Origin of the sequence: Bradyrhizobium sp. Mp27, assembly GCF_029953005.1 — a bacterium.
GTDB classification, from domain to species: domain Bacteria; phylum Pseudomonadota; class Alphaproteobacteria; order Rhizobiales; family Xanthobacteraceae; genus Bradyrhizobium; species Bradyrhizobium barranii.
The window spans coordinates 1-57,542 of the sequence record NZ_JASAUS010000008.1; the positions used below are offsets into that span (position 1 = coordinate 1).

Consider the following 57,542-nt stretch of genomic DNA (forward strand, 5'->3'; position numbering starts at 1 on the left):
GATCATCAACCGCGGACGGCTGACGGAAAGCAAGAACATTGGTAGTCTCGGTCATGGCGTATCGCTCTCCTCGAGAGGTTCTGGCAGGCTCGTCACCCGCCTCGATACGCCGCCTTCCTCACACCGTCATCACCCAGATTCCGCCATAGCTCCGGACGGCGTGGTCTTGCCGATGTCTCGCGCGATTGCGTGACGATATCGTGGAGAACCTGTTTCCCATCAAGTACAACTAGGCCGTGAACCCATCTGTGGACGCCCCGCGAAATGCAGCGGTTTTTGAAACAGACCACGAAAAGCACCAGAGAGTTGCATGGCTACTGGGTCCACCATTGTGCCTCCGAAATCCCGCGCGCGCCGCCCTATCGCCTGAAGGGATTTCGTTGGAACCCGGCGCAACTGGAAAAACTGGTGCAACCACCAAGGACCGCCAGATGAGGGGTGAGCGCCACCTGGGTTTATTAACCCTCAGCCGATCATGCAGAAAGACGGCAAAAGGTGGCCCATCGGCGCCGATTATGGAACCGGCTGTGGTGTTAAATGCCCCGAAACGATAGCCGAAACGAAGGGGTGCTCCGGCTCCGCATACTCGGCTCACACACCGACGACTGGAGCGGGATCGCCCGCGATGACAAAGCAGAGCAAGCATAGATCAGCATGGCCTATCTGCAGAAGCAGCTCGCTAGGCAGCGAAAGGCCCTCGGCGAACTCGGTGAGCGCGTGTCGCGTGCCGAACGTGAGATCACGAAAGATCGCGACCACTGGCGCGATCGCGCCGACAGACTCGAGCCGGCATTGCTTGGACCTAGCGTCGACTGAAAACCCCGACACTGACGAAGAGAAGATCATGCCCGTACAAATGAACGCCGAGCTTTTCTGCAAGCTGCAGGAACTATCCCGCCATAACGCGGTCGCCCGCGCGCTTGTCTTCTTGTGGGAAACCGGCCCCCTGACCGACGAGGACTGGGCGACGAAGGCGATCTCTCTTCTCATTGATCAGAACGAAACGCTCTCGGCGATCGCCGTGGATGCGGAGAAGCGCGCCTGCCGCCTGCCCAAAACTCCGTCCGTAGCCTCACCCACACGTTGAGAGAGATCGTCCCGTGTCCGCCCCCCCAAGACCGTAACGCCGCACCCCGGGCCCGCGCTGCGGCTTGTCAGCGGCGCGAAGGAGCCGCTGCGGTGCCCCGCCGAAACGAGAAGACGCTTTGCTTCTACTTCAACCGGCGCGTGACCGATGACGAGATGCGGCACCTTCATGCGGTCATACGGCAGGCGGCAGCCTACTCGCCGATCATCGACGGCCAGCCCAGCAAGCAAACCACCGGAGTTCTCAGAGCAGGAGGCGGCGGCAGTGCTGCGGCGCTACCTGCTCATGCGCGATATTGACGGTCACTGAGAAAGTTCCTCTTTTGCATCCGCGCCCCCAACAAAATCTTCCTAAATTTCAAACTGAGACACTCCCTGTTGGTCGGTTCAACTCGCAGCGTCAGTACCCTGCTGATCTTCTCGATCGCGTCCGCCATTGTGCCTAAAAAAGACTTAATGCCAATCGTCTTCATCACACTTGCCAAGCGGGCACGCCGGCGACATAGCGACTCAGCCCGACAATGCCCGCGATTGCTCGCCATCAAGGTGCTGTGGCCACAGTTCGCCGAGCAGTCCGACAAAGAAGGTCGGCAGCCCGCTTCCTCGCCGTCATCGACGAGCACGAGATCGCCGAACGCGGCCGCCGTCACATCGAGCGCCATCTCGTGTCGCTCGGCTGCCAGCCGGAAAGACCTTCGACGACTTCGACTTCGAGGCCGTGCCGATGATCTCCAAGGCGCAGGTGACCGCGCTCGCCGCCGGCGACGGTGGTTGGGCAAGGGCGCCAATTGCTGCTGTTCGGCCCGCCCGGCGTGCATTCGTGGAACCGAACTTTCTGCTGCTTCTTCTCGCAAATGACCTCTCGCAACGTCGGCCGCATCAGCCAAAAAGCCGCCGGCTAACATTGATGATGAAGCCAGCGGGCGCGCCGATGTAGCAGAACATTGCGTCCTACGACTTTGATCAGTCGGTGGTCGACACCATGAGCGTCGCACGCCGCGACGAGCCGGTCCTTTTCATCGTTGCTGGCGACGGAGTGCATTTGATCGACGGCACCCATCGTCTTCGGCGACGAATTCAGGACTGGCCCAGCGACGTTGATCCGCGCCGCCGAGGACAATCTGCAATCATATGTCCGGCCACTTAGATAGAACGTAACTGCCCGGGATACCTACTTTGATTGTCCCGTAAATAGCGCGACGATGGCGCCGATCCCAGTAGAACACGCCGACCAGGCCGGCAATAAGGCTTATATAGAGGACGTGGGGGACAATGGAGGGTACTGCTTACTCGCTCTCCGCTGTGAGTGCCCTGCCGGCGGCCAATCGGCTCCTTCGTTCGGGCGACGATCAGAAGGCGGCGAACGATTATCTGCTGACCTGCGCTTCCTCGGAGACGACAAGGATTGAAGCAACGCAATCCACCGGGAGCAACAAGCCGCCGCCTCGGCCCATCAGACGCGTTTCCACGGTCATGATCAGCGCTTGCGAGGCCGGTTCGTGGAAAATTTTCGCGATTGGGTGGGCTCCTGCAAAAAGATTGTCTTTTCAGCCTCCACCGCATTTTGCGGCATGGGCCGAAGAAGGCCTCCCTTGTGGTCTTCCATATCTCCCCAAGCGACGAAGGTAGTGGCTAAAACAGGCGGCGTCTCAGCAATTCCTCCGTGCGTATACTCAGATCAGGACAACCGCATCTAGCGTCGTGTGCCACGATTTGTCGGCCGACCGCCGGATTTCACTGATCAATGAAGCCGTCTCGTCTGCGGCAACCGCTGGCATCAGACGGAGCGGATGCTCGAGCGGAGAACTGCACCGTTAAATATGGACACGGGCATCGGACTTTCGTCGCCGTCAGGCGCAAGTTTTTTTACTCCGCCTTGTTTGGCAAAAATTCTCTCGCCTACGACCGCTATCGCAGGAATGCGCTAGCGCCCCATGTGGAGCACCGCGACACCGGAAAACTCTCATTTTCATTGACCGCTGCAGCGGTCAACATGATTGGACCCACAATTACTCAGATCGAGACTTCCGTGAGCACTCCAGAGGCAAAGGTCAAGTGTCGACCTTCTGTGATTTCTATCGGCGCACGGCCAAGGCTGACGAAAGCTGTGGCCGAAGGACGATCTGAACCTGATCACCACGCCGACGAAAATTGTGAAATCAGGGAGGGGTCTCTGCCGGCGCGATCGACGCTCCGAATAACACAAGCCGGCACCGCAAGTGATCACAGCCCAGCTATCGCGCTGGGCGACAATTTACGTTAACGTTTGCCGGTCGGTCCATATGCGTACTCGAATCCGATCGCCTCGGAGGCAGAAGGCGATCATCCGACCGCTTGATCCTTCCCACCCTCAGGGTTGGGATAATCCTGACAATGAGGAAGTTTGGCTTGAGCTGGCGCGCGCCATCGGACGACAGATTGCACGAGACGAAAACCACGATTTGGAGCAGCCGAAAGGAAAAAGGGCATGATGACGGGGCCAACAAGAAAGAGGGCCGTGTTATACGCCCGCTATTCGAGCGACGTGCAAAAGGCGACCTCGATTGACGGTCAGCTATTGCTCTGCCGGAAGATCCCGGCACGCAACGACCTAGATGTCATCGGTGCATTTGTTGATGCCGCGAAGTCTGGCCTAACCGAAAATGCGAGGGACGGCTATCAGCAATTGCTCAATGGCGTGCGAAACCATGATTTTGATGTTGTGATCGTTGAGCATTTTGATCGCCTGTCGCGCGATCCCGCAACCATCCAGCGTCTCAAGCAAGTTTTCGAGTTCAATGGCGTTGAGCTGATGGATCAGAAAGGCGTTTACGCGACTGCCACCGACATCAGCATCGCAAGCCTCTACAACACGATTTATAAGCCGCAGCTCGCCGACAAGGTTCGGCGTGGCCATGATAATGCTGTCGCTAGTGGAAGAATTCCTGGCCCATACGCTTACGGTTACCGGCCAAGGCCGGGCGCGCCCGGTGAGCGCGTGATCGATGAGAACGAAGCGAAGATCGTGGTCCGCATCTTCACCGAATATGTATCGGGGCGTTCAACCCGAGATATTGCGGCCGATCTCACGCGCCAAGGCTTGCCCTCGCCTGGCGCCACCCGTCACAAGAACAAGGCTGGTCGCACGAACTGGAATCACCAGTGCATAACTGGCGGTCGCCACGGTCGCGGCATTATCGGCAACGAGCTGTATATCGGCGAAATACATTGGAACGTTCGATCAACAATTCTGAACCCGGAAACGCAGAAGAAACAGAAACGCCGCAATCCGGAAGACCGGCACATCATTGTCAAGAAGCCCGAGCTGCGGATTGTTCCGCAAGTGCTTTGGGACAGGGCGCAGAAGGTTCGCAGCGGCCGCGCCATCCATATGTTCGGACCGACGGGCAAGCCGCGGCGCCGTCCTGTGATCCCGCGCAATAATGAGCACCCACTTGCTGGGGTCCTCCGGTGTGGTGTCTGCAACGGGAATATGCGAATCGCTCAATCCTCCAGGAATGGCGCTCCGCGCGCCGCATGCGCCAACGCGCATCAACGAGGCACCTGTGAGCACACCCGGAGCTTTGACATGGACGTGCTACTTGAGGATGTCTCAAGCAAAATGGAATTAAAATTGCTTTCGCCCAAAGCGATTGAAGAGGCGATGCGTGCTTGGAAGGAGGAGCGTAAGAACGATCGGAAAAAGAACAGCGAACACGCAAATTTAGAGCGTAGACTCCGTACGTTGACCACTGAGATCGAACGCTTGTCATATGCCATCGCAAACAGCCGTCGCAAGCCGGATGAGTTGCTCAAGCGGATCGATGAGTGCGATGTGGAACGGGAAACCGTTAAGGAGCGCTTGCGGCTTCTGGGTAGTGGCAGCGAAAACGTGATCCCGTTCGACCATCCAAAGTTCGGTGACCGATATCGTCCGGAGGCCAAGAGACTGGTCACCGCGCTGAAGATTAATCCGAAGGCCATCGAAACCCGCGTCGCATTTCGCAACTTGATCGACAGCATCGTAGTGCATCCGGTTCGCAAGCGCGATGCCCTACGAATATACTCCGTACCTGAACAGCGCTTCCCTTTCTAGCATGAATCTTTTCCCCGAAAATCGACGCAAGACGAGAGAGATCAGTGCGTTCGTCTACTATGATAACGTCAAGTCAGAGAAGTCCGTATCCTCGTAGTAGACGCGGACCTGCATGTGATGGCGGCCGTCGCGGATCTCGCCGTCGAGATGGGCTGTCACGTCGCGAGCCTCTTCGCTTTTTGCAACCGGCCCGTTTTGCGCAAAAACAGCCGGCCGCGCAAGCGCAGGTTATGCCACGGCCGGCGTCCTTCCCAGCGTCACCTCGACGATTTCCGGCGGCACGCCGACGCGGACCGGCATGATGCTGCAACCGAGGCCGCCGGAGACGGTGACGTCGCATTTCAGCCGGAAGTGACCATAGGCGAGCCGCACGCCGTGCTGAGGCGAAACAGCCGGCGACCAGCCGAACAGGCGAACCTGGCCGCCATGGGTATGGCCGGACAGTTGCAGCGCGACGCGCGCGGGTACGAGCGGCGCGATATTTGGCTCATGCGCGAGCAGGATGACCGGCGCATCGTCGGTGACCTTCGCCAGCGTGCCCGCGAGATCGTCGGCGCCAAGCCGACGCGCGCGGCCATAGCGCTTCGCGGGATAGTAGGCGAGCTGATCGCCGAGGCCCGCGAGCCAGAAGGAGCGTCCGTCCTTGGTGAGACGCACGACGTCGTTCTCGTAGACGGGAATACCGGCCGCCTCCAGCGCGCGATGGGCGGCTGTCGGCCCGTGCCCGGCCTGCTGTACGGCCCTGTCCACCCAATAGTCGTGATTGCCCATGACGGCATGGACGCCGAGCGGTGCCTTGAGGCCCGCGAGCACCTTGGCCCATTCGCTCGACGGAATGATGCGCGTGACCTGGTGAACACCCGCGACATAGTCGCCGAGCAACACGATGACGTCGGCGTTGAGCGCATTGGTGCGATCGACGATGCCCTCGATCCGCTCCAGTGACATCCAGGGATCGCAGGCATGAATGTCGGTGACGATGGCGATCTTGAGCGGAAAATCCGCCGGCCATTGCCGCGGGGTCGGGTGATAGCGGGTGACGCGGAGCCGCAGCGGCTCGACGCCGACGCCATAGGCCGCGGTCGAGACGCCGAGCGCGGACAGGCCGCCGATGGAACGGATGAGATGACGACGCGTGATCATGGAAGCCCGATGATGATGCAGCTTTGTGATGCGGCCCGATTGGAGCGGAATTGGGGTCCGCTCGTGCAGACGGCCTGCATTTGCATGCAGACCGTTTGCACAAAGGTTACCGGAAGTTCATGACAACCGATGCACCTTGCATCAACGCAATCAGTCGTCGCTCTCGTCGGTGCCGAACAGGCCGAACTGTGCCGCGGCATCGCGCGAGGGCTCGGCGATGCCGAGATGGCGGAAGGCGTGCGAGGTGAGCAGGCGGCCGCGCGGGGTGCGCTGGAGATAGCCGCACTGAATGAGATAAGGCTCGATGATGTCCTCGATCGCATCGCGCGGCTCGGACAGCGCGGCGGCCATCGTCTCGACGCCAACCGGGCCGCCACCATAGTTCTGCGCGATGGTCGTGAGATAGCGGCGGTCCATGGCGTCAAGGCCGGCGGCGTCGACCTCAAGCGCGCTCAGCGCATGATCGGCGATCTTGCGGTCGATCGAGGCGGCATCAGCGGCGGAGGCGAAATCGCGCACGCGCCGCAACAGGCGGCCGGCGATGCGCGGCGTGCCGCGGGCGCGGCGCGCGATCTCGTTGGCACCGTCGGCACTCATGCCGACATTGAGCACGCGCGCGCCGCGGGTGACGATGCTTTCCAGCTCCTCGATCGTATAGAAGTTGAGGCGGACCGGGATGCCGAAGCGGTCGCGCAAGGGATTGGTGAGGAGGCCCGCGCGCGTGGTGGCGCCGACGAGCGTGAATTTCGACAGCTCGATCTTGACCGAGCGTGCCGCCGGGCCCTCGCCGATGATGAGGTCGAGCTGAAAGTCCTCCATCGCGGGATAAAGCACCTCTTCCACCGCCGGGCTGAGCCGATGGATCTCGTCGATGAAGAGCACGTCGCGCTCTTCGAGGTTGGTGAGGAGCGCGGCGAGATCGCCGGCCTTGGCGATTACGGGCCCCGAGGTGGCGCGAAAGCCGACGCCGAGCTCCTTGGCGACGATCTGCGCCAGCGTGGTCTTGCCGAGGCCGGGGGGGCCTACGAACAGCACGTGATCCAGCGCCTCGCCACGCTTGCGCGCTGCCTCGATGAAGATCGAGAGGTTCTTGCGCGCCTGCTGCTGGCCGACGAAGTCGGACAGCGATTGCGGACGCAGCGCGGTGTCGCCGACATCGTCGCTGCGGCGCTCGGGCGAGACCATGCGGTTGGCCTTGGGGTCGCTCACTTCGCGAGCTCCTTGAGGCCGAGCCGGATGAGCTGTGCGGTCTCGGCATTCTCACCCGCGCTCCGCGATGCCGATGCAATCGCCGCGGCGGCCTGCGGCTGGCCGTAACCGAGATTGACGAGCGCCGAGATCGCATCTGCCACCGGGCGCGGCGCGCGCTGGTCGTCGACGGCGCCGGCGAGATGCACGACGGCGGGATCGACATTGGCGAAGGCCGGCGCCTTGTCCTTCAATTCGGTGACGATGCGCTCGGCAACCTTGGGGCCGACGCCAGGCGTGCGCGCCACCGCAGCCTTGTCGCGCAGCGCGATGGCGTTGGCGAGATCGGAAGGCGCCAGCGTGCCGAGCACGGCGAGCGCGACCTTGGCGCCGACGCCCTGCACGGTCTGGAGCAGGCGAAACCATTCGCGCTCCTGATCGGTGCGGAAGCCGAACAGTTTGATCTGGTCCTCGCGGACATAGGTCTCGATCGACAGCACCGCGGCCTCGCCGGGCGCCGGCAGATGCTGCAGCGTGCGCGCCGAGCAATGCACCTGATAGCCGACGCCGCCGACATCGAGGAGGACATAATCCTCGCCGTAGGAATCGATCAGGCCCTTGAGCTTGCCGATCATCTCGGGACCTCGGCTACGGCAGGCACTTCTCTCTCGTCATGGCCGGGCTTGACCCGGCCATCCACGCCTTCGATGTCGGCAAGGAAGAACGTGGATGCCCGGGACAAGCCCGGGCATGACGGCGGGGATGCGTGACGATCGATCATATCCCCACCACCTTCAGCCTGAGTGCCGTGCTCTGGCGGTGATGAGCGTGGGTGATGGCGATGGCGAGCGCGTCGGCGGCGTCCGCGGACGGCGGCTCGGCTTTCGGCAGCAAAATCTTCAGCATCATCGCGATCTGGTGCTTGTCGGCGTGGCCGGCGCCGACCACCGTCTTCTTGACCTGGTTCGGCGCGTATTCGGCGACGGTAATGCCGAACATCGCGGGCGCCAGCATGGCGACGCCGCGGGCCTGGCCGAGCTTCAGCGTCGCAACGCCGTCCTTGTTCACAAAGGTCTGCTCGACCGCGGCTTCCATCGGCTTGTGACCGGACAGGACGGCGGCAAGCCCCTCATGGATCGCGAGCAGCCGGCTCGCCAGCGGCAAATCGTCCGGCGGTTCCACCGAGCCGCAGGCGACGTAGATCAAACGATTGCCCTCGGCCTCGATCACGCCCCAGCCGGTGCGGCGCAGGCCGGGGTCGATGCCGATGATGCGAACGGGGCCACGAATCGGGAGCGCAGTCATGGGCCAGTGATAGCGGCTGGCTGCGGTGGGGGAAACAGAAACAGAACGGAAGTAACAGGGGAAGTGGGGTGTCGCGATTGGGTGCCCGCGATGACGACCACAAGACACGCGGTCATGCCCCGCGAAAGCGGGTTTCCAGTACGCCGCGGCTTCTCCGTTTCGCTCAGACATCTCTGGAAGACTGGGTCGCCCGGTCAAGCCGGGCGACGACAGCGGAATCCGGGGCTGGTGGCGACCTCAGCCGCCCATCTTCGCCATCAGCGCGTCCGACACCTCGAAATTGGCGTAGACGTGCTGGACGTCGTCGTGCTCGTTGAGCAGGTCCATCAGCTTCAGGAGCTTCTCGCCGGTCTCGTCGTCGACCGCGACCGTATTCTGCGGCTTCCAGATCAGAGCGGCCTTGCGCGGCTCGCCGAACTTGGCTTCCAGCGCCTTGGCGACGTCGCGATAGCCTTCGGTCGAGGCGTAGATCTCGTGTCCGCCTTCGCCCGAGACGACGTCGTCGGCGCCGGCCTCGATCGCGGCATCCAGCACCGCGTCGTCGGAGGCGACGCTGCGGTCGTATTCGATGATGCCGGTGCGGTCGAACATGAAGGAGACCGAGCCGGTTTCGCCAAGATTGCCGCCCGACTTGGTGAAGAAGGAGCGGATGTCGGAGGCGGCGCGGTTGCGGTTGTCGGTCAGCGCCTCGACGATGACGGCGACACCGCCGGGGCCGTAACCCTCGTAGCGGATCTCGTCATAGTTCTCGCCCTCATTGCCGAGCGCCTTCTTGACGGCGCGCTCGATATTGTCCTTCGGCATGTTCTCCTGGCGCGCCGCGATGATGGCGGCACGCAGGCGCGGGTTCATGTTGGGGTCGGGGGTGCCGAGCTTGGCCGCCACGGTGATTTCCCGCGCCAGCTTGCCGAACAGCTTCGACTTCTGGGCATCCTGCCGCCCCTTGCGGTGCATGATGTTCTTGAATTGGGAATGTCCGGCCATGCGTGTCTCGTCAGGAATCGTGCGCCAAAGGTGAGCGTGGGAAGCGCGGCCTTATAGGCCGCCAACCCACCGGAATGAAAGAGGCTCTACGACTTTAAGGTAATACCGTAGTGCCCCGTGCCTAGGAGTCAGGCACCGTTAACCATGATTTCATTCCGGCTTGCGAAAATAGCAACCGCCCGTTCCCCGACAAGAGTGACCTGATGGCGTTCGCATTGTTCCGGAAGCGTCTGCCCGACTTGTCCGCGCCCGTAGCACCCCCACAGGCCGCGCCGTCGCCGGTCGATCCCGCGCCTGCCCCGTCGGCCGAAGGCGATTCCGCCCGGGAAATCCTGGAACTGCTGGAACTCGAGCTCGGCGCCATGATCCGCCAGCTCGAGCGCGCCGCCAATTCAGTGGCCGGCGGCGCGGAGGCGACCGCGGCAACGCTCGCGGATATCCGCGAGCGCACCGACGCCCTCACCGGCCGCACCAATGCAGCGCAATCGACCGCCTCCACCTTTGCCCATGCCGCCGACAAGTTCACCCAGTCCGCGCAAGGCATCGGCGCGCAGGTGCGCGAGGCTGGCAAGCTCGCCGAGGAAGCCAGCGCCGCGGCGCAGGAAGCCCGCGCCAATGTCGACCGCCTGCGCGAATCCTCCGCCGCCATCGGCAATGTCGTCAATCTGATCGCCCAGATCGCGCGGCAGACGACGCTGCTCGCACTCAACTCGACCATCGAGGCCGCGCGTGCGGGTGCGGCCGGCAAGGGCTTTGCGGTCGTCGCCACCGAAGTGAAGGCGCTCGCGGTGCAGACCCAGGGTGCGACGGAGGAGATCGCCAGGAAGATCGACGCGCTCCAGCGCGACGCCGCCGGCTCGGCCGACGCCGTGCACCGCATCGCGCAGGCGATCGAGGCGATCCGCCCGGTGTTCGACACCGTCAACGGCGCGGTGGCCGAGCAGAATGCCACCACCAGCGAGGTCTCCGGCAACGCGGCCAGCGCGTCGCAGTTCATCATCTCGGTCGGCGAGAGCGCGGCCGAGATCGACGCCGCGACCAAGGCGGCCGAGACCCACGGCGAGAACGTCGCCAGCGCCGGCAAGGCCGTCACCACCTTCGCGCGGAAGCTGAAATCGCGCTGTGCGGTGCTGCTCCGCCAGAGCGAGCATGACGACCGTCGCAAGACCGAGCGGCTGCCCTGCCATCTCAAGTTCGAAACCGCGCGCGGCGTGTTGCAGGTCTACGAGATCGCGATGGACGGCGTGCTGATCGGCGGCGCGGAGGCGGCGAAGCTTGCCACGCAGGCCGTCATCGACGGCACGCTCGAAGGCGTCGGCGCCTGCCGCCTGCGCGTGATCGAGCAGTCCAAGGCCGGCGCCCGCGCGCAGTTCGTCAGCCCCAACGCCGATCTCAGCGAGAAGATCGAAGACAGGCTCTGGTCGATCCACGAGGAGAATACCGAGTTCGTCACCCGCGCCATGGAAGCCGGCACGGCGCTGACCCGGATTTTCGAGCAGGCGGTTGCACGCGGCGAGATCAAGATCGACGACCTCTTCGACACCGATTATGCGGAGATCGCCGGCACCAATCCGCAGCAATACCGCACGAAATATCTGGACTGGGCCGACCGCGCGCTGCCGCCATTCCAGGAAGCCTTTCTCGCCAAGGAGCCGCGCATGGCGTTCTGCGCCATGGTCGACCGCAACGGCTTCCTGCCGGTGCACAACAAGATCTATTCGCATCCGCAGCGGCCGGGCGACACCGCCTGGAACACCGCCAACAGCCGCAACCGGCGGATCTTCAACGATCCGGCGGGGCTCGCCGCCGCCCGCAACCTGCGCTCGTACCTGGTCCAGAGCTATGCCCGCGACATGGGCAATGGCAACACCGTGATGATGCGCGAGATCGACGTCCCGATCCGCGTCCAGGGCCGGCACTGGGGCGGATTCCGCACGGCTTACAAGCTGTAGTGCACGCTCAGGCAAGACGCCGGCCGCGAATCATCCTTTAAGGCTGGAATTGGAATGGGAATGCCGCGGAGAGCCGGCGAACGGCTCTGACTGGAGGACTCTCAAAACATGTCCGTCGCACAATTTGCAGTCCTGGACACCGGCTCCAACCGGACACTTGCCGAACGTCTGATCGACCAGCTCGCCGACCGCATCGGCGGCCTCGGCGTCGAGCTCGCTGACATCGCCGGCAACGTCCAGGAAGTCGCAAACCGCGTCGCGAACCAGTCCGAACGGTTCCATCACCTCCAGGAGACGGCCGAGACGATGGTCTCGGCCAATCACGATATCGCCAATGCCTCACAAGCGGTGCAATCGACCGCATCGGCGGCGGTCGGCGAGATCGCGCAGTCGCGCGTCGCGGTCGACACCGCGGTCAGCCACATCTCCGAGCTCGTCGCGGCCGTGGAGCGGATCGAGGCGCGCCTGAGCGCGGTCGGCTCGGCGTTGGCGCAGGTGGCAAAAGTGTCCGGCTCGATCGAGGCGATCGCCAAGCAGACCAATTTGCTCGCGCTCAATGCCACCATCGAAGCGGCTCGCGCCGGCAATGCCGGCCGCGGTTTTGCGGTGGTGGCAAGCGAAGTCAAGAATCTCGCGGAGGCTACCCGTGCGGCCACGCATCAGATCTCCGACACCGTGCGCGATCTCGACGGCCAGATCGAAGGCCTGATCGGCGAGAGCAGCGACGCCTCGCAACGCGCCAAGACCGCCGGCGAAGGCGCCCAGCAGATCTCCGGCATCATCTCGCGGGTCCAGCAGGGTTTTGCCTCGGTGGAAGCGGAGATCGACAGCGTCACGCGCGCCGCCACCTCCAACCTCGGCCATTGCGACACGGTCATCAGCGAGCTCAACGAGCTCGCCAAGGGCGTCGACCTGTCCTCGCGCGATCTCAAGAACGCCGATCAGCGCGTGACAAGACTGCTCGACACGTCCGAAGCGCTGATCGCAATGATCGCCGACAGCGGTGTGGAGACATCTGATGCGCCGCTGATCCGCGCCGTCGTCGAGACCGCAAAGCGGATCTCGGACGAGTTCGAGGCCGCAATCGAGCGTGGCGAGATCACGCTCGACCAGCTCATGGACGAGAACTACCGGGAAATCCCCGGCACCGATCCCAGGCAATACAAGACCAACTATGTCGACTTCACCGACCGCGTGCTGCCCGCCATCCAGGACCCGATCCAGAAGTCAGATCCCCGCATCGTGTTCTGCGTCGCCTGGGCCAAGGGCGGCTATCTGCCGACCCACAACCCGAACTACCGCCTGCCGCAGGGCAAGGATCCCGTCTGGAACAATGCCAACTGCCGCAACCGCCGCCTGTTCAGCGACCGCGCGGTGAAGAAGGTCGCGGCCAACACAAAACCGTTCCTGCTCCAGACCTATCGCCGCGACATGGGCGGCGGACAGTTCGTGCTGATGAAGGACCTGTCCTCGCCGATCGTGATCCGCGGCAAGCACTGGGGCGCCTTCCGGATGGGTTTTCGGCAGAGCTGACGACCGCCGCGACGCCGCCCTGGCGTCCCTGAATCAAAAATCTGGAAAACAACCCCATGCACAGTAGCCAGGGCGTGGGGAATCAAGGACTTACGCCGGCAGGCCAGGACGCAGTTTGACGCGTCGGGCAAAACAGGCGAATAATACTACTATTCCGAAATCACCCATACGTGCAGACAAACCCCTCACCCGGGTCAGTCTGCATCTGCCAGCGCAGCAGCCCGCTCCCGCAAAGTGGAGCTATCGCGTATGGCATTTTGCACGACCTGAGCGCGCGCCTCGTCCTTCGAGACGACCGCTTCGCGGTCTCCTCAGGATGAGGCTAAGCGGCATCGGTGCTCGTCAAAACGACGGCCGCACACTCGGTCCTCATCCTGAGGGCCCGCCGCAGGCGGGCGTCTCGAAGGATGGCCGCGAGCAAGGACGTGCCACGGCCCGGCTTTTCCAATCGCACGAATTTCGTCATCGCATGAATTTCCGCATTCGCACGATCATCTGCGGCGATCAACGATGCGTGCGACGAAAATGCGTCAAAACATGACGGTTGTCATATCAATTAGCCCAATTCCGTTGCAGTGATCGCCGCACAAATTCGTGAACGTCATGGCCTGACGCGTCGGCAACGCAAATATGCATCGCCGGAAATTCTGGCGCTTCATCGTTTCGCATCAGTATGATTATTGTCGCGCACGAATTCGCCGACGAGATCGCCGCAAGCGATCAAGCGAGCAAGGGGATGCTTATGGCAACAACTCTCACCATCAATGGCGAAACCAAATCGTTCGACGCGCCGCCGGAAATGCCGCTGCTGTGGGTGCTGCGCGACATCCTCGGCATGACCGGCACCAAGTTCGGCTGCGGCATCGCGCAATGCGGCGCCTGCACGGTGCATATCGACGGCAAGGCGGTGCGCTCCTGCGTGCTGCCGGTCAGCGCGGTCGCGAATCGTGCCATCACCACCATCGAGGCCGTCGGCAACACGCCCTCGGGTGCGAAGGTGCAGAAGGCCTGGCTCGATGCCGAAGTGATCCAGTGCGGCTATTGCCAGTCGGGCCAGATCATGGCCGCGGCAGCACTGCTGGCGTCAACACCGCACCCGGATGATTCCGACATCGACGCCGCGATGGCCGGTAACATCTGCCGCTGCGGCACCTATGTCCGCATCCGCGAGGCCATCAAGCAAGCGGCCTCCGGCCGGCAGTCGTGAGGTCCGCCATGAATGCACACAACAACGTCTCCCGCCGCGCGCTTCTGACCGGCGGTCTCGCCACCGGTGTCCTGCTCGCCTTCCATCTGCCGCTGCGCGCCGCCCCCAACGAGCCGGTGCAACGCGATGTGACCGACGGCAAGTTCGCCCCGAATGCCTTCATCCGCATCGACGAGACCGGCCGCACGATCCTGATGATGCCGCAGGTCGAGATGGGCCAGGGCACCTACACCTCGATCTCGGCCGTGATCGCCGAAGAGTTAGATGCCGACTGGAGCAAGGTCGAGGTCCAGCACGCGCCGCCCAACGACAAGCTCTACGGCAATCCGACCTTCGGTCTCCAGGTCACCGGCAATTCCAACTCGATCCGCGCCTGGTGGCTGCCGCTGCGCAAGGCCGGCGCCACCGCCCGCGCGATGCTGGTGCAGGCCGCGGCCAGCCAGTGGGGCGTCGAGCCCGGAAGCTGCACGGCGTCGAAGGGCGAGGTCGCGCATGCCGCAAGCGGCCGCAAGCTCGGCTATGGCGCGCTCGCGCTCACAGCCCAGAGCCAGACGCCGCCGAAGGACGTCGCCATCAAGGATCCCAAGGATTTCGTCCTGATCGGCCAGCCGCTGAAGCGGCTCGATACGCCGGACAAGGTCAACGGCAAGGCTCTCTACGGCATTGACGCGATCCTGCCCGGCATGAAGATCGCCGCGATCGCCAATTGCCCGGTGTTCGGCGGCAAGGTCGGCAAGGTCGACGACAGCGCCGCGACGAAAGTCGCCGGCGTACGCAAGATCGTCGTGCTCGACGACGCCGTCGCCGTGATCGGCGATCACATGTGGGCGGCGAAGAAAGGTCTCGAAGCGCTCAAGATCGAGTGGAACGAGGGATCGAACGCCAATATCTCCACCAAGGACATCTGGGACGATCTGCGCAAGGCCAGCGAGAAGGACGGCGCGGTCGCAAAATCCGACGGCGACATCGCCAAGGCGCTTGCCAGCGGCGACAGGTTCGAGGCGGCCTACGAGTTGCCGTTCCTCGCGCATGCCTCGATGGAGCCGATCAACGCCACCGTCCACGTCAGGCCGGATGCCTGCGAGATCTGGACCGGCACGCAGATCATGACCCGCGTGCAGTCGGAAGCAGCGAAGGCCGCCGGCCTTCCCGTCGACAAGGTGATCGTCAACCAGCATTTGCTCGGCGGCGGTTTCGGCCGCAAGCTCGAGCCGGACATGGTGGTCGCGGCGGTCAAGATCGCCAAGCAGGTCGACTATCCCGTGAAGGTGGTGTGGACCCGCGAAGAGGACATCCAGCACGACGTCTACCGCCCGGTCTATCGCGACCAGATCACGGCATCGCTGGTCGACGGCAAGGTCGCAGGCTGGAAGTACAAGGTCGCGGGCTCCGCTGTGCTGGCACGCTGGCTGCCGCCGGCGTTCCAGAAGGGCATCGACATCGACGCGATCGACGCAGCGGTGGATGCGCCCTACGACTTCGCCAACTTCCATGTCGAATATGTCCGCGCCGAACCACCGGCGGTGCCGACCGGCTTCTGGCGTGGCGTCGGCCCGAACAACAACGTATTCGCGGTCGAATGCGCGATGGACGAGCTCGCGCGCAAGGCCGGCAAGGATCCGATCGAATTCCGGAAGTCCATGCTGACCAAGAATCCGCGCATGCTCGCGGTGCTCAACCAGGTCGCCGAAAGATCCGGCTGGGGCCAGAAGCTGCCGCCGCGCGTCGGCCGCGGCATCTGCGTGCAGCCGTCCTTTGCAAGCTTCATCGCAACCGTGGTGGAAGCCGAGATCGACGACATCGGCGAGATCACGCTGCGCCGCATCACCTCGGTGGTGGATACCGGCATCGCGGTCAACCCCGACACGGTGAAGGCGCAGATCGAGGGCGGGCTGATCTTCGGCCTCACCGCCGCGCTCTATGGCGAGATCACCATCGACAAGGGCCGCGTGCAGCAGTCGAACTTCCACGACTACCGCATGATGCGCATCAACGAGACGCCGAAGATCGAGGTCATCGTGGTCAAGAGCGGCGAGGCGCCCGGCGGCATCGGCGAAGCCGGCGTCAATGCCGGACCGCCGGCGCTGCGCAACGCGATTTACGCCGCAACCGGCGTGGCGCTGCGGCGCCTACCGATCGACCGGAAACTTCTGGCTGCGGGGAAGAAGGCATGAGCGGCAAGATGCGTATCCTCACAAGCCTGGTCGTGATCGCCGTCGTGGTGGCGGCGCTCGGCGTCTGGATCATCCGCGGGCCCGGCCCGCTCGACTTCGCCGGCGGCACCAAAGTGGCGCTGGCGGATTATCGCGCAGGCAAGCCGACCGGCGTACCGGCAAAGCTCGAGAAGGCAAGCCTGGTCGAGCGCGGCGAGTATCTCGCGAAGGCGGCCGACTGCATGGTCTGTCACACCAAGCCCGGCGAGAAGGAATATTCCGGCGGGCTCGGCTTCAAGCTGCCGTTCGGCACGCTCTATTCGACTAACATCACGCCGGACAAGGACACCGGCATCGGCAATTACAGCGACCAGGATTTCCTCAACGCGGTCCAGCGCGGCACGCGTCATGACGGCGCGCGGCTCTATCCGGCCATGCCCTACACGTCCTACACCTATATGACGGACGAGGACGTGCTGGCGGTGAAGGCGTATCTGTTCAGCCTGCCGGCGGTGCGCGCGAAAGCGCCCGACAATACGCTGTCGTTCCCGTTCAACCAGCGCTGGGCGATGATCTTCTGGTCGGCCGTGTTCAATCCGGACACGCGCTTTACGCCGGATACCTCGAAGAGCCCGGAGTGGAACAGAGGTGCGTATCTCGCCGAAGCGCTGGCGCATTGCGGCGAGTGCCACACGCCGCGCAATCTCGGCTTTGCGCTCGACAACCGCAAGAAGTTCGGCGGCGCGATCACGGCGGGCTGGCGCGCTTTCAACATCTCCTCCGACAAGGCCACCGGCCTCGGCAATTGGCGCGACGAGGACCTGATCTCGTATCTCTCGCTCGGCCACGCGCCGGGCCACGGCTCGGCCTCGGGTCCGATGGGCGAGGCGGTCGATCGCAGCTTCAGCAAGTTCGCTCCCGAAGACATCCGCGCGATCGTCGCCTATCTGCGCAGCGTGCCGCCGGTGGCCTCGCCCGACCTGCCTGCCACCACGGCTCCGGTCGCGCCCGCCTCGCACAAGGACGGCGTCACGGCCGACGCACGCGGCAAGAAGGTGTTCGCCAGCGCCTGCGCCAGCTGCCACGGCTGGAGCGGCGAGAGCCCGGTCTCGCCGATGGCGACGCTGACCGGCACCTGGGCCGTCAACGACCCCGCCGCCACCAACGTCGCGCAGATCGTGCTGTCAGGCACCAAGCGGCATACGCCGGATGGCGCGCTCTCGATGCCGGCGTTCGGCGATGCGTATAGCGACGACGAGATCGCGGCGGTGGCGAATTACGTCACGGCACGATTCGGCACCAAGGGCTCGAAGCTGACGGCGAAGGATGTCGCTGAGCTGCGGGAGCAGACGGCGGAGTAATGCTCTGGCGAGATTGATGCGCGAGCGCGCGCGTCAATCTCCGCTGTCGTCCCGGACAAGCGAAGCGCAGATCCGGGACCCATACCCACAGGGCGGGATTTGGCGAAGATTGGGTGTGGGAGCTGTGCCCCACACTACTCCCTGGGGTTATGGGTCCCCGCCCCCGTGCGCAATTGCGCACTAGGCGGGGACGACGGCGAGTGTGTGGCAACGCTTTCAGCCCAACCAAAACTTCGGCGTGGGCTTCCCTGCCCCACGCCAATGCGTATCGTCACGTAATCGCAATCGGGCAGCCGTTGCTGCCCGTTGCGCCCTTGATGGGGGCCGGGGTGAAGGAATAGACGAACTGGTATTTCTTGTCGGCGATCAGATCGTCGAAGATCAGGTTCTCGTGGTTGTGGATGCCGTGCTTGGTCTGCAGCTCGGCGTGAACCACGAAGGCGAGCGACTTGTCGGGATTGGGCACCACCTCGACCGCCCAGGTGTCTGCGCCGGTCAGCGCAAGATCCTTTTCGACCACCCACTTCGCAGCGTCGAGGCCGATGCCCGGCTCGCCGCTGTTGAAGCGATCGTTGTTCTTCATCCACAGCGAGCCCCAGCCGGTGTGGAACATGATCGCGTCGCCAGGTTTGATGTCGCTCTCGGGGATATTCTGCTTCGCCAGCGCCGCCTTGATGTCAGCCGAGGTGATCTCCTGCCCCGCATCCATCATGCCGCCCTTGAGCGCGACCATGTCGATCAGATGCGCGCGGGTGAAGATCGGCTTGAGCTTCTCGACGCCAAGCTTCTTGAGCCCGTATGCGTCGCTAATTTCTGCGGCTGTGAAGCCATTGTAGAATCGCATCTCGCTCTTGTCGCCGTCCTTGCCCATCTGGATGCCGATATGGCCGAGGCCGTCGAACTGCGTACCGGTCTGGCCGATCTCGGTGGCCAGGAATTCGTCGTGATAGACCATCTTATTGTCACCGAACGGGCCGCCGGTCGGGCTGCCGGGAATGCGCAGTGCGAATACACGCGCACCAAACAGCGGCATGGCGGCTTCGTAGACGCGGCCGATCTTGTAGATCTTGCCGTCCTTGATCCATTTCGCCGCGTCGAGGACCTTCGCCGGGGTCATGTGGTTGGATGCGCCGGACTCGTCATCCTTACCCCATTTCGATGGCCACCAGGGCTTGTCGGTGCCCTTGGGCATGGAGGTTGCAGTCTGCGCCTGGGCCTCGCTGATCGGCGCAAGCGAGAACTTGCCGTGCATCGAGCCGGCGAGCGCGGCTCCAGCAACGCCGGCGATGCCCGCGGTGCGGAGCAAGGTCCGGCGATCCGTCGTGGAGCCGCCGCCGTCTTGATCTACGTCATTGATCTCGTTAGACATTGCACCCTCCCAGGTTGTGGTCAGAACAAACTCTGACTCTGAAATTGTTTCTGCTAGCCTCCTCCTCCGCTACGCTGTTGTCCAGCGACAAAAATAAGACGGTCGACGCGAGACTTCCCATGAGCCTGTTCGAAAGCGATAAATCCGCGCAGCGACTTCCGGTCTCGCTGATCACCGGCTTTCTCGGCAGCGGCAAGACCACGCTGCTCAATCGCCTGCTGCGCCACGACGACATGAAGGACAGCGCCGTCATCATCAACGAATACGGCGAAGTCAGCCTCGACCATCTCCTGGTCGAACGCGTCGATGGCGAAGTCGCCGTGCTTGCGAGCGGATGCATCTGCTGCACCATCCGCAGCGACCTGGAGCAGACGCTGCGAGACCTTCTGGTGAAGCGGGACCGTGGCGAGATTCCGCCGTTCCGCCGCATCCTTGTCGAGACCACCGGGCTCGCAGATCCCGCACCGATCGTGCAGCTTCTGCTCAACAATCCGCTCGTCTCGCACTTCCTGCGGCTCGACACGGTCGTGACCACGGTCGACGCAGTCAACGCACCGCATCAGCTCGATCGTCAATATGAAGCGGTGAAGCAGGTCGCATTGGCCGATCGGCTGCTGATCACCAAACAAGATCTGGCCGAGGATATCGTGACGTTGGAGTTACGCCTCCGGCGGCTCAATCCCGGCGCTCGAATTGAAGCCGTTGATCACGGCAGGATCGATCCGGCAAACCTGTTCGGCGCGGGCCTGATCGATCCGGAGAAGAAAAGGATCGACGTCGCGCGCTGGCTCAATGAGCACGCCTTCACCGCACCGCACGCGCATGCCAGCCATGCGCATCACGATCATCACGCGCACCACGATCATGACCGTGACCATCATGACCACGACGCGTCGATCGCGAGCTTCATGCTGGCGTTCGACGAGCCGCTCGACTGGATGGCCGTGACGCGCTGGCTTGCGCATTTACGCAACGCGCGCGGCCAGGATCTGCTGCGGGTGAAGGGGATCCTCAATCTCCGTGACGAACCGGCGCCGATCGTGATCCATGGCGTGCATCACGTCTTCCATCCGCCGGTCGCGCTCAGCGGCTGGCCCGACAGCGATCGCCGCTCGCGCATCGTGTTCATCACACGCGGGATCTTGCGCGCGGAAGTGCTTGAGCTCTGGCAGGCCGTTCGCGCCGCGGCGTGAGGCGATTGATGCGCAGCTGCGCGCGTCAATTTCAACTGTCGTCCCGGACAAGCGAAGCGCAGATCCGGGACCCATACCCACAGGAAGCAGTTTTGCGAAGACTCGGAGTGGCCAGTCTAGCACCACAACTACTCCCTGGGGTTATGGGTCCCCGCGCCCCGTGCGCAATTGCGCACTAGGCGGGGACGGCACCGAGGGTGTGGCGGCGTACTTCAGCTCAACCAGAATTTCGGCGTCGCTGGCTCCAGCCGGCCGCCGACGCGCACCGGCGCAATCTTTAGCGCAAGGCCCGTGGCATCATCCGTCTCGACCGCAACGCCGCTCAGCGTTGCAACACCAGCCGCCGGCTCGAACCGGCCGGAGGGAATCCCCGACGTGAAGCGCCGCAGCGGTTCTTCCTTCTGCATGCCGATGATGGAATCGTAATCGCCGGTCATGCCGGCGTCGGTCATGTAGGCCGTGCCGCCCGACAGGATCTGGTGGTCGGCGGTCGGCACATGGGTGTGGGTGCCGACGACGAGGCTGGCGCGGCCGTCGCAGAAGAAGCCGATACCCTGCTTCTCGCTGGTCGCCTCGCAATGGAAGTCGACGACGATGGCGTCGGCGGCAACGCCGAGCGGACAGGCACCAAGCTCGCGCTCGAGCGCGGCAAAGGGATCGTCGAACGGGGTCATGAAGACGCGGCCGAGCGCATTGACGACGAGCGCGTGCTTGCCGTTCTTGGTCTCCACCAGCGCGGCGCCGCGGCCGGGCGTGCCGCGCGGGTAGTTCGTCGGCCGCACCAGGCGTTCGGCGCGCTCGATGAACACCAGGGCTTCACGCTGGTCCCAGGAGTGATTGCCGAGCGTCACCGCGTCGGCCCCGGCATCGAGAAACTCCTGATAGATCGCTTCCGTGATGCCGAAGCCACCGGCGGAATTCTCGCCGTTGACGACGACGAAATCGAGCGACCAGTCCTTGACCATGCCGGGAAGATATTCGGCGATGGCGTTGCGGCCGCTACGGCCGACGACATCACCCACGAAGAGAATGCGCAACTTCAGAACTCCGGAAATCGAACACGTCCGATTCCGTTAGCACATAATCCAGCGCGACGTCGTGCGATAGTGCCGGAACCGCCTTGATCTCCTGGGCTGCAAAAGCAAGCCCGATGCCGACGATCTGCTTGGTCTTGCGCAGATGCGCGAAGGTGTGGTCGTAGTGCCCCGCGCCATAGCCGATGCGATGGCCGAGACGGTCGAAGGCCGCGAGCGGCGTCAGCATGATGTCGGGGATGACTTCGGCCGCGGCCGGCGACGGCTCGGGAATGCCGAGCGGGCCGAGCATCAGGCGGTCGTTCGGATGGAAGATACGGAAGATCAGCGACTGACCGCGGGCGGTGACGCAGGGCAGCGCGAGCCTTGCGCCCGCCTCGGCGAGTGCCTTCATCAGCGGCAGCGGATCGATCTCGCTGCGGATCGGGGAATAGCCGGAGACGATGCTGCCGGGCAGGAGCGGGAACGGCAGCCCGCGCTTGGCGAGCTTTGCGGCGGCGGCGATGCGCTTCTTCTCGCTCAGCGCATCGCGCGCCGCGAGGGCTTTGGCACGGAGTTCGGCTTTCGAATTGGACATGCGCTTGGGTCCCCCACGTCATCACCCGCGAAAGCGGGTGATCCAGTATTCCAGAGGCGGTGGTGATTCACACAAAGGGCGCGGCGTACTGGATGCCCCGGTCAAGCCGGGGCATGACACCTGTTGAACTGGCCGCAGTCGTTTCGACAAGCACAAACCAAGCAACAAAAGTGCGAAGCCGCGGACGCCGTTGAAGCACTCGATCCCGGAGTTCCCTACGAAAGTAGGTGGGCACCATATGTCCGAGCCCACGGGCCCGGCCAGGGACAGTTCCCTAAAGGATCGATAAGGCCCCGGGGATATATGGCTCCTGACGTACGTCGCAGCCTCGCCCGCGCAATGTAACAACGATACTGACGAACCGCCATAGCGATCCTTCGTGGCCGCCTGAACGTGGTGAAAGAACTCGGCCTGCATGGTTCGAGACGCCCGGGCGTCTCGAAGGGTGGGCCCCAAGCACGCCGACCGATCAGCCGATCGCGATGCCGTTGCCCACCGTCCGGTTCAGGACCTGGGTCGACTTCTCGATGCGCTCGGCGGCGGCGTTCAGCGCATTCACCACGGCGGTCTGGGTCATCCGGGCGCGCTCGACGGCGGCATTGCGGAAATCCCGCAATTCCGTCAGCTCCTGCTCCATGGTGCGGACGCGGTTGCCGACGTCGACCAGTTCGTCGCAGACGGTCAGCGCGGCCATCACCGTGAGGCGCGCATCGCCGATCTCGCCGAATTTTCCGCGCAGCGATTGAATCCGCGTCTCCAGGCTTTCGGCGAGCTTGAGCAGCCGCACCTCCTGGCCCTCCTCGCAGGCCATGCGGTATTGCCGGCCGTTGATGGTGACGTTGATGTGGCTCATCCGTCCTCTCCGGTATCGAGCACCGAGCGTATCGTGACGATGGCGGAATCCAGCCGATCGGAGATTTCGCGATTGGTGCGCTCGAGCTTGCGCGCCTTCACCAGCGCGCCGTCGAGCTCATCGGCAAGCCGCGAGCGATCCGCGCCCAATGCCTGGATTCGCGCTGCGAGCTCGTTCTCGTCGCGATCGGCATCGCGCCGCCGCTCCACCGCGCTTTCGAGCGCGTCGAGCGCCGCCATGAGTCTGCGGGTCGCGATCTCGATCTCGACGGCCGAGGACTCCGTCATGGCAGAGCTGTTTGAAACGCGATCGTTCATGCAGTCAGCGGCGGAACCTGTGGCCGTTACCTTGGGACTTGCCGTCCGGCAAAAGACTCGGTTCGGCAAGTGGTTAGAAGCAGAAATTTACGTGGCAAGCTAGCGGAGCGCAACGCCGCCGCGAAACTATGCACTGCTAAGCAACTTTTACGGCCAAACCGACGTTTGATTGCCTTGGACTCCCGGAACCGAGGTGCTATCCCAGCCCAACCTTCCGTGGCCGCCAGGCTCCCCCCACGCGGCCCGCACCACCGCCAAGCGCCTCATTTCAGACGGATTTCAGACATGACGCAAGTCGACCACAACCGCATGGCCAACGCGATCCGTGGCCTCTCGATGGACGCTGTCGAGAAGGCGAAATCGGGCCATCCCGGCCTGCCGATGGGCGCCGCCGATGTCGCCACCGTGCTGTTCACGCAATTCCTGAAATTCGACGCCGCAGTAACCGACTGGCCCGACCGCGACCGCTTCGTGCTCTCAGCCGGCCACGGTTCGATGCTGCTCTATTCGCTGCTGTATCTGACCGGCAATGCCGGCATGACGCTGGATCAGCTCAAGCAGTTCCGCCAGCTCGGCGGCTTGACCCCGGGCCATCCCGAGAACTTCCACACCAAGGGCATCGAGACCACCACCGGTCCGCTCGGCCAGGGCATCTCGACCGCGGTCGGCATGGCGCTCGCCGAGAAGATGCTGGCCGCCGAGTTCGGCAAGAAGATCGTCGACCACCACACCTACGTGCTCGCCTCCGACGGCGACCTGATGGAAGGCGTGTCGCAGGAAGCGATCGCGATGGCCGGGCACTGGAAGCTCGGCAAGCTGATCGTGCTCTACGACGACAACGGCATCTCGATCGACGGGCCGACTTCGATCTCCGATTCCGTCGACCAGGTGAAGCGCTTCAAGTCCGCGGGCTGGGCCGCCGAAAAGATCGACGGCCATGACCAGGCCGCCATCGCCGCTGCGATCACCCGCGCGCAAAAATCCAACAAGCCGACGCTGATCGCCTGCCGCACCACCATCGGCTTCGGCGCGCCGCACAAGGCCGGCACCGCGAAGGCGCATGGCGAGGCGCTCGGCTCCGACGAGCTCAAGGCCGCCAAGGAAAATCTCGGCATCGCGCTCGAGCCGTTCTCGGTGCCGGATGACGTGCTGAAGGCCTGGCGCGCGGCCGGCAGCCGCGGCGCGGCGGCACGGCAGGAATGGGAAGCACGGCTCGGTGAGCTCGGCAGCCGCAAGCGCGCCGAGTTCGAGCGCCGTTTGCGTCACGAGCGTCCGGCCTCGCTCGCGAAGGCCGTGCGCGCGTACAAGAAGGAGCTGCTGGAAAAGCCGATGACCGCGGCGACCCGCAAATCCTCGGAAGCGGTGATCGAAGTCATTGCCGGCGCGATGCCGATGGAATTCCTCGCCGGCTCGGCCGACCTCACCGGCTCCAACAACAACAAGGCGAAGTCGGCGACCGCCTTCTCCGCCAAGACGCCAAAAGGCCGCTTCATCCATTACGGCATCCGCGAGCACGGCATGGCGGCTGCGATGAACGGCATCTTCCTGCACGGCGGCTTCGCGCCGAACGGTGCGACCTTCCTGGTGTTCACCGACTACGCGCGTCCCGCGATGCGCCTTGCCGCGTTGATGGGCGCCGGCGTCGTCTACGTGATGACGCACGACTCCATCGGCCTCGGCGAAGACGGCCCGACCCATCAGCCGGTCGAGCATCTCGCCGCACTTCGCGCCATTCCGAACATGCGCGTGTTCCGCCCCGCTGACTCCATCGAGGTCGCCGAGTGCTGGGAGCTTGCGCTCAATCGTATCGACGGTCCGACCGTGCTGGCGCTGACGCGTCAGAACCTGCCGCAGCTCCGCACCAATGCGCCGAACGACATTCCCTGCGCGGCCGGCGCCTACGAGCTGGTCGCCGCCCAGGGCGAAGCCAAGGCAACGCTGTTCGCTTCCGGCTCCGAGGTGGAGATCGCGGTCGCGGCCCAGAAGCAGCTCGCCGAGCGCGGCATCGCGTCACGGGTGGTCTCGGTGCCCTCGCTCGAGCTTTTGTTAGCGCAACCAGAAGCCAAGCGTGCCCAGATCATCGGCAACGCGCCGGTGAAGGTCGCGATCGAGGCCGCAGTACGCTGGGGTTGGGATGCCGTGATCGGCCAGGATGGCGATTTTATCGGCATGCATTCGTTCGGCGCGAGCGCGCCGGCGAAGGATCTTTACAAGCATTTCGGCATTACCGCCGAGGCTGCGGTTAACGCTGTGCTGAAGCGCGTTAGCTGAGAGTTGAGCTTGCCAAAAAAAAGGACTACGTAGTCTCTCATATGATCAAGCATCGCCCGGCCGAACCGGGCGTCCGCCCTAAAAAACCCTCGCAGGCGCGCTAAGCGCGTTGTGCGGGATGATCGGGGTTATCGAACACGTCATTGAACGGTCATAAGGAGATGAAACATGGCAGTCCGCGTCGGAATTAACGGTTTTGGCCGCATCGGCCGCAACATCCTGCGGGCTATTGCCGAGTCCGGCCGCAAGGACATCGAGGTCGTCGGCATCAACGACCTCGGCCCGGTCGAGACCAACGCGCACCTCCTTCGCTTCGACAGCGTCCATGGCCGCTTCCCCGGCACCGTGACCGTCGATGGCGACTCCATCAACCTCGGCGGTGGCAAGATCAAGGTGACCGCCGAGCGCGATCCCTCGAAGCTGCCCTGGAAGGATCTCGGCGTCGACATCGCGATGGAATGCACCGGCATCTTCACCGCGAAGGACAAGGCGTCCGCGCATCTCACCGCCGGCGCCAAGCGCGTTCTCGTTTCCGCGCCCGCCGACGGCGCCGACGCCACCATCGTCTACGGCGTCAACCACGACACGCTGACCAAGGATCACCTGGTCGTCTCCAACGGCTCCTGCACCACCAACTGCCTCGCGCCGGTCGCCAAGGTGCTGAACGACTTGGTCGGCATCGAGACCGGCTTCATGACCACGATCCACGCCTACACCGGCGACCAGCCGACGCTGGACACGCTGCACAAGGATCTCTATCGCGGCCGTGCGGCGGCGATGTCGATGATCCCGACCTCGACCGGCGCGGCGAAGGCAATCGGCCTCGTGCTCCCGGAACTCAAGGGCAAGCTCGACGGCGTCTCGATCCGCGTGCCGTCCCCGAACGTCTCGGTCATCGACCTCAAGATCGTCGCCAAGCGCGCCACCGATGCCAAGGAAATCAACGCGGCGATGAAGCGCGCCTCCGAGCAGCAGCTCAAGGGCATCCTCGGCTACACCAACGCGCCGAACGTCTCGATCGACTTCAACCACGATCCGCACTCCTCGACCTTCCACGAGGACCAGACCAAGGTGCAGAACGGCACGCTGGTGCGCGTGATGTCCTGGTACGACAACGAGTGGGGCTTCTCGAACCGCATGGCAGACACTGCCGTCGCGTTCGCGAAGGTGATCTAACGCCGCTCTCGTGTCCCGGAGGCGATGCAGCGTGAAACGCTGCGTCGCAGATCCGGGACCCATGTCCCTCCAGCGTAGGTCCCGGTTCTGCACGGCGGCACTCCGCGCCGCTATGCGCCCGGGACAAGAGAGTGTCCGATGACCAACAAATTCCGCACCCTCGACGACGTCGATGTGAAGGGCAAGCGCGTGCTGCTGCGCGTCGATCTCAACGTGCCCATGGACAACGGGCGCGTCAGCGACGCGACCCGGCTCGAGCGCGTCGCACCGACCATCACCGAAATCTCGGACAAGGGCGGCAAGGTCATCTTGCTCGCGCATTTCGGCCGGCCGAAGGGACGCGACCCCAAGGAGTCGCTCAAGCCGGTCGCTGAAGCGCTGTCGAAAGTCGTGAACAGGCCCGTCGCCTTCGCCGACGACTGCGTCGGCGAGCCCGCGGCCACGGCCGTGGCGGCGTTGAGGGATGGCGACATCCTGTGCCTGGAAAATACCCGCTTCCACAAGGAAGAGGAAAAGAACGATCCCGCCTTCGTCGCGGAATTGGCAAAACTCGGCGACATCTGGGTCAATGACGCCTTCTCGGCCGCGCACCGCGCCCATGCCACGACCGAAGGCCTCGGCCACAAGCTGCCGGCCTATGCCGGCCGCACCATGCAGGCTGAGCTCGTCGCGCTGGAGAAGGCGCTGGGTTCGCCGACCAAGCCCGTCATCGCGATCATCGGCGGCGCCAAGGTCTCGACCAAGATCGATCTGCTCGAAAACCTCGTGACCAAGGTCGACGCGCTCGTGATCGGCGGCGGCATGGCCAACACCTTCCTGCACGCCCAGGGCGTCGCGGTCGGCAAGTCGCTGGCCGAGAAGGATCTCGCCGCGACTGCGATCCGCATCATGGAGAAGGCGGAAGCCGCCAATTGCGCGATCATCCTGCCGGTCGACGCCACCGTCGCCTATCACTTCGCCGCGAACGCGCCCTCGCATGCCTACGGGCTCGATGCGATCCCGGCCGATGGCATGATCCTCGACGTTGGCCCGCAGTCGATCGCGCGTGTCCATGCCGCGATCGACGACGCCGCCACGCTGGTCTGGAACGGACCGCTCGGCGCCTTCGAGATGCAGCCGTTCGACCGCGGAACCGTGTCGGCCGCCAAGCATGCCGCCGAGCGCACCAAGGCCAAGAAGCTGATCTCGATCGCGGGCGGCGGCGACACCGTTGCGGCCCTCAACCAGGCCCATGTGGCCGGTCAATTCACCTATGTCTCGACCGCCGGTGGCGCATTTCTTGAATGGATGGAAGGCAAGCCCCTTCCCGGCGTCGAAGTTCTGCGCACCAAGTAATCAGTCGGCCTTTTAAGTCGGCCTTGCAGGCCCAAACCGGAGAAAAAGACAGATGGCTCGGATCACGTTACGTCAATTGCTCGACCATGCAGCGGAGAACGATTACGGCGTACCGGCCTTCAACATCAACAACATGGAGCAGGCGCTGGCGATCATGGACGCGGCCAACACGGTCGACGCGCCCGTCATCATCCAGGCCTCGCGCGGTGCGCGCTCCTATGCCAACGACATCATGCTCAAGCACATGATGGACGCGGTGACCGAGATCTATCCGCACATCCCGGTCTGCGTGCATCTCGACCACGGCAACGAGGCTGCGACCTGCATGACCGCGATCCAGGCCGGCTTCACCTCCGTCATGATGGACGGCTCGCTCAAGGCCGACGGCAAGAGCCCGGCCGACTGGACCTACAATGTCGGCGTCACCAAGACTGTGACCGACATGGCCCATCTCGGCGGCATCTCGGTCGAGGGTGAGCTCGGCGTGCTCGGCTCGCTCGAGACCGGCATGGGCGACAAGGAAGACGGCCACGGCGCCGAAGGCAAGCTGAGCCACGACCAGCTCCTGACCAATCCGGACGAGGCCGTGAAGTTCGTCCAGGAGACCAAGGTGGACGCGCTCGCGATCGCGATGGGCACCTCGCATGGTGCCTACAAGTTCACCCGCAAGCCCGACGGCGACATCCTCGCCATGAAGGTGATCGAGGAGATCCACCGCAAGCTGCCGAACACGCATCTGGTGATGCACGGCTCCTCGTCGGTGCCGCAGGACCTCCAGGACATCATCAACGAGTTCGGCGGCAAGATGAAGCCGACCTGGGGCGTGCCGGTCGCCGAGATCCAGCGCGGCATCAAGAACGGCGTGCGCAAGATCAACATCGACACCGACAACCGCATGGCCATGACCGGCCAGATCCGCAAGGTGTTCAAGGAGCACCCGGAAGAGTTCGACCCGCGCAAGTACCTGAAGCCCGCCATGGAAGCGATGACCAAGCTGTGCAAGCAGCGGCTCCAGGAGTTCAATACCGCAGGCCAGGCCGCCAAGTTCAAGAAGGTCCTGACCCCCGCCGAGATGGCCAAGCGCTACGCCAAGGGCGAGCTGGACCCGAAGGTGGCGTAAGGCCTTCAGCCACATCCTCCCGTCATTCCGGGACACGCGAAGCGTGGGCCCGGAATCCATAACCACAGCCTGGGGTTATGGATTCCGGGCCTGCGCCTTTCGGCGCATCCCGGAATGACAGAGGGCCCCCTTTTACCCTGCGACGAACGTTAACTCGGCAATTGCCCGAGAACGGTCTATTTTCACAGGCAAGGGCAGAATCGTTTTGGGAGGACCTCTCGATGAATCTGACTGAGCTCAACAGGATCGCGACCGCCATGGTCGCGCCCGGCAAGGGCATCCTTGCCGCCGACGAATCCTCCGGCACCATCAAGAAGCGCTTTGACGCGATCGGGGTGGAATCGACGGAAGGCAATCGCCGCGACTATCGCGAGATGCTGTTCCGCTCCAGGGAGGCCATGAGCCAGTGCATCTCCGGCGTGATCCTCTATGACGAGACGATCTGGCAGGATGCGAAGGACGGCACGCCGCTGGTCAAGCTGATCGAGCAGAGCGGCGCCATTCCCGGCATCAAGGTCGACGAGGGCACGCAAGCCCTGCCGATGTGCCCGGGCGAGCTCGTCACCGTCGGGCTCGACAAGCTCGCCGAACGCCTGAAGAAATATTACGAGCGCGGCGCGCGCTTCGCCAAATGGCGCGCCGTGATCGATATCGGCAGCGGCATTCCCTCGATGACCGCGATCGGCGTCAACGCCCATGCGCTGGCCCGCTACGCAGCGCTGTGCCAGGCCGCGCAGATCGTGCCGATCGTCGAGCCTGAGGTGCTGATGGACGGCGATCACGACATCGACCGCTGCTATGAAGTGACGACCCGCGTGCTCAACAAGACCTTCCAGGAATTGCGCGTGCAGCGCGTCGCGCTCGAAGGCATGGTGCTGAAGCCGAACATGGCGATCTCTGGCAAGAAATGCGCGAAGCAGGCTCCCGTCGAGGAAGTTGCGGAGAAGACGATTCGGCTGCTGAAGGCCTGCGTGCCCGCGGCCGTGCCCGGCATCGCCTTCCTCTCCGGCGGCCAGTCGGACGAAGAGGCGACTGCGCATCTCAATGCCATGCACAAGCTCGGTCCGCTGCCCTGGGGCCTGACCTTCTCCTACGGCCGCGCGCTGCAGGCCGCGCCGCAGAAGGCCTGGTCCGGCAAGGCCGAGAATGTCGCAGCCGGCCAAAGTGCATTCAGCCACCGCGCCCGGATGAATGGTCTGGCGTCCAAGGGCGAATGGCAAAGCAGCCTGGAAAAGAAAGCAGCCTAGATCTTGTCGAACAAATCGCCTCCGCCGCGCCCGGCGCCGCGTCTCTATCTCGCGACGCCTGCCGTCGATGATCCCGCTGCGCTCGTCGCCGAGCTGCCGGGCCTGCTCGCTGCCGCCGACGTCGCGGCCGTGCTGCTGCGGCTGGAGGAGACCGACCAGCGCACCATGATCACGCGCATCAAGGCGCTGGCCCCGCCGGTCCAGAAGGCGGGCGCCGCGCTGCTCGTTGAAGGTCATGCCGAACTGGTCGCACGTGGCGGCGCCGACGGCGCGCACCTCCCCGGCATCGCCGCGCTGAAAGAGGCGCTGCCATCGCTCAAGCCCGATCGCATCGCCGGCGTCGGCGGGCTGACGACGCGGCACCATTCCATGGATGCGGGCGAGATGGGCGCCGACTACGTGCTGTTCGGCGAGCCTGACGCGAAGGGCCAGCGACCGTCGTCCGAGGCGATCGCCGAGCGCCTGGGCTGGTGGGCCGAGCTGTTCGAGCCGCCCTGCGTCGGCTTTGCCACCTCGCTCGAAGAGGCGCACGACTTCGCCGCCATCGGCGCCGATTTCGTGCTGGTCGGCGATTTCGTCTGGTCCGATCCGCGCGGTCCCAAGGCTGCGCTGATCGAGGTCGACGCTGCGATCAAGAAGGCCCATGCGGCTGCGCTTGCGGGTCAGGAGCACGGCTAGCGCCCGACATGAAGCTCCCGCGCATCACCATCCTGGCCACGCTGCTGCTGACGGCGCCCGCGGCCGCGCAACTCCAGATCACGCCGCCGGTGGCAACGCCGGGCGCCGTGCCTGAGAAACAGAAGCCCAAGCCGGCTCCGGCCGCCAAGAAGGAGGCCGCGCCGGCGCCAAAACCTTCGGCCTCGCCCAAGCCGGCCGCCTCGCCCAAGCCGGCGCTGCCCGCAACCGTGATCCCCGCACCGGCCGCCGACAATCCCAATGTCGATCTGGTGTTCGGCGCCTATCAGCGCGGCCAGTACAAGACGGCGTTCGATCTCGCCACCGCCCGCGCACAAGCGGGCGATCCCAAGGCGATGACCATGCTCGGCGAGCTCTATTCCAACGCCATGGGCATCCGCCGCGACTACGCCAAGGCGCTGGAATGGTACAAGCGCGCCGCCGATGCCGGTGACCGCGAGGCGATGTTCGCGCTCGCCATGCTGCGAATTTCCGGCCGCGGCGGTTCGGTCGACAAGAGCGAGGCGGTGAAGCTGATGGCTTCCGCCGCCAAGCTCGGCGAGCCCAAGGCGGCCTATAACCTCGCGCTGCTCTACCTCGACGGCCAGACCCTGCCGCAGGACGTCAAGCGGTCCGCCGAGTTGCTGCGTCAGGCCGCCGATGCCGGCCTGCCCGAGGCGCAATACGCGCTGGCGACCTTCTACAAGGAAGGCACCGGCGTGCCGAAGGACCCGGAACGCTCGGTGCGGCTGCTCCAGGCCGCCTCCCTGGCGGACAATGTCGATGCCGAAGTCGAATATGCCATCGCCATGTTCAACGGCACCGGCACGCCGAAGAACCAGCCGGCTGCCGTCGCGTTGCTCCGCAAGGCCTCCCGCCAGGGCAGCGCGATCGCGCAGAACCGCCTGGCCTGGGTGCTGATCAACGGCTTGGGCACGTCCGTGGACAAGGTCGAGGGCTTCAAATGGCACCTGGTGGCGAAAACCGCCGGCAAGGGCGATCCGGAGCTCGACAAGCAATTGTCCGACCTGCCGGCCGAGGACCGGGGCAAGGCCGAGGCCGCCGCCAGAAAATGGCTCGGGACCAAATGACTTGACCTTGGGGCCCTCGCAGGGCACCCAATCCTTCAAACAGGCGCGATTTCGCGCCATTTCCCCCGATCAAGACCAGAGCACATGCTGTATTCCGCCACTATCAACGTCATGGTCAAGGCCGCACGCCGCGCCGGCCGCAGCCTCAAGCGCGATCTCGGCGAGATCGAGCATCTCCAGGTCTCGCTGAAGGGGCCGGCCAATTTCGTCTCGCTGGCCGACAAGCGCGCCGAGGAGATCCTCTATCAGGACCTCGCCAAGGCCCGCCCCGGCTACGGCTTCATCGGCGAGGAAGGCGGCACCCGCGAAGGCAGCGACAAGAGCCACACCTGGATCGTCGACCCGCTCGACGGCACCACCAACTTCCTGCACGGCATCCCGCAATTTGCGATCTCGATCGGCCTCGTGCGCGAGGGCACGATCATTGCGGGCGTGATCTACAACCCCGCCAATGACGAGCTCTACATCGCCGAGCGCGGCAAGGGCGCCTTCCTCAACGACCAGCGCCTGCGCGTGGCCGGCCGCCGCCAGCTCAACGAATGCGTCGTGGCCTGCGGCCTGCCGCATATCGGCCGCGGCGACCACGAGGAATTCCGCCGCGAGATGACCGCGATCCAGGACCGCGTTGCGGGCCTGCGCCGTTTCGGCGCCGCCTCGCTCGACCTGGCCTTCGTCGCCGCGGGCCGCCTCGACGGCTACTGGGAGCGCAATCTGCAATCCTGGGACATCGCCGCCGGCATGATCATGGTGCGCGAGGCCGGTGGCACGGTGAGCGATATCGCAACGCCGGGCGATGCGCTGGTCACCGGGCATGTCGTGTGCGGCAACGAGTTCGTGCACGGGGAGCTGGTGAAGATTTTGCGGAAGTAGGCGTCCGACGGCTCGACCTGCAGCGACTAAGAGTCGTCTTCGTCGGATTCCTCGTCCCGATATTCACCGCTAACGGTCAGGCCCTCGATGGTCGTGGCGCCTTTCGGCTTGATCACCCGGCGGAGCGGGACCGAACTTTCGCTTCGCAATGCCTCCATCAACTGCTCCGAGTGGGTGACAATCCAGATGTCCGCGCGGCGTGACGCCTTGGCGATCAGCCGCGCCAATGGCGCGAGCAGCGACGGATGCAAGCTGGTCTCCGGTTCGTTCAGCGCGATGAAGGGCGGCAGCCGATAGCCCATGAACACCGCGAGCAGGCAGATGTATTTCAGCGTCCCATCGGACAATTCGTGGGCCTTGAACGGCCGCGGCATATCCGCCAGTTGCAAATCAAATTCGCACAAACCGCCTTCTTCCCATGCGCGGAGCTCAGCGCCCGGGAATGCATCCTGGATCGCGTCCTGCAAGTCGGTGGCATCTTGCCGAATGAAATAGAGCGTCGCCAAGGCGGCGGCCAAATCGCTTCCGTCGGCACTGAGCGAGGGCGTCGTAATCGCCAGGCAAGGCTTTCGTATCGGTGATGCCGGATCGGTGCGAAAGTCGTGATAGAAGCGCCAGCCCAGCATTGCGTTTCTGATCAAATCGATTTCGGGGCATTCCTTGCCATCGGAAAAACCCGCGAGCGCCGTCTCGGACGGCAGCACCGCGTCCTTGTGGCTGCTCCATGCGCCGCTCTCGCCGCGGATGCTGACGAGCGAATTCTTCCGCTCCATCAGTTGAACCGTTCGTTTGCCTTGTGTCGCCTCGATCCTTTCGGCCTTGATCATCGGCTCGCTGGAAAACGCCGCCTCAAGCGGGCCAGGAAATCCGATCTCAATGGAATATTTGATACGGTCGAATTTGGCCGACAACCGCAGTCGCCCATCTTCGCCGCGTTTGCGGATGCCGGACCAGCAGACTGAATTCAATCCGCCTTCGTCGGCGATCGTGCGCGTGATCCGCCCGCTTGCCGCATCGCGCAAGAGCGACAAGGACCTGTAGAGATTGGATTTGCCGACACCATTCTCGCCCACAAACACGGACAGGGGGTGGATTGGTATGGAGAGCCGCCGAATGGAGCGATAGTTCGAGATCGCAATTTCGTTCGGACGCATCACATGCTCTCAATCGGCAGGTGTGCATTGGCGGCGCAGCGCGAATACACCTGCTTTCAATCCAGGGATGCAGTCTGGATCGACGCCCCCGCGAAAGCAAGCCGAACGCCTTCTTGACGTCGCGCGACGTGGAGGCCGCTAATCGCGGCCTCCGGTCTCGCGTCATACTGGGCGATTACCACGCCACCCATTTGCGGCCGTGCCAATAGCCGCGCCCCTCGTGCTCGCGGAAGGCAAACTTTTCGCGCGGGCCCCAGTGCCAATTGTCCTCATGGACGACGACGCCCGCTTCGTGAGGAAAGTCGTAGGCCTCATGCGTGTGCCAGCAGGTGTGGCCCTTGCACACGATCGCCGCCGATGCGGTGAAGGTCGACATCATCAGCACGCCGGTGCCGACCGCGGCAACGGAAAGGATCTTCTTCAACATTTGGACGATTACTCCGTGGAACCCCTAACCCCGCGGGCAAACATCTTCGCGGGGATCCGGTTCCGGCGGAGAACGTGAAGCTTTCGTAAGGATCGGAGTGCGCCTTCGCCTATGGCTTGACCCGCGCCGGCGGGCCGTACGCTTCGCTTTCCTTCGCGGCCTTCGGCTCCCTGTCCCCGGCCAGCACGCGCTGCACCGAGACGAAGAACACCGGCACCATCAGCAGCGCCAGGATCACCACCGCGATCATGCCGCCCATCACGATGCTGCCGAGCGCTTGCTGGCTGGCGCCGCCGGCGCCATGCGCGATCGCCATCGGCAGCACGCCGCAGATGAAGGCAAGGCCGGTCATCAGGATCGGGCGGAAGCGCAGGCGGCAGGCCTCGATCGTGGCGTCGACCAGCGGCTTGCCCTCTTTCCGCAGGTCCTTGGCGAACTCGATGATCAGGATCGCGTCCTTTGCCGCGAGGCCGATGATAGTGATCAGGCCGACGGTGAAATAGACGTCGTTGGGCAGGCCGCGCAGCATCGCTGCGGCCACCGCGCCGACGATGCCGAGCGGCACCGTGAGCAGCACCGCGAGCGGAATGGTCCAGCTCTCGTAGAGCGCGGCAAGACACAGGAACACCACGAACACCGACAGCGCCAGCAGGAACGGCGCCTGCGAGCCCGACAGTTTTTCCTGGAGCGACTGTCCGGTCCATTCATAGCCGAAGCCGCGCGGCAATTTGCCGGCAAGCCGCTCCATCTCGGCGATCGCGTCGCCCGAGGTGAAGCCAGGTTTCGCCTCGCCGGAGATGCGCACAGCGGGATAATAATTGAAGCCCGCGATCTGCGTCGGGCCGCGCGCCCATTCGACCGTGGCGAAAGAGGAGAACGGCACGAGCTGGCCACGGCTGTTCTTGACGTTGTAGTTGAGGATGTCCTCGGTCCGCATGCGGTCGCGGGCATCCGCCTGCACCACGACGCGCTGCATGCGGCCGCGGTTCGGGAAGTCGTTGATGTAGTTCGAGCCGAGATTGGTCGAGATCGTATTGTTGATGTCCTCGAAGGTGACACCGAAGGCGCCGGCCTTCTCGCGGTCGATCACGAGATTGACCACGCCGGCCTCGGGCAGGCCCTCGATATAGACCTTCTGCAGCACCGGGCTCGCATTGGCCTCCGCGATCAGCTGGTCGGCGGCGCGCATTAATGCCGGATAGCCTTTCTGGCCGCGGTCCTGGAGGCGGAACGAGAAGCCCGAGGAGTTGCCGAGATTGTCGATCGGCGGCGGCTGGAGCGCAGAGATCTTTGCATCGCGGATCGACGACGACAGATCGCGGTTGATGTCGTTGACGATCGCGGCGGCGGAGTCCTTCGGCCCGCGCTCCGACCAGTCCTTCAGCGTGATGAAGGCCTGCGCGGTGTTCATGCCCTGGCCGGAGAAGCTGAAGCCGGTGAGGAAGGTGACATCCTTCACACCCGGCCGCTCGGCGAGATATTTCTCGACCTTCTCGATGACGGCCTCGGTGCGGGGATACGACGAATCCGACGGCGTCTGCACGTCGGTGGTGACGAAGCCCTGGTCGTCGATCGGCAGGAAGCCGCCGGGCAGGCTGACGAAGGCCCAGGAGAGACCAACCAGCAGTGCGACATAGACCAGCATCAGGCGGCCGGTCCGCTTCAGCGAGAAGCCGACGGTGCTGGAATAGCCCTCCTTGCCGCCTTCGAGCATGCGGTTGAACCAGCCGAACACGCCCCGCTTCGCATGGCCGTGGCCGGCCGCGACGGGCTTGAGCAATGTCGCGCACAGCGCCGGCGTCAGCGACAGCGCGAGGAAGGCGGAGAAGCCGATCGCGGCGACCATGGTCACCGAGAACTGGCGGTAGATGATGCCGACCGAGCCGGGGAAGAACGCCATCGGCACGAACACCGCCATCAGCACCAGCGTGATGCCGATGATGGCGCCCGATATCTGCGCCATCGCCTTCCGCGTCGCTTCCTTCGGCGGCAGGCCCTCCTCGGACATGATGCGCTCGACGTTCTCGACCACGACGATGGCGTCGTCGACGAGGATGCCGACCGCGAGCACCATGCCGAACATCGAGAGCATGTTGATGGAATAGCCGGCGAGCAGCAGCGTGGTGCACGCGCCCAGCAGCGCCACGGGCACCACGATGGTCGGGATGATGGTGTAGCGGATGTTCTGCAGGAACAGGAACATCACCACGAACACCAGCACCACGGCTTCGACCAGCGTCGTCAGCACCTTCTTGATCGAGGCCTCGACCACGGGCGTGATGTTGTAGGGGATCTCGTAGGAGATGTTGGCCGGGAAGAAGCGCGACAGCTCCTTCATCTTCTCCTCGACCGCGCTCGCGGTCGCCAGCGCGTTGCCGGTCGGCGACATCAGCACGGAGAGACCGGCGGTCGGCTTGCCGTTCAGGCGCGTGTTGAACTGGTAGCTGAGGCCGCCGACCTCGATGCGTGCGACGTCGCGCAACCGCACGGTCGAACCGTCGGCATTGGCGCGCAGGATGATGGAACCGAATTCGTCCGGGGACGAGAGCTGGCCCTTGACCAGCACCAGCGAGGAGGTGCGCTGGCTCGCGGTCGACGGCTCGGCGCCGATGCTGCCCGAAGCGACCTGTGCGTTCTGCGCGGCGATCGCCTTGTTGACGTCGTCCGCGGTCAGCCCGTAGCCGACGAGCTTTGCCGGATCGACCCAGACGCGCAAACTGCGTTCGGTCGAATAGAGCGTGGCGCGGCCGACGCCGGGGATGCGGCGGATCTCGCCGAGCACGTTGCGGATCATGAAGTCGCCGAGGCCGACTTCGTCGAGGCTGCCGTCGGTCGAGTTCAGCGTGATGATCTGGAGCACGGCGCTCGAGGCTTCCTCGATCAGGATGCCCTGCTGGATCACCGCGCGCGGCAGCCGCGCTTCGACGCGCTTGATGCGGTTCTGCACCTCGACGGAGGCGGCACTGGTATCGGTGCCCGGCTGGAAATTGGCGATGATCTCGACCTGGCCGAGCGAGTCGCTGGTCGATTCGAAATTGAGGATGCCGGAGGCGCCGTTGAGCTCCTCCTCGATCAGCCGGGTGACGCTGTTGTAGAGGTTTTCGGGCGACGCGCCGGGATAGCTGGTCGAGATCGAGATCGAGGGCGGCGCGATGATCGGATATTGCGCGATCGGCAGCAGCGGGACCGCGATCGCGCCGATCAAGCAGATGAACAGCGCGACCACCCAGGCGAAGATCGGCCTGTCGATGAAGAAACTCGCCATGGCGCGTTACCGCGTCAGCTTCTGGGCGTGCCGATTGTCCGCGGTGGCGTCCGCTTCCGACCAGGATTGCGGTTTCACCTTGTCGCCGGCCGCGAACTTCTGGAAGCCTTCGACCACGACCTTGTCGCCGGCCTTCAGGCCCTCGGTCACGAACCAGAGTCCGTCCTGCACCGACCCCGTGCGCACCGGCTGCACGGCGATGTGGTTGTCGTCCTTGACGACGAACACCTCGCTGCCGCCGCCGCCATTGCGCTGGATCGCCTGCTGCGGCACCGCGATCGCGTCGCTATCGAGACCCTGGTCGATGCGGACGCGGACATACATGCCCGGCAGCAGCTCGCGCTTGGGATTGCGGAATTCGCCGCGCAAGGTCACCTGGCCGGTATGGGCATCGACCTTGGCGTCCGAGAACAGCAGCTTGCCGTCGAGCGAATAAAGGGTGTTGTCGTCGAGCACGAGGCGCACCTTGGCGGCATCGGCCGCGATGCGCTCGAGGTCGCCGCTCTCGAAGGCGCGGCGGAGCTGGTTGAGCTCGGTCACCGACTGGGTGAAGTCGGCATAGATCGGATCGAGCTGCTGGATGCTGGCGAGGTTGGTCTCGTTCTGCACCGCGAGCGCCCCCTCGCTGACCAGCGCCGCACCGACAACGCCGTCGATCGGCGCGCGCACGGTGGCGTAGTCGAGATTGAGCTTTGCGCGTGCGAGTTCCGCCTTGCGGCCTTCGACCTCGGCATGGGCCTGGCGCTCGGCCGCGATCGCCTTCTCGTTCTCGGCTTCCGGGGCAGCGCGATCCTTGGTGAGGGTGGCGATGCGGTGCGCCTGCTGCCTCGCCTGCATCAGCCCGGCCTCGGCCTTGGCGAGCGCGGCCTCGTTGGCCAGCACCTCGACCTCGAACGGACGCGGATCGATGCGGTAGAGCGCGTCGCCGGCCTTCACCTCGCTGCCCTGGCGGAACAGGCGCTCGACCACGATGCCGGAGATGCGCGGCCGCACGTCGGAGACGCGCGTCGGCGCGATCCGGCCCGGCAGCTCGCGCACCACGGCGCGCGGCTGCGGCTTGACGATGACGATGCTGACGTCAGGAACGGCGGGCTGGGCAGCGGACAACGCAGAGACGGATTCGTCGCAGCCCGCGAGCAGCGGCGTAAGGGCCGCGAGCATCAATGCAACGCATGCCGATCGCGCGCGAAGTCCTGACATGAAGTTAAACGCCCCGATGTTGTTGAAACTGAAATCACGCTCCGCGCGAGCCCGTTCTGGGCGATTCCATGCGGCTGATGCCGTCAAGATAGAAGGTCCTTGCTGCGACGCAACGCATTGCGCGGGCGGCTCAATGCCACATGACCTATCGTGCTGAGTTCAGGGCGCTTTTCGGGACTCACCGGATTGTGAGTCGGGTTCCATCACGGCGGACTGCGACAGAAGATCGCAACCGAGCGTTACGAGCGTGACAAACGACCGTCTTTCGGACCGGCGCGGCGCCGGTACAAAGCGCAGGATTCACCACGTGAGGCGGAAGCCGCCGGTGCCCTTGTAGTTGCGGTTGTCCGAGCTGTTGTTGAGGCTCGCATTGTAGGAGACCTCGCCGAAGACGGCGTAGCGCCCGTTGGCCCAGCTGTAGGTGCCACCGCCGCCGATGCTGCCCCACACCCGATCCTGCGCATTGGCAAAACCGATGCCTGCGACATCGACATTGGTGCCGTTGAGGAACTCGTAACGCAGATTGGCGATGCCGTAGACATCGGATCGCACGATGCCCGTGGCATCGTTCCAGATCCTCTGGTGGTTGAGGGCAAGGCCGGCACGGCCGAGCAGGCTGTCACCATCGCGCAACGCCACCGGCGCGCCGAACCGATCGGCAAAGCTGTCGAAGGCGACCTTCGAATAGGAGAGCTGCGCCTGCGGCGTCAGTGACCAACCATTGCCGATGCCGATCCGCTTGCCGGTCTCGGCGCTGAAGGCATAGCCAAATCCTTCATTGCCGTGGGTCAGGCTGCCGGCCAGCACGGACGACAGATCGCTGCGGTAGAACATCGACTGCGCCTGACCGTCGACATAGAAGCCGTTGTCGCCATACCAGGTCACCGTACTGCCGACGCCCGTCCCCTCAACACGGATACGGCCATTGCCGAAGAACGACGCGACATTGGCGGTCGTCAGGCCATATTGCGCGGTGAGGCCGACGATCAGCCGGCCCAGCTCGTTCTCCAGCACGAGGCCGTCGAGTCCCGTCTGCACTTTCAAATGATCGGCCTTGTAGGTCGAGCCGGTGGTGTTGGAGGGCTGCAGGTCGGAATGGCCACCTTCGATGCGGCCCCAGAACGCCGTGGGCGCAGACGCAGCCACGGCGGTCGCCGCCGCGGCACCGGCGCGCGCCATGGCGTCGCTGCCGCCCCAATAGCGGTTGCCGACGCGCTGCTGCAGCGTCGGCAGGTCGTTCATGCCGAGCAGCACCTGCGCGTAGTTCTCGTACAGCGGAACGCCCGGCTGATAGAGCGGACCGGGAGGTGCCGAGACCGGCGGATTGATCAGGCTCGATCGCAGATACCAATCGCCGTCGCCGGGAGTGGCGATGCCGTTCTTCTGCAACGTATAGGCATAGGCGCCGCCGACCACCGCCTGCTCGCCGTGAAGGACATAGCTGCCCAGAAGCGAAAAACTGCCGTTGGACGCACCGGCTACGCCTATCACCTTGATGCCTTCGGTGGTCTGCGCGCCGGTGCCGCCGACATTGGTGATGCGCAGCGACGACGAGCCCGACGTGCTGCCCTGCACCCGCAATAGATCAGTCGGCGAGCCGTCGCCGCCGAGCCGGGTGTTGAGCTGAACCGTGCCGCCATTGCCCACGTAATTGCCGACCACGGTCAGCGTGGTTCCCGGCGCGCCGCCGAGGATGACTGTTCCGGCATTGCCGAGCGAGGCAAGCGTTTGATTGAAGCCGGCGAGGTCGAATGTGCCGCCGGCGGCCACGTTGAAGGCCGACGCTGCGCTGAACGTGTTCGCCGCTCCCGCGCGCAGCGTACCGCCGCTCACGTTTGTCGCCCCGTTGTAGGTATTGGCGCCCGTCAGCGTCTGCGCTCCGGCGCTGACTGTCAGGCCGCCCGCGCCACCGATCACGCCGGCGAACGTGTCGTTCGCGTTGGTGATCGTCAGGTTCTTCGCGCCGAGACTGACGCCGCCGTTGCCGGCGAGGCTCTGAATGCTGGTGCCACCGGCGGTGATGCCGGAAATGTCGAACGTCCCGTTGGCGACGACGCGGCTCGAATTGCTGATGGAGCCCGCACCGGTGAGCGCAAGGATACCGGCCTGGATCACGGTCTGGCCGGCATAAGGGCCGGCGGCGGCGAGGTTCAGGGTGCCGCTGCCGATCTTGGTCAGCCCGCCGGCGCCCGTGAAGGCGGAGGCGGCATCGGTGCCGACCGTGAACGCGCCGGTGTCGATCGTCAGCCCGCCCGCGAGGATGTTGAGCCTGGTGCCTGAAAATCCGTTGATGAAGGTCGCGTTGCTGGCCGTCGCCTGCAGGATACCATTGTCGAAATTGGCCTGGCTCGCGCCGGATCCACCCCGCAAGGATTGAGTTTCCAGTATGCCACCGCCACTGATGTTGAGCGTGCCGGACGATGAGGCGCTGTTGGCCAGGACTGTGCCGGCTCCTGTAACGATGCGCCCGCCGTTTTGGATGTTGAGCGTGCCCGCGCCCAGAAAGCCGACAAAAAAGTTCCGCCTGGAATGCTCCATTGCGAGCCTGCGCCGGTGACGGTCACCACTCCGGTGGTTCCGGCCGCAACTCCGAGCCGCGATGAGCCGGTACTCGTCAGCGTGCTGCCGTTCTGGATCGTCAGATTGCCGGCCGGTGCACCGCTGTTGCCAATGCTGATGGTCCCCACCGAAACGCTGAACGGGCCGCCGATGCCGAGGATCGTCTCCCGTTGCGGCGGCGCACCCAGGATACCGATGTTGACGGTTTGACCTGGGACGGGAGGGGCTGCGGTCGTCCAGTTGCTCCCGGTCATCCAATCGTTGCTGGTCAAGCCGGTCCAATTGGCCTGGGCCGAGGCTGATCGTGTGAACAGCGCCGACAGCGCCACAACCAACAGGCTCGCCAGCAGCAAGCGAAGCATTCGAGTCGGGGAGGCGCTGGCGGAACACTTCTGAGTCCGACTCGGACTCCTGCGAAGCATGTCATCTGATTGTCGTCGGATCGTCGCAGCAGCCCCGATGCATTCGCGCATGCGCTATTCCAATTGCGTCCACACCGTTCGAGGGTGCGGATTTTCTTGTCGTGTGGTCCACGAAATACAACCACAACGCTAGGCGAGCAGAAACGATCAGACAACAATCGAAACGTGCTGCTCCGAAGATACACACGGCGTGTGCCGTTTGCGCAACGAAAGACGCTTAACAAGTTCTTTCGGAGTACGCGCCCTAACCCGCCTTCATCCGGTAGTGGCTGACGCCCCATTCGCTGCCATCGGCGTAACCGAACAGCCCTGATGTCGCGAGGAAGAACCAGCGCCAGCGTCGCATCCACAAAGCGGTCTCCTCGCCATGGACGCTGCGCAGGGACGCTTCGATCGTGTCGCGATGCGCATCGAAATTGGCGAGCCAGTCGTTCGCGGTGCGCTGATAATGCGTACCGCTCCAGCACCATTCCTTCTCGATCCTGAAGACGTCGCCGAATTGCCTGACGAGGTGATGGCTCGGCATCAATCCGTCCATGAAGACATGCTGCGCGATCCAGTCCTCGCGATTGGCGCGGTCGAACAGGTGTGAGCCGGAACGATGGGTGACGATGTGCATGAAGAAGCGCCCGTCAGGCGCGAGCCAGGACCGCACGCGCGTCATCAGCTTGCGCCAGTTCATCATCTGCTCGAACATCTCGACCGAGACGATGCGGTCGAATTGCCCATCGGGCGCGAACACGTTCATGTCCGCGGCGACCACGCGCAGGTTCAACAGTCCGCGCAGCCGCGCCTGCTCCTCGACATAGGCGCGCTGGGCCTGCGAGTTCGACACCGCCGTCACCTTCGCGTGCGGGAACCGCCGCGCTATCCACAGCGACAGCGAGCCCCAGCCGCAGCCGAGCTCGAGGATGGTCTGGCCATCGGCGAGACCGGCGTGCTCGACGGTCTGGCGCAGCGCCTCCTCCTCTGCCTCCTGCAGGGTGCTCGCATCGGACTTGTAGAAGCAGGACGAGTAGTTGCGGTTGGGGCCGAGCACCTCCGCAAAGAACGCCGCGGGCACCTCGTCATGCCCGGCATTGACGGCATCCGCGTCCCCGGCGATCGGCCGCAGGATCATCCGCCCGGCGAAGGCGGCATCGTCGGCCGCGCCCAGTGCGGACATGCGCGTCGCCGTGCGCGAGCACAGGCGCTGGATCGCAGCGCGGATCACGACGTCCGGCAGCGGCACGCGTTCGGCAGTCCCGAAGATCGCGGAAACGACGCTCATGCGACCACTCCGTTGATCAGGTCTTGTTGTGGCGGCTGCGAAAGGAACGGACAGGTTCGGGCGTTGCCACCCGCCCGGCGGGCTCTGGGGTCCGGACAGGATCGACCGCGCCGCAGATGCTGCCGCGCCACCCAGGCGAGCGCCATCCGGACCGCGAGCAAGAGCGCGATGACGGCCACTCCCCAGGATTCGTCACCATGCAAAAAGTCCGACCTAAGCCTGCGGAATGCCGAAGTTTTGCAAATTGCGTCTCTATCAAAGCGCGGTTTCAGCTTTGGGTTCCGAGAGCTGTCCACGAAATCGGCGCATCCGGCGCTTTTTTTGGGCTGCCGCTGTGCCATAGTGCGCCCGCAAGCAAGTTCCTAACGGATGATACCGGCCATGCCGCCAGGCGCCTCGCCCCGCTCCCCCATCGATATCGAATATACCAAGCTATCCTCGCCCAGCGTTTTCCTGGTGCGGATGCTGGTCTTTCTGGTGCTGTGCACCCTGGTCGGCGTGGTGCTCTACAAGCAGATCATCCTGGCCTTCTTCGCCAATCCCGGCCTCAATGCCCTGATCGGCGGCGTGCTGTTCATCGGCATCATCCTGGCTTTCCGCCAGGTGATCCGGCTCTACCCCGAAGTCTCCTGGGTCAACAATTTCCGCATCGCCGATCCCGGCCTGGCACCGTCCCGGCACCCGAAACTGCTGGCACCGATGGCCATGATCCTCGGCGGCGAGCGCACCGGGCGGATGACGATCACCCAGACCACCATGCGGCACCTGCTCGATTCGATCGCGACCCGCCTGGACGAGGCCCGGGACATCTCCCGCTACATGACCGGCCTGCTGGTCTTCCTCGGCCTGCTCGGCACCTTCTGGGGCCTGATCGAGACGGTCGGCTCGGTCGGCAAGGTGATCGACGGGCTCAAGGTCGGGGGCGATTCCGGCGCCCTGTTCGACACGCTGAAGGAGGGCCTCGCCGCCCCGCTCGGCGGCATGGGCATCTCGTTCTCCAGCTCGCTGTTCGGCCTCGCCGGCTCGCTGATCCTCGGCTTCCTCGATCTGCAATCGAGCCAGGCTCAGAACCGCTTCTACACCGACCTCGAAGACTGGCTCGCCACCACCGTGCGCGAATATGGCCATGGCGAGGTTGCGGTCGCAGCCGCCGGTGGCGGCGGCGGCGTTGCCAGCGGCGAGCTCCAGGCCGCCGTCGAGCGCTTACGCTCCGTGCTCGAGGAAGGCAGCGCCAGCCGCGGCACCACGGCGGCAATGGCGAGCCTTGCCGAAGCCATCCAGGCGCTGGTCTCGCACATGCGGACCGAGCAGCAGATGATCCGCGAATGGGCCGACGGCCAGGGCGAGCAGAACCGCGAGATCCGCCGCCTGCTGGAGCGCATCGCGCGCCAGCCGGAGAAGGGTTGAGGACACGACGAAGGCTTCGTGCCCCGGACGCGATGCAGCACGAAGTGGTGCATCGCTGAGCCGGGGCCCAGAGCCTTCACCGAGACAAATGGGTCCCGGCTCTGCGCAGCAGCGTTGCACGCTGCGGCGCGTCCGGGACACGAGAGAACGGAGACGTAAATGGCTCTAGCCCGCGGCCGCCGCAGCGAAGCCGGCTTCAACTACTGGCCCGGATTCGTCGACGCGCTGTCGACGCTGGTGCTGTCGATCGTGTTCCTGCTGTCGGTGTTCCTGGTCGTGCAGTTCTTCCTGTCGCAGGAGGTCACCGGCAAGGACAAGGCGCTGGAGCAGCTCAACGCCAAGATCGCCCAGCTCAACGAGCTCCTGTCGCTGGAAAAGCTCGGCAAGCTCACGCTGGACGACCAGGTCTCGCAATTGAAGGCGGGCCTCGCCTCGGCCGAGACCGAGCGCGATCGCATCAAGGGCCTCTATGACGGCCTCGCCGCCGCCGGCAACGACGCCCAGGGCAAGACCACCGAGCTCGGCAAGGCGCTGGACTCGGAGAAGGCGGTCTCGGCGCGGGCGCTGGCGCAGATCGAGGTGCTGAACCAGCAGATCAGCGCGCTGCGGCGGCAACTGGCGGCGCTGGAGGAGGCGCTCGACGCCAGCGAGAAGCGCGACAAGGAATCGCAGAACCGCATCGCCGATCTCGGGTCTCGCCTGAATGTTGCGCTGGCGCAGCGCGTGCAGGAATTGTCGCGTTATCGCTCGGAGTTTTTCGGCCGCCTGCGCACCATCCTCGGCAACCGCCCTGACATCCGCATCGTCGGCGACCGCTTCGTGTTCCAGTCCGAAGTGTTCTTCGACACCGGCCAGGCGACACTTCTGCCGGAAGGCCGCGCCGAGCTCGACACATTGGCGACCGCGCTGATCGATCTCGACAAGAAGATCCCGAGCGAAATCCCCTGGGTGCTGCGCGTCGACGGCCACACCGATTTGCGCCCGGTCAGCGGTGCGAATTTCAAGTCGAACTGGGACCTGTCGGCCGCCCGCTCGATCTCGGTGGTGCAATATCTGATCTCGCTCGGCGTGCCCGCCCAGCGCCTCGTCGCCGCCGGCTTCGGCGAATTCCAGCCGCTCGACACCGCCAACACGGAAGAGGCCTACAAGCGCAACCGCCGCATCGAGCTGAAGCTGACGGAGCGGTAGTGAGCGCGCTCCACCTCCGCCCCTACCGCCCCGAGGACGAAGCCGCCGCGATCGACCTCTGGCATCGCACCTGGCAGCAGGCCTATCCGCAGATCGATTTCGCCGCGCGGCTGGACTGGTGGCGGGAGCGCTGGCGCAAGGATCTGGTGCCGAAAGCCTCGATCGTGGTCTCGGAAGCGGACGGCGTGCTGACCGGCTTCGTCACCATCGACGGCGAAGGCTATCTCGACCAGCTCGTGGTCGATCCCGCTCACTGGGGCTCGGATGCGGCGAGGCTGCTGGTGGATGAGGCCAAGCGCCTGTCACCGTCGGGCGTCACGCTGCTCGTCAACAAGGACAATGCCCGCGCCATCCGATTCTACGAGCGCAACGGCTTTGCCCATGCCGGCGAGGATTTGAACCCGACCTCGGGACGGCCGGTGCTGAAGATGGCATGGCGGGCGTGACGAGGTTTGCTGCCGCCCCCCTCCGCTGTCATGCCCCGGCTTGCCGCCTTCGCTGAAGCTTCGGCGTGCCGAGCGCTCGTGTGGGCCTCGGCGTAGCCTTGGCGGAGCCGGGACCGGGGCATCCAGTACGCCGCGACTTCTCCGAATCCCACGACTGTCTCTGGAATACTGGATCGCCCGCTCCAGTGCGCAAGTGCGCACAAGGCGGGTGATGACACCGTCAGTGAGGCGACAGTCAGGAGCCCCTCACGCGCCCTCGAACTGCAGCCTCGCGAGCCTCGCATAGAGCCCGTTCTTGGCGACGAGCTCCGCGTGCGTGCCCTGCTCGACAATCTTGCCCTGGTCCATCACCAGGATGCGGTCGCAGGACAGCACGGTGGCGAGACGATGGGCGATCACCAGCGTGGTGCGGTGGCGCATCAGCTCTTCGAGTGCGGTCTGCACCAGCGTCTCGCTTTCGGCGTCGAGCGCGGAGGTGGCTTCATCGAGCAGCAGCAGCGGCGCATCGCGCAGGATCGCGCGGGCGATGGCGATGCGCTGGCGCTGGCCGCCGGAGAGCGTGACGCCGCGTTCGCCGAGCGGGGTCTCGAAACCCTCGGGCAGGCGGCGGATGAACTCGGCGGCATGCGCAAGCTCGGCAGCACGCTCCACCTCGGCATCGGTCGCATCGGGCCGGCCGAAGCGGATGTTCTCGCGGGCGCTCGCGGCAAACACGTTGGATTCCTGCGGCACCAGCGCGATGCGCAAGCGGAAATCGCGCGGGTCCGCGGATTTGACCGGTACGCCGTCGAGGGAGATCGCGCCGCTCCGCGGGTCGTAGAAGCGCAGCAGGAGATGGAAGATGGTGCTCTTGCCGGCGCCTGAGGGGCCGACGATCGCGACCTTCTCGCCGGGGCGCACGGTGAACGACACGGCATCGAGCACATTGACGTGAGGCCGCGCCGGATAAGCGAAGCTGACCTGGTCGAAGCCGACCTCGCCGCGCGCCGGCACCGGCAGCGCGCGCGGTGACGCCGGCGCGGTGATCTCGGGCTGCACATGCAGGATCTCAAACAGGCGCTCGGCGGCGCCGGAGGCGGCCGAGACCTCGCCCCAGACCTCGCTGAGCTGGCCGAGGCCGGCCGCGGCGAAGGCCGCGTAGAGCACGAACTGGCCGAGCCGGCCCGGCGAGATCGTGCCGATCAGGACGTCATGCGAGCCGATCCAGAGGATCGCGACCACGCTTGCGAACACGATGAAGATGATGATCGCGGTGAGCACGGCACGGGCCTGTGTCGAGGTGCGTGCGGCCTCATAGGCCTGCTCGACCTCGCCGCCAAAACGCTTCTCGGCGAGCCCTTCGCTGGTATAGGCCTGCACGGTGCGGATGGCGCCGACCAGCTCGCCCGCATAGGCGGAGGCATCGGCCAGCGTGTCCTGCGCGTTGCGCGACAGACGCCGCACCCAGCGCCCGAACGCGACCAGCGGCAGCACGATCAGGGGAATGGCGAGCAGCACGAAGCCGGAGAGGCGCGGGCTCGTGATCACCATCATCGCCGCCGCGCCGAAGAACATCATGAGATTGCGCAGCGCGATCGAGACGGAGGCGCCGACCGCGGACTTGATCTGGGTGGTGTCGGCCGTGAGCCGCGACACCAGCTCACCGCTGCGCGCGGAATCGAAGAAGGCCGGCGAGAGCGAGAGCAGATGGGCGAAGACGTCGCGCCGGAGGTCGGCGACGATGCGCTCGCCGATCGTCATCACGAGGTAATATCGCGAGGCGCTGGCAAGCGCGAGCACGGCAACGACCGCGATCATCACCGAGAAGTAGCTGTTGATCAGCGCGATGCCTTCCGGCGTCAGGCCGAAATCGATCATCCGCCTCACGGCGATGGGCACCAGTAGTGTCGTCAGCGCCGCGACCGTGAGCGCGACGAAGGCGAGCGCCGCGCGGCCGCGATAGCGGGCCACATAGGGCGCGAGCGCCAGCAGCGGCCGCAGCTTCGCGCGGCCCTTCGCCGGCGTCTCGATCAACTCGGCTTCGATCGACGGGGCCTCTGGCGCGGCATGCTTGTCGCGGTATTGGTCGTCAAGCCGTTCCACAGCGCTCATGAGATCGGACACCCAAGGAGACAGATGAACTCCACATAGGCCGCTGCGGGGAGAGTGGCAAATCCGGGATGTCCCTTAGGGGACGGCCCGGTTCTCCTTTGCCCACAATGGCTTGTTTTAAAGGGGCCTGTGGGGTATAGACCCCGCCAAATCCGTCATTCGATAGCCACTCAAGACAGGCGCCGGGCGCCGAGGAATTGCCATGAAAGCCGAAATTCATCCGAATTATCATACGATTAAGGTCGTGATGACCGACGGAACCGAGTACCTGACCCGCTCCACCTGGGGCAAGGAAGGCGACACGCTGAACCTCGACATCGACCCGAAGTCGCATCCGGCCTGGACCGGCGGCAACGCCCAGCTGATGGATCGCGGCGGCCGCGTCTCGCGCTTCCAGAAGAAGTTTTCGGGCTTTCTCAAAAAGGATTGATCCCGCCCGCAAGGCTGGACACGAAAAACGCCCCCGGTGAGACCGGGGGCGTTTTTGTTTGTGGCGAGACCAGTAGGGTGTGCAACGCGAAGCGCGTCCACCATTCTTTCTACGATCCGGAAAGCAAAATGGTGGGCACGGCGCTTTGCGCCTTTGCCCACCCTACGAGACCTGTGACTACGGCACCTCTGTGCTTACCGCTCGAACGCGGCCTTCAGCGCGTTGAGCTGCGGCACCAGCGGGTTGCCGATCGCCACGTATTCGACCGGCGGGGTGTGGATGGTGGTGTCGAGGCGGCGGACGCGGGTCTGAAGGCTCATCGAGCGATGGATCAGGTCCTGGAGCTGCGAGGGCAGCTTCTCGACGGTATCGGACGGGCCGGGATCGGCGGCGCTGAGCTTGACCTTGGTCTTCTCGCGATTGGCCTGGCTCAGCGTCATCTCGCCTTCCTTCACCGCGCGGTGCAGCAGCAGCCACGAGGCAAGCTGCATCAGGCGGGTGGTCAGACGCATGCTCTCGGTCGCATAGGTGAGGCTGACGGCGCGATCGAGCGCCTTGGCCTCGGTGCGGCCGGCGCCATCGAGATAGGCGGCGGTCTCTTCCACCAGGTCCATGCCCTCACGGAACAGGACGCCGAACGCCGCAGAATTGGTGAACCGCTCGCTGAGTTGAACGAGAGCACCCTCGGCTTGCAAACGTTCCATGGTTAACGCCCCTTACGCAACTGTCTGACTGTCCGGCTTTGGCGCCGGCTTATGATGAACAAATCATTGCGCGGGCGCGACGCGGAGTCCAGCGACAAGAGCGGATATGGTTTCCGCGCGTCTTTCCTCGGAATTCAACCGGAACGAGACCCAAAAATGGCAAAAAAAGAGCCGCCGGAGACCGGCGGCTTTGAAAGTTGATAACAGGGAGGCGTCAAACAGAGTGGACAGGAGCCACTCGGTGTCCAAACGAGGACAGTTCCAGTCATAAACCCGAAAGCTTAATTGGAAGTAAACGAGCTAATTTTCTGAGAGTTCGTTAGCCATGTCGGTCACTGGCCGAGTGCGCGGCGGAACAAACTCTCCACTCGTCATTCTGGGGCGCGACGAAGTCGCGAGCTTTGATGCGCAATTGCGCATCTGAGAATCCATAGCCACAGGCGGATGCGGTGGCCCGGCTCAGCCTGCCCGTTTCAACTGCCTGTGGTTATGGATTCCGGGCTCGGCGCTGCGCGCCGCCCCGGAATGACGACGCGAGATAGTTTTGCGCGAAGCATGGGTCCCGGCTCTGCGGAGCAGCGCTACGCGCTGCACCGCGTCCGGGACACGAGAGGTGAGCGCTAGGCCCTACTTCTTGAAAAAACTATCCGCCGCATCGCGCGAGGCGCGCTTCTTGGTGGCGGCTTCCTCGAGTCTTGCGATCTCGGTGTTGAGCAGCGCCACGCGCTCGGTCAGTTCCTCCACTGACAGGAGTGAGAGATCCTGTCCGATTTCATGGCTGACCTTCTTGCGCGGCTTGTCGTCGTCCTCGATGGCCATGTGTCCTCCCGGGCAGTCCTGTCCTGAACGACGCCGATCTGGCGCTTTCCGAGCCGAAATGGTATCGCTTCTGCACGAGGAGAATTTGCAGTGACTTTCGCGAGCGCGCAACACCTGACGCGAATGCCCCGGCCCAACCGCAAGGAGGTTGACCGGACGGGATAAGCGCGCGTCCACGCGCGTGAGGCATGAGCCGACCCCAAGCCCTTCCGATCATGCGGGAGGGCTTTTGATTTTTCGTCGGTCGGCATCACCAAACGCGAAAGACCGCAGTCATGACCAAAATTCTCATCACCAGCGCCCTTCCCTACGTGAACGGCGTCAAGCATCTCGGCAATCTCATAGGTTCGCTCCTCCCCGCCGATGTCCATGCCCGCTTCAGGCGGCAGATCGGCGACGACGTGCTCTTCATCTGCGCGACCGACGAGCACGGCACGCCGGCTGAGCTCGGCGCCGTTCGCGCCGGACAGGATGTCCGCACTTTCTGCGATGCGCAGCACGCAATCCAGGCCGACATCTACCGCCGGTTCGGCCTTTCCTTCGACCATTTCGGACGAACCAGCTCGCCACAGAACAGCGCTCTGACGCAGCATTTCTATCGCAGGCTCGACGATGCCGGATTGATCGAGGAACGTAAGTTGCCGCAGGTCTGGTCACCCACGGACGGCCGCTTCCTGCCGGACCGCTACGTGCTCGGCACTTGCCCGCATTGTGGTGACCCCTCCGCGCGCGGTGATCAATGCGACCAGTGTGGCGCGCTGCTCTATCCGCCCGAACTGATCGACCCGCGATCCGCGCTGTCGGGCGACCGGGCGCTGGAGGTCCGCGAAAGCCGCCATCTGTTCCTGCGCCAGTCGCAGCTTGTCGGAGCGTTGAGCGCGTGGATCGACAGCCGCTCCGGCTGGCCTTCCTTCGTGGTGTCGACCGCGAAAGGCTGGCTGACAGCCGATCTGCGCGATCGCTGTATCACGCGCGATCTGGCCTGGGGCATCCCGGTTCCGCGACAGGGATTCGCCGACAAGGTCTTCTATGTCTGGTTCGACGCGCCGATCGGTTACATCGCCGCCACCCAGGAATGGGCCGCCGCCGCACCTAGCCGCGACTGGCGAAAATGGTGGTGGCAGGCCGATGACGTCCGCTACGTCCAGTTCCTCGGCAAGGACAACATCCCATTCCACACGGTGAGCTTCCCGGCGACGCTGATCGGCTCGAACGAGCCCTGGAAGAGCGTGGACGTGATCAAGGGATTCCACTGGCTCAATTACGAGGGCGGCAAGTTCTCGACCAGCCGCAATCGGGGCATCTTTACCGACCAGGCCCTGGAGGAATTGCCCGCCGATCTCTGGCGCTGGTGGCTGATCGCCAACGCGCCCGAAAGCGCCGACACCGATTTCAACGTTGCCAGGTTCGTCGCCGACGTGAACAAGGATCTGGCCGACATCTTCGGCAACCTCGTCAATCGCATTGTCAGCTTTGCCCATCGGGCCTTCGACGGCCGGATTCCGGAAGGCGGCGCTCCTGACGAGGCCGAGCACCTGCTCGCACGGGAACTGGAGCAGCGTATCGGGACGCTGCGACGGCACCACGAGGCGCTCGAGTTTCGTGCCGCGGCTGCCGCGACGCGTGCAATCTGGGATGTTGCGAACGCTTACCTGCAGCATGCGGCGCCGTGGACAGCCATCAAGTCCGATCCGGCTCGCGCAGCGATCGTGACGCGAACAGGCCTCAATCTGGTCCGTACCTGCGCCGTGCTGGCATGGAGTATCGTACCCGGCCTGTCGGAAAATGTGCTGCACGCCTTCGGTGGCGAAGATGCCGCGCCAGACTGGCCCTGTGGCCCAATCGCGGACCTGCTCGACGGCGGCGCCGGCACAGCGATCACGCCGATCGGTCCACTGGTCGAAAAAATCTCTCCCGAAAGAGCAAGCCATCTGGCGGCGCGGTTCGGGCCTTAATGTCGTTTCACTTCGGCGGAAAAAGGCGATATGCCATCCGCCGAATTCATTCATCAAGGACACATCATGGACAAGCTGCCCGCGCAAATGACCGTGGTCGCCATCTCCAAGCCCGGCGGACCGGAGGTGCTGGTGCCGGAACAACGTGCCGTTCCGCAGCCCGGTCCGGACGAGATCCTGGTCAAGGTGCAGGCCGCGGGCGTCAACCGGCCCGACGTCGCGCAGCGCTCCGGCGCCTATCCGCCGCCGCCCGGAGCCAGCGACCTGCCGGGACTCGAGATCGCCGGCGAAGTGGTGGCGGTCGGCAGCAACGCCAAACGGCACAAGATCGGCGACAAGGTGATGTCGCTGGTCGCCGGCGGCGGTTATGCGCAGTACTGCATCGCGCAGGACGCCCAGGCGATGAGCGTGCCGCCGGCGCTGTCGATCAAGGAAGCCGGCGCGCTGCCGGAAACCCTGATGACGGTCTGGCACAACGTGTTCGAGCGCGGCGGCCTGAAGGCCGGCGAGACGCTGCTGATCCATGGCGGCTCCTCCGGCATCGGCACCATGGCGATCCAGCTTGCGAAAGCGTTCGGCGCGAAAGTGTTCGTCACCGTGGGATCGCAGGACAAGATCGATGCCTGCCTCAAGTTAGGTGCCGACCGCGCCATCAACTACAAGACCGAGGACTTCGTCGCCGTGGTCAAGGAAGAGACCAACAAGGCCGGCGTCAATCTGATCCTCGACATGGTGGCCGGCGAGTATGTCGACCGCAACTATGATGCCGCCGCGGTCGACGGCCGCATCGTGCAGATCGCAACCCTCAACGGCCCCAAGGTCAGCGTCAACATCGCCAAGGTGATGGTGAAGCGCCTGACCCATACCGGCTCGACCCTGCGCCCCCGTAGTAATGCGGACAAGGCGGCCATGGTGGCCGCAATCGAGGCGAAAGTGATGCCGCTGTTGCGCGAAGGCCGCGTCAAGCCGCTGATGGACAGCAGTTTCCCGCTGGAAAAGGCATCCGATGCGCACCGGCGCATGGAGACCTCGGCACATATTGGCAAAATTGTGTTGGAGGTCTAGGCCAACGGCCCATCAGGCAAGGCGGAAACCCTTTGATTTTCCTCGCTTTCGTGGCATCTATCGCGAGGCGCCGAACCATCTTGTTCCGTTCGGAAAACGCCTTGCACTGACCATCTTGCACTGAAGAGTTTGCGTCGAACGCGGAGAACCGACCTTGCGTCTGATCAGGTGCCTCGCGCCCATAGCGCTGGGCCTCATGATTCTCGTCGCCGCGTCCCCAGCGCGCGCGCTGGATGCCGTCAGCGTCCGCGGCGACGCGCCCGCGATCGACCTCACCGGCGTGCTCGAGCATCAGCGCAGTGACGCCGATCGCATCCAGGTCTCCACCGCACCCGGCACCGACGGCATCGTCCGCCGCATCGAGGTGCGCGCCCGCGAGGGCGGCCAGAACTGGGTGGTGTTCGCGCTCGCCAACAACACCGACGACCAGCTCGACCGCCTGATCGTCGCCCCGCATTACCGCATCGTCTCGTCGGGCCTGCTGTGGCCCGACCTCGGGCTGTCGCGCATCGCGACCATCACGCCCTCGATCGGCGACCGCCCGGAGCGCCAGGAGAGCGCGACGGCCGACGTGTTCCGTATCACGCTCGATCCCGGCGCCGTCGTCACCTTTGTCGCGGAACTGCGCACCGACAAGCTGCCGCAGCTCTATCTGTGGGAGCCCGAGTCCTACAAGGACAAGGTCAACTCCTTCACGCTCTACCAGGGCATCGTGATCGGCATCTCCGGGCTTTTGGCGCTCGTGCTCACCATCCTGTTCGTGGTGAAGGGCAGCATCATGTTCCCGGCCGCCGCGGCGCTGGCCTGGGCGGTGCTGGTCTATATCGGCGTCGATTTCGGCTTCTGGGGCAAGGTGCTCGACATGTCGAACAACGCCGAGCGCATCTGGCGCGCGGCGGGTGAAGCGATTTTGGCGGCGACGCTGCTGGTGTTCCTGTTCGCCTATCTCAACCTCAGTCGATGGCACGTGCGCTATTCGCACATCACCGTCGGCTGGCTCGCATTCCTGGGCTCCCTGGTCGCGCTCGCCTTGTTCGACCCGGCCGTGGCGTCCGGCATCGCGCGCATCTCGCTGGTGCTGATCGCCTTCGCGGGCTTCGCACTGATCGTCTATCTCTCCACCCACGGCTTCGACCGCGCCGTGCTGCTGATCCCGACCTGGTTCCTGCTGGTGGTCTGGGTGGTCGCGGCCGGCATGACGGTCGCGGGCTCGGTGACCAACGACATCGTCGGCCCGGCGCTGCTCGGCGGCCTCGTGCTGATCGTGATGCTGATCGGCTTCACGGTGATGCAGCACGCCTTTGCCGGCGGCGGCGCCAGCACCGGCGTCGTCTCCGACATCGAGCGGCGGGCGCTGGCGCTGGCCGGCTCCGGCGATCTGATCTGGGACTGGGACGTCTCCGCCGACAAGGTGTTCACCAGCCCCGAGACCGAAGCCCTGCTCGGCCTCAAGCGCGGCACGCTGGAAGGCCCGGCGGCGTCGTGGCTCGAGGTGCTGCATCCGCTCGACCAGGACCGTTTCCGCGCCGCGCTCGACAGCGTGCTCGACCAGCGCCGCGGCCGCCTGGTGCAGGATTTCCGGCTGCGCACGCCGGACGGTCATTTCATGTGGTTCGCGCTGAAGGCGCGCCCGGTGGTCGGCTCGGACGGCGAGGTCTCGCGCGTCGTCGGCACGCTGACCGACGTCACCGAGCTACGCAACGCCGAGGAGCGCCTGCTGCACGATTCCGTGCATGACAACCTCACCGGCCTGCCCAACCGCAAACTGTTCATGGACCGGCTCGGTGCGGTCGCGCATTTCGCCAAGACCATGCCGACGCTGCGACCGACGCTGATGGTGATCGACCTCGACCGCTTCAAGCAGGTCAACGATTCCGTCGGCATCGCGGTCGGCGACTCGATCCTGCTGACGTTGGCCCGCCGCCTCACCCGCATCCTGAAGCCGCAGGACACGCTGGCGCGGCTTGCCGGCGACCAGTTCGGCCTGATCCTGCTCTCAGAGCAGGACCCCGCCCGCATCACCGCCTTCGCCGAGACCATCCGCAAGACCATCCGCGCCCCGATCGCCTTCAACGACCGCGAGATTTTTCTCACCGCCTCGATCGGGCTCGCGCTCTCCGATCCGCAGACCCAATTGACGGACGAGATCATCAAGGACGCCGAGCTTGCGATGTATCATTCCAAGCGGATCGGCGGCGACCGCATCGACGTCTACAAGCCCGCGATGCGCGCGCGAAAGACCGACCGCCTGACGCTGGAGAGCGAGCTGCGCCGCGCCATCGAGCGGCAGGAGCTCACCATCCTGTACCAGCCGATCGTGCGGCTGGAGGATCGCTCGATCGCCGGCTTCGAGGCGCTGGTGCGCTGGGATCATCCGAAGCTCGGACGCATGGCGCCGTCGGAATTCATCAGCATCGCGGAAGAGACCGGCCTGATCGTCGACCTCGGCATGTTCGTGCTCGACCAAACCGCCAAGCAACTTTCGGTGTGGCAGCGCGCGATGCGCTCACGCGAGCCGATCTTCGCCTCCGTCAACGTCTCCTCGCGGCAATTGCTGCGCCACGACCTGATCCACGACATCCGCACCGTGCTGTCGCGCTCCTCGGTGGCGCGCGGCACGCTGAAGCTGGAATTGACGGAATCGCTGGTGATGGAGAACCCGGAGCACGCAGCCCAGATGCTGACGCGCATCCGCGAGCTCGGCACCGGGCTGTCGCTCGACGATTTCGGCACCGGCCATTCCTCGTTGGCCTATCTGCAGCGCTTCCCGTTCGACACCATCAAGATCGACCAGTCCTTCGTGCGCACCACCAACCGCGGCACCCGCCCGGTGATCCTGAAGTCGATCATCGCGCTCGCGCATGATCTCGGCATGGACGTGGTCGCCGAAGGCGCCGAGACAGACTCCGACGCGGTCGAGCTCTACCAGATGGGCTGCGAATACGCGCAGGGCTTCGCCTTCGGCGAGCCGATGGACGCGGACGCGGCGATGCGTCTGCTCACGGAAGTGCGGCTGGAAGCGGCGAGCTAGGCTCTTGTCTTACCCTCCCCCTCCAGGGGAGGGTGAAACCGGCCGCGCGGGCCGAGCTCACCTGCGCTGCTTCTTCTTGGTGAACCGCACGCTCTGGCCGTCCGGCATCCGCGTCGCGACGAAGCCCGCGGCGAGGCAGGCTTCGCGCTGCGGCATCTGGATGTCGGGGCTGCGGAGGCTGTCCCACCACGAGGCGCGATTCGCCGCACGCGGCAGGGCCGAGCCGATGATCTCCTCGATCTGCTCGAAGCTCAGCACGAATTCCGTTTGCTTTTGCCGCATCAGGTAATCCCGCAGCGCGTCGTAATCGTTCACAATCGTCCTCTCGTCCCAGCTCCGCTGCCCAAAAGCGATGCCTGCGGAAACCAATTCTTAACTCATTGCGGTCGCGCCGTCCCGGCTTAAACACTACGCAAGATTTCGGGCGCATCCACTAGTGTCGGGAGCAATCGATGCAGTCTGGATGGCGCGACGTCACGACCCGCCGGCCGTGGCGGATTTCGGCGAAGCTGCTGATCATATCGTCCGTCGTGACGGTGATCGGCTTTTCCGCCATTTGCGTCAACGTCATGCTGGACATGCGCCGCGGCGAGGAGGCCCTCGCGCGCCAGACGCTGGACAATCTGGCCACCTCCATCGAAGCAGATATCAGCCGCAACATCGAGATCTACGATCTCTCCCTGAAGGCGGTCGCCAGCAACATGCTGCTGCCGGAGATCAACGCGGTCTCGAAGCCGATCCGTCACCTGATCCTGTTCGATCACGCAATCACGGCGCGGCACTTCGGCGCCATCCAGGTGTTCGATGCCGAGGGCAGGCTGACCATCGACGCCTCCACGCTCGATCCCCCGCCGGAGAACCGGAGCGAGGAGGATTACTTCCGGGTTCATCGCGACGATCCCGACGCCGGCCTCTTCATCAGCCGTCCGATGCTGTTCCGCGGCGCCTATTCCATCGTGCTGAGCCGGCGCATCAGCGATACCGACGGCGGCTT

The 57,542-nt window shown here is 64.6% G+C and carries 49 protein-coding genes, 1 other RNA gene and 2 pseudogenes (1 of these 52 running past the window's edge); 30 read left to right on the top strand and 22 right to left on the bottom strand.

All coding sequences use genetic code 11. The annotated features are described in order from the left end of the window. The 5 genes and pseudogenes from QJT78_RS07565 to QJT78_RS07585 all read left to right on the top strand — a co-directional run. Positions 1-193: hypothetical protein (locus QJT78_RS07565; protein WP_281460205.1), on the top strand; the 193-nt coding region annotated here is incomplete at its 5' end. A gap of 461 nt (positions 194-654) precedes the next feature. Next, positions 655-816, top strand: a complete 162-nt coding sequence (locus tag QJT78_RS07570) for a hypothetical protein (protein ID WP_224517568.1) — start codon at positions 655-657, stop codon at positions 814-816. A gap of 28 nt (positions 817-844) precedes the next feature. After that, on the top strand, positions 845-1,087 hold the full coding sequence (locus tag QJT78_RS07575; protein WP_224517570.1) for a hypothetical protein: 243 nt from the start codon (positions 845-847) through the stop codon (positions 1,085-1,087). Between the two features lie 470 nt (positions 1,088-1,557). Next, positions 1,558-1,898: pseudogene (locus tag QJT78_RS07580) on the top strand (ATP-binding protein); the annotation flags it as partial. Between the two features lie 1,655 nt (positions 1,899-3,553). Beyond that, positions 3,554-5,161, top strand: coding sequence for a recombinase family protein (locus tag QJT78_RS07585; RefSeq protein WP_281460206.1), 1,608 nt, complete (start codon positions 3,554-3,556; stop codon positions 5,159-5,161). Between the two features lie 69 nt (positions 5,162-5,230). On the opposite strand, the pseudogene QJT78_RS07590 reads toward QJT78_RS07585, so the two are convergent. The 6 genes and pseudogenes from QJT78_RS07590 to QJT78_RS07615 form a co-directional block, all read right to left on the bottom strand. Beyond that, positions 5,231-5,320, bottom strand: a pseudogene (locus tag QJT78_RS07590) (acyl-CoA thioester hydrolase); the annotation flags it as partial. A gap of 69 nt (positions 5,321-5,389) precedes the next feature. Continuing rightward, positions 5,390-6,304, bottom strand: coding sequence for a metallophosphoesterase (locus QJT78_RS07595; RefSeq protein ID WP_028150889.1), 915 nt, complete (start codon positions 6,302-6,304; stop codon positions 5,390-5,392). A gap of 150 nt (positions 6,305-6,454) precedes the next feature. Then, a complete protein-coding gene (gene ruvB, locus QJT78_RS07600) occupies positions 6,455-7,513 on the bottom strand; it encodes a Holliday junction branch migration DNA helicase RuvB (protein ID WP_014492331.1) in 1,059 nt (352 codons plus the stop codon). Beyond that, positions 7,510-8,127, bottom strand: a complete 618-nt coding sequence (gene ruvA, locus QJT78_RS07605) for a Holliday junction branch migration protein RuvA (RefSeq protein WP_028150890.1) — start codon at positions 8,125-8,127, stop codon at positions 7,510-7,512. Before ruvA ends, ruvB begins: the two co-directional genes overlap by 4 nt. A 142-nt stretch (positions 8,128-8,269) precedes the next feature. Then, positions 8,270-8,797 (bottom strand): crossover junction endodeoxyribonuclease RuvC, encoded by a 528-nt coding sequence (gene ruvC, locus QJT78_RS07610; RefSeq protein ID WP_028157463.1) that lies wholly within the window; start codon positions 8,795-8,797, stop codon positions 8,270-8,272. A gap of 237 nt (positions 8,798-9,034) precedes the next feature. Continuing rightward, the gene (locus QJT78_RS07615) at positions 9,035-9,781 is read right to left on the bottom strand and encodes a YebC/PmpR family DNA-binding transcriptional regulator (protein ID WP_028150892.1); all 747 of its coding nucleotides are present in this window, start codon (positions 9,779-9,781) and stop codon (positions 9,035-9,037) included. A gap of 203 nt (positions 9,782-9,984) precedes the next feature. Between QJT78_RS07615 and QJT78_RS07620 the strand changes: the two genes are divergently transcribed. From QJT78_RS07620 to QJT78_RS07640, 5 genes are all read left to right on the top strand, one after another. Then, positions 9,985-11,733 (top strand): methyl-accepting chemotaxis protein, encoded by a 1,749-nt coding sequence (locus QJT78_RS07620; RefSeq protein WP_281460207.1) that lies wholly within the window; start codon positions 9,985-9,987, stop codon positions 11,731-11,733. A 108-nt stretch (positions 11,734-11,841) separates the two neighbouring features. Continuing rightward, positions 11,842-13,266 carry a methyl-accepting chemotaxis protein gene (locus tag QJT78_RS07625; RefSeq protein WP_028150893.1) on the top strand — a complete coding sequence of 475 codons (1,425 nt, stop codon included), beginning with the start codon at positions 11,842-11,844 and terminating at the stop codon, positions 13,264-13,266. A 742-nt stretch (positions 13,267-14,008) separates the two neighbouring features. Beyond that, a complete protein-coding gene (locus tag QJT78_RS07630; protein ID WP_028150895.1) occupies positions 14,009-14,473 on the top strand; it encodes a (2Fe-2S)-binding protein in 465 nt (154 codons plus the stop codon). An 8-nt stretch (positions 14,474-14,481) separates the two neighbouring features. Further along, positions 14,482-16,647: a molybdopterin cofactor-binding domain-containing protein gene (locus tag QJT78_RS07635; protein ID WP_038942111.1), complete on the top strand. Its 2,166-nt coding sequence runs from the start codon at positions 14,482-14,484 to the stop codon at positions 16,645-16,647. Next, positions 16,644-17,987, top strand: coding sequence for a cytochrome c (locus tag QJT78_RS07640; protein WP_028150897.1), 1,344 nt, complete (start codon positions 16,644-16,646; stop codon positions 17,985-17,987). Before QJT78_RS07635 ends, QJT78_RS07640 begins: the two co-directional genes overlap by 4 nt. A 271-nt stretch (positions 17,988-18,258) precedes the next feature. Here QJT78_RS07640 and QJT78_RS07645 read toward each other — a convergent pair whose 3' ends face one another. Next, on the bottom strand, positions 18,259-19,356 hold the full coding sequence (locus QJT78_RS07645) for a cyclase family protein (RefSeq protein WP_028150898.1): 1,098 nt from the start codon (positions 19,354-19,356) through the stop codon (positions 18,259-18,261). Positions 19,357-19,475: 119 nt separating this feature from the next. Between QJT78_RS07645 and QJT78_RS07650 the strand changes: the two genes are divergently transcribed. Then, entirely contained in the window at positions 19,476-20,549 is a 1,074-nt protein-coding gene (locus QJT78_RS07650; protein WP_028150899.1) for a GTP-binding protein, read from the top strand. Between the two features lie 212 nt (positions 20,550-20,761). Here the strand turns inward: QJT78_RS07650 and QJT78_RS07655 are convergent, their stop codons facing one another. From QJT78_RS07655 to QJT78_RS07675, 5 genes are all read right to left on the bottom strand, one after another. After that, positions 20,762-21,586 carry a TIGR00282 family metallophosphoesterase gene (locus QJT78_RS07655; protein ID WP_028150900.1) on the bottom strand — a complete coding sequence of 275 codons (825 nt, stop codon included), beginning with the start codon at positions 21,584-21,586 and terminating at the stop codon, positions 20,762-20,764. Then, entirely contained in the window at positions 21,564-22,160 is a 597-nt protein-coding gene (locus tag QJT78_RS07660) for a 5-formyltetrahydrofolate cyclo-ligase (protein ID WP_028150901.1), read from the bottom strand. Before QJT78_RS07660 ends, QJT78_RS07655 begins: the two co-directional genes overlap by 23 nt. 171 nt (positions 22,161-22,331) lie before the next feature. Continuing rightward, positions 22,332-22,492: non-coding RNA, 6S RNA (gene ssrS, locus QJT78_RS07665), on the bottom strand. A gap of 137 nt (positions 22,493-22,629) precedes the next feature. Beyond that, on the bottom strand, positions 22,630-23,013 hold the full coding sequence (locus QJT78_RS07670; RefSeq protein ID WP_028150902.1) for a cell division protein ZapA: 384 nt from the start codon (positions 23,011-23,013) through the stop codon (positions 22,630-22,632). Then, the gene (locus QJT78_RS07675; RefSeq protein ID WP_011084341.1) at positions 23,010-23,300 is read right to left on the bottom strand and encodes a DUF4164 domain-containing protein; all 291 of its coding nucleotides are present in this window, start codon (positions 23,298-23,300) and stop codon (positions 23,010-23,012) included. Before QJT78_RS07675 ends, QJT78_RS07670 begins: the two co-directional genes overlap by 4 nt. Here QJT78_RS07675 and QJT78_RS07680 point away from each other — a divergent pair. The 9 genes from QJT78_RS07680 (at position 23,299) to QJT78_RS07720 (ending at position 33,115) form a co-directional block, all read left to right on the top strand. Beyond that, a complete protein-coding gene (locus QJT78_RS07680) occupies positions 23,299-23,433 on the top strand; it encodes a hypothetical protein (protein ID WP_272481402.1) in 135 nt (44 codons plus the stop codon). The genes QJT78_RS07675 and QJT78_RS07680 overlap by 2 nt on opposite strands. Positions 23,434-23,615: 182 nt before the next feature. Next, positions 23,616-25,601 (top strand): transketolase, encoded by a 1,986-nt coding sequence (gene tkt, locus QJT78_RS07685; RefSeq protein WP_028150903.1) that lies wholly within the window; start codon positions 23,616-23,618, stop codon positions 25,599-25,601. Positions 25,602-25,769: 168 nt separating this feature from the next. Continuing rightward, positions 25,770-26,777, top strand: coding sequence for a type I glyceraldehyde-3-phosphate dehydrogenase (gene gap, locus QJT78_RS07690; protein WP_028150904.1), 1,008 nt, complete (start codon positions 25,770-25,772; stop codon positions 26,775-26,777). A 138-nt stretch (positions 26,778-26,915) separates the two neighbouring features. Then, on the top strand, positions 26,916-28,112 hold the full coding sequence (locus QJT78_RS07695; RefSeq protein ID WP_028150905.1) for a phosphoglycerate kinase: 1,197 nt from the start codon (positions 26,916-26,918) through the stop codon (positions 28,110-28,112). 52 nt (positions 28,113-28,164) lie between these two features. Then, positions 28,165-29,232: a class II fructose-bisphosphate aldolase gene (fba, locus tag QJT78_RS07700; protein WP_028150906.1), complete on the top strand. Its 1,068-nt coding sequence runs from the start codon at positions 28,165-28,167 to the stop codon at positions 29,230-29,232. Between the two features lie 221 nt (positions 29,233-29,453). After that, a complete protein-coding gene (locus QJT78_RS07705) occupies positions 29,454-30,479 on the top strand; it encodes a class I fructose-bisphosphate aldolase (RefSeq protein WP_028150907.1) in 1,026 nt (341 codons plus the stop codon). Between the two features lie 3 nt (positions 30,480-30,482). Beyond that, complete coding sequence (locus tag QJT78_RS07710) at positions 30,483-31,157, top strand: thiamine phosphate synthase (protein WP_028150908.1); 675 nt, start codon at positions 30,483-30,485, stop codon at positions 31,155-31,157. Positions 31,158-31,165: 8 nt separating this feature from the next. Further along, positions 31,166-32,245, top strand: coding sequence for a tetratricopeptide repeat protein (locus QJT78_RS07715; protein ID WP_028150909.1), 1,080 nt, complete (start codon positions 31,166-31,168; stop codon positions 32,243-32,245). A gap of 84 nt (positions 32,246-32,329) precedes the next feature. Continuing rightward, a complete protein-coding gene (locus QJT78_RS07720; RefSeq protein WP_028150910.1) occupies positions 32,330-33,115 on the top strand; it encodes an inositol monophosphatase family protein in 786 nt (261 codons plus the stop codon). 26 nt (positions 33,116-33,141) lie between these two features. Here QJT78_RS07720 and QJT78_RS07725 read toward each other — a convergent pair whose 3' ends face one another. The 5 genes from QJT78_RS07725 to QJT78_RS07745 form a co-directional block, all read right to left on the bottom strand. Next, the gene (locus QJT78_RS07725; protein ID WP_028150911.1) at positions 33,142-34,269 is read right to left on the bottom strand and encodes an AAA family ATPase; all 1,128 of its coding nucleotides are present in this window, start codon (positions 34,267-34,269) and stop codon (positions 33,142-33,144) included. A 175-nt stretch (positions 34,270-34,444) separates the two neighbouring features. Next, positions 34,445-34,696, bottom strand: coding sequence for a hypothetical protein (locus QJT78_RS07730; RefSeq protein ID WP_028150912.1), 252 nt, complete (start codon positions 34,694-34,696; stop codon positions 34,445-34,447). A gap of 109 nt (positions 34,697-34,805) precedes the next feature. After that, positions 34,806-37,961, bottom strand: a complete 3,156-nt coding sequence (locus QJT78_RS07735) for a multidrug efflux RND transporter permease subunit (RefSeq protein WP_038942110.1) — start codon at positions 37,959-37,961, stop codon at positions 34,806-34,808. 6 nt (positions 37,962-37,967) lie between these two features. Beyond that, complete coding sequence (locus QJT78_RS07740) at positions 37,968-39,161, bottom strand: efflux RND transporter periplasmic adaptor subunit (protein WP_038942109.1); 1,194 nt, start codon at positions 39,159-39,161, stop codon at positions 37,968-37,970. Positions 39,162-39,461: 300 nt separating this feature from the next. Continuing rightward, on the bottom strand, positions 39,462-41,531 hold the full coding sequence (locus tag QJT78_RS07745) for an autotransporter outer membrane beta-barrel domain-containing protein (protein WP_196238302.1): 2,070 nt from the start codon (positions 41,529-41,531) through the stop codon (positions 39,462-39,464). Positions 41,532-41,714: 183 nt separating this feature from the next. On the opposite strand from QJT78_RS07745, the gene QJT78_RS07750 reads away from it, so the two are divergent. Next, a complete protein-coding gene (locus QJT78_RS07750; protein ID WP_038942106.1) occupies positions 41,715-41,930 on the top strand; it encodes a hypothetical protein in 216 nt (71 codons plus the stop codon). Positions 41,931-42,386: 456 nt separating this feature from the next. On the opposite strand, the gene QJT78_RS07755 is transcribed toward QJT78_RS07750, so the two are convergent. Continuing rightward, positions 42,387-43,412 carry a cyclopropane-fatty-acyl-phospholipid synthase family protein gene (locus tag QJT78_RS07755; protein WP_038942105.1) on the bottom strand — a complete coding sequence of 342 codons (1,026 nt, stop codon included), beginning with the start codon at positions 43,410-43,412 and terminating at the stop codon, positions 42,387-42,389. A 381-nt stretch (positions 43,413-43,793) separates the two neighbouring features. On the opposite strand from QJT78_RS07755, the gene QJT78_RS07760 reads away from it, so the two are divergent. The 3 genes from QJT78_RS07760 to QJT78_RS07770 all read left to right on the top strand — a co-directional run bounded on the left by QJT78_RS07760 (position 43,794) and on the right by QJT78_RS07770 (position 46,453). Then, positions 43,794-44,819, top strand: a complete 1,026-nt coding sequence (locus QJT78_RS07760) for a flagellar motor protein MotA (protein WP_028150916.1) — start codon at positions 43,794-43,796, stop codon at positions 44,817-44,819. Between the two features lie 159 nt (positions 44,820-44,978). Continuing rightward, a complete protein-coding gene (locus QJT78_RS07765; protein WP_028150917.1) occupies positions 44,979-46,007 on the top strand; it encodes a peptidoglycan -binding protein in 1,029 nt (342 codons plus the stop codon). Continuing rightward, on the top strand, positions 46,007-46,453 hold the full coding sequence (locus tag QJT78_RS07770) for a GNAT family N-acetyltransferase (RefSeq protein ID WP_028150918.1): 447 nt from the start codon (positions 46,007-46,009) through the stop codon (positions 46,451-46,453). Before QJT78_RS07765 ends, QJT78_RS07770 begins: the two co-directional genes overlap by 1 nt. Before the next feature lie 246 nt (positions 46,454-46,699). Here QJT78_RS07770 and QJT78_RS07775 read toward each other — a convergent pair whose 3' ends face one another. Continuing rightward, the gene (locus tag QJT78_RS07775) at positions 46,700-48,544 is read right to left on the bottom strand and encodes an ABC transporter ATP-binding protein/permease (RefSeq protein ID WP_028148426.1); all 1,845 of its coding nucleotides are present in this window, start codon (positions 48,542-48,544) and stop codon (positions 46,700-46,702) included. A gap of 202 nt (positions 48,545-48,746) precedes the next feature. Here QJT78_RS07775 and rpmE point away from each other — a divergent pair, with 202 nt between their 5' ends. Beyond that, positions 48,747-48,974 (top strand): 50S ribosomal protein L31, encoded by a 228-nt coding sequence (gene rpmE, locus QJT78_RS07780; protein ID WP_007599895.1) that lies wholly within the window; start codon positions 48,747-48,749, stop codon positions 48,972-48,974. Positions 48,975-49,168: 194 nt separating this feature from the next. On the opposite strand, the gene QJT78_RS07785 is transcribed toward rpmE, so the two are convergent. Next, complete coding sequence (locus QJT78_RS07785) at positions 49,169-49,678, bottom strand: DUF1465 family protein (protein ID WP_028148425.1); 510 nt, start codon at positions 49,676-49,678, stop codon at positions 49,169-49,171. Positions 49,679-49,729: 51 nt separating this feature from the next. On the opposite strand from QJT78_RS07785, the gene QJT78_RS07790 reads away from it, so the two are divergent. Next, positions 49,730-49,879 (top strand): hypothetical protein, encoded by a 150-nt coding sequence (locus QJT78_RS07790; RefSeq protein ID WP_162136485.1) that lies wholly within the window; start codon positions 49,730-49,732, stop codon positions 49,877-49,879. Between the two features lie 426 nt (positions 49,880-50,305). Here the strand turns inward: QJT78_RS07790 and QJT78_RS07795 are convergent, their stop codons facing one another. Further along, positions 50,306-50,497: a DUF1192 domain-containing protein gene (locus QJT78_RS07795; protein ID WP_028148424.1), complete on the bottom strand. Its 192-nt coding sequence runs from the start codon at positions 50,495-50,497 to the stop codon at positions 50,306-50,308. Positions 50,498-50,772: 275 nt separating this feature from the next. Between QJT78_RS07795 and metG the strand changes: the two genes are divergently transcribed. The 3 genes from metG to QJT78_RS07810 all read left to right on the top strand — a co-directional run bounded on the left by metG (position 50,773) and on the right by QJT78_RS07810 (position 56,548). Next, positions 50,773-52,452, top strand: coding sequence for a methionine--tRNA ligase (metG, locus tag QJT78_RS07800; RefSeq protein WP_038942104.1), 1,680 nt, complete (start codon positions 50,773-50,775; stop codon positions 52,450-52,452). A gap of 66 nt (positions 52,453-52,518) precedes the next feature. Continuing rightward, positions 52,519-53,517: an NAD(P)H-quinone oxidoreductase gene (locus QJT78_RS07805; protein WP_028148422.1), complete on the top strand. Its 999-nt coding sequence runs from the start codon at positions 52,519-52,521 to the stop codon at positions 53,515-53,517. A 154-nt stretch (positions 53,518-53,671) separates the two neighbouring features. Beyond that, positions 53,672-56,548 (top strand): EAL domain-containing protein, encoded by a 2,877-nt coding sequence (locus QJT78_RS07810; protein WP_028148421.1) that lies wholly within the window; start codon positions 53,672-53,674, stop codon positions 56,546-56,548. Between the two features lie 57 nt (positions 56,549-56,605). Here the strand turns inward: QJT78_RS07810 and QJT78_RS07815 are convergent, their stop codons facing one another. After that, on the bottom strand, positions 56,606-56,863 hold the full coding sequence (locus tag QJT78_RS07815; RefSeq protein ID WP_028148420.1) for a hypothetical protein: 258 nt from the start codon (positions 56,861-56,863) through the stop codon (positions 56,606-56,608). A gap of 137 nt (positions 56,864-57,000) precedes the next feature. Between QJT78_RS07815 and QJT78_RS07820 the strand changes: the two genes are divergently transcribed. Continuing rightward, on the top strand, positions 57,001-57,542 hold the start of the coding sequence (locus QJT78_RS07820) for a diguanylate cyclase (protein WP_038942101.1). It continues 955 nt past the right edge of the window; the window shows 542 of its 1,497 coding nt (coding positions 1-542); the start codon lies at positions 57,001-57,003; the stop codon falls past the right edge of the window.

Excerpts from the sequence above, each read along its gene's own strand:
- QJT78_RS07660 (WP_028150901.1), bottom strand. The coding sequence starts at position 22,160 with ATGTCCAATTCGAAAGCCGAACTCCGTGCCAAAGCCCTCGCGGCGCGC.
- rpmE (WP_007599895.1), top strand. The coding sequence starts at position 48,747 with ATGAAAGCCGAAATTCATCCGAATTATCATACGATTAAGGTCGTGATG.
- QJT78_RS07635 (WP_038942111.1), top strand. The coding sequence starts at position 14,482 with ATGAATGCACACAACAACGTCTCCCGCCGCGCGCTTCTGACCGGCGGT.
- ruvC (WP_028157463.1), bottom strand. The coding sequence starts at position 8,797 with ATGACTGCGCTCCCGATTCGTGGCCCCGTTCGCATCATCGGCATCGAC.
- QJT78_RS07620 (WP_281460207.1), top strand. The coding sequence starts at position 9,985 with ATGGCGTTCGCATTGTTCCGGAAGCGTCTGCCCGACTTGTCCGCGCCC.
- QJT78_RS07570 (WP_224517568.1), top strand. The coding sequence starts at position 655 with ATGGCCTATCTGCAGAAGCAGCTCGCTAGGCAGCGAAAGGCCCTCGGC.
- QJT78_RS07595 (WP_028150889.1), bottom strand. The coding sequence starts at position 6,304 with ATGATCACGCGTCGTCATCTCATCCGTTCCATCGGCGGCCTGTCCGCG.
- tkt (WP_028150903.1), top strand. The coding sequence starts at position 23,616 with ATGACGCAAGTCGACCACAACCGCATGGCCAACGCGATCCGTGGCCTC.
- QJT78_RS07585 (WP_281460206.1), top strand. The coding sequence starts at position 3,554 with ATGATGACGGGGCCAACAAGAAAGAGGGCCGTGTTATACGCCCGCTAT.
- QJT78_RS07785 (WP_028148425.1), bottom strand. The coding sequence starts at position 49,678 with ATGGAACGTTTGCAAGCCGAGGGTGCTCTCGTTCAACTCAGCGAGCGG.
- QJT78_RS07720 (WP_028150910.1), top strand. The coding sequence starts at position 32,330 with ATGCTGTATTCCGCCACTATCAACGTCATGGTCAAGGCCGCACGCCGC.
- QJT78_RS07790 (WP_162136485.1), top strand. The coding sequence starts at position 49,730 with ATGATGAACAAATCATTGCGCGGGCGCGACGCGGAGTCCAGCGACAAG.
- metG (WP_038942104.1), top strand. The coding sequence starts at position 50,773 with ATGACCAAAATTCTCATCACCAGCGCCCTTCCCTACGTGAACGGCGTC.
- QJT78_RS07625 (WP_028150893.1), top strand. The coding sequence starts at position 11,842 with ATGTCCGTCGCACAATTTGCAGTCCTGGACACCGGCTCCAACCGGACA.
- QJT78_RS07740 (WP_038942109.1), bottom strand. The coding sequence starts at position 39,161 with ATGTCAGGACTTCGCGCGCGATCGGCATGCGTTGCATTGATGCTCGCG.
- QJT78_RS07575 (WP_224517570.1), top strand. The coding sequence starts at position 845 with ATGCCCGTACAAATGAACGCCGAGCTTTTCTGCAAGCTGCAGGAACTA.
- QJT78_RS07670 (WP_028150902.1), bottom strand. The coding sequence starts at position 23,013 with ATGAGCCACATCAACGTCACCATCAACGGCCGGCAATACCGCATGGCC.
- QJT78_RS07760 (WP_028150916.1), top strand. The coding sequence starts at position 43,794 with ATGCCGCCAGGCGCCTCGCCCCGCTCCCCCATCGATATCGAATATACC.
- QJT78_RS07725 (WP_028150911.1), bottom strand. The coding sequence starts at position 34,269 with ATGCGTCCGAACGAAATTGCGATCTCGAACTATCGCTCCATTCGGCGG.
- QJT78_RS07805 (WP_028148422.1), top strand. The coding sequence starts at position 52,519 with ATGGACAAGCTGCCCGCGCAAATGACCGTGGTCGCCATCTCCAAGCCC.
- QJT78_RS07755 (WP_038942105.1), bottom strand. The coding sequence starts at position 43,412 with ATGAGCGTCGTTTCCGCGATCTTCGGGACTGCCGAACGCGTGCCGCTG.
- QJT78_RS07730 (WP_028150912.1), bottom strand. The coding sequence starts at position 34,696 with ATGTTGAAGAAGATCCTTTCCGTTGCCGCGGTCGGCACCGGCGTGCTG.
- fba (WP_028150906.1), top strand. The coding sequence starts at position 28,165 with ATGGCTCGGATCACGTTACGTCAATTGCTCGACCATGCAGCGGAGAAC.
- QJT78_RS07705 (WP_028150907.1), top strand. The coding sequence starts at position 29,454 with ATGAATCTGACTGAGCTCAACAGGATCGCGACCGCCATGGTCGCGCCC.
- gap (WP_028150904.1), top strand. The coding sequence starts at position 25,770 with ATGGCAGTCCGCGTCGGAATTAACGGTTTTGGCCGCATCGGCCGCAAC.
- QJT78_RS07640 (WP_028150897.1), top strand. The coding sequence starts at position 16,644 with ATGAGCGGCAAGATGCGTATCCTCACAAGCCTGGTCGTGATCGCCGTC.
- QJT78_RS07645 (WP_028150898.1), bottom strand. The coding sequence starts at position 19,356 with ATGTCTAACGAGATCAATGACGTAGATCAAGACGGCGGCGGCTCCACG.
- QJT78_RS07765 (WP_028150917.1), top strand. The coding sequence starts at position 44,979 with ATGGCTCTAGCCCGCGGCCGCCGCAGCGAAGCCGGCTTCAACTACTGG.
- ruvA (WP_028150890.1), bottom strand. The coding sequence starts at position 8,127 with ATGATCGGCAAGCTCAAGGGCCTGATCGATTCCTACGGCGAGGATTAT.
- QJT78_RS07795 (WP_028148424.1), bottom strand. The coding sequence starts at position 50,497 with ATGGCCATCGAGGACGACGACAAGCCGCGCAAGAAGGTCAGCCATGAA.
- QJT78_RS07735 (WP_038942110.1), bottom strand. The coding sequence starts at position 37,961 with ATGGCGAGTTTCTTCATCGACAGGCCGATCTTCGCCTGGGTGGTCGCG.
- QJT78_RS07615 (WP_028150892.1), bottom strand. The coding sequence starts at position 9,781 with ATGGCCGGACATTCCCAATTCAAGAACATCATGCACCGCAAGGGGCGG.
- QJT78_RS07650 (WP_028150899.1), top strand. The coding sequence starts at position 19,476 with ATGAGCCTGTTCGAAAGCGATAAATCCGCGCAGCGACTTCCGGTCTCG.
- QJT78_RS07675 (WP_011084341.1), bottom strand. The coding sequence starts at position 23,300 with ATGACGGAGTCCTCGGCCGTCGAGATCGAGATCGCGACCCGCAGACTC.
- QJT78_RS07695 (WP_028150905.1), top strand. The coding sequence starts at position 26,916 with ATGACCAACAAATTCCGCACCCTCGACGACGTCGATGTGAAGGGCAAG.
- QJT78_RS07680 (WP_272481402.1), top strand. The coding sequence starts at position 23,299 with ATGGCAGAGCTGTTTGAAACGCGATCGTTCATGCAGTCAGCGGCGGAA.
- QJT78_RS07715 (WP_028150909.1), top strand. The coding sequence starts at position 31,166 with ATGAAGCTCCCGCGCATCACCATCCTGGCCACGCTGCTGCTGACGGCG.
- QJT78_RS07775 (WP_028148426.1), bottom strand. The coding sequence starts at position 48,544 with ATGAGCGCTGTGGAACGGCTTGACGACCAATACCGCGACAAGCATGCC.
- QJT78_RS07630 (WP_028150895.1), top strand. The coding sequence starts at position 14,009 with ATGGCAACAACTCTCACCATCAATGGCGAAACCAAATCGTTCGACGCG.